The organism is Microbacterium sp. (genome assembly GCF_048259935.1).
Classification (GTDB): Bacteria; Actinomycetota; Actinomycetes; order Actinomycetales; family Microbacteriaceae; genus Microbacterium.
Window position 1 is genome coordinate 1 of the sequence record NZ_JBLXHF010000009.1, and the last position, 41,789, is coordinate 41,789.

Genomic DNA, 41,789 nt, shown 5'->3' on the forward strand with positions numbered 1-41,789 from the left:
GATCAACCAGCCACCAACCGACGAGATCCAACTCGCCGCCTAACACCCACCGGCCTCACTCGCCTTGACAAATTCCGCTCGGCGGCCGCTCCGAAGTGAGCTTGCGCCTGCATATCGAAGACTTCCAACACCGCTCATAACGTAGGGGGGATTAGTGAGGATGAGGTCGTATGGCTGAGCCTTCGTCTCGGGGAAAGTTCCGAGGTTTGAGCGAGACTTGACTGCGGCGTCGCATGTAGCAGCGGCCGCGTGCCCTGTTCGGGGGCTGCGCCCCCGAACAGGGCATAGGCGGCGACCTTCGTTGTTCGGGTGTCGGTCATTCGATGACGGGTGCCGGCAGCATCAGTGATGGGGATGAGTTGCGGGCGTTCTAAGCCACTGTCAGCGGCGGCGTCTTACGCACTCGATGGGTGCAGGTCCCGCCCGGCCCGCACAAGCCGGTGCATGTGATGGCCTGAGCGCTCTTGATTATTTCTACGGACCGGCCGGGAGAAGGTGCCGGTCATGCTCGTGCCGCCACTCGTCGCTGCACGACTCGCTTCTTAATCTGGGAGTGAGACGCCGGCCGCCTCCATGAAGGTCCGGGGGTTTACATAGTCACCATTCACCTTCACTTCAAAGTGGAGGTGGCAGCCGTACGAGTTGCCCTCGTTACCGGCTCTTCCGATCTGTTCGCCAGCTTTCACGGCCTGGCCTTTGGTGACGAGAATGTCGGAGGTCTTCATGTGGAAGTAGCCGGTGGTTATGCCGTCTGCGTGTTCGATCCAGATGTATCCGCCGCCGCTGCTGTTGTAGCCGGTGCTGGTGACGACGCCGGCTGAGGCGGCCCAGATGGGGCCGGCGCAGGTGCCGTCTGCGAGGTCGGTTCCCATGTGGGCATGGTCGCCTCGGCTGTCACCGAATACACCGGTGACGGTGCCTCGTGCGGGAACGATCCACTCCCCCGAACCAGCGGCGCAGGTGCCGGTCAGCGCGTCGACGACGGCCGTGGCGTCCGTCTCGTACTTGGCGTAGTGATCTTTGTCGCTGTTGATCTGGACTCGCCAGATCGCGTGAGAGGGCTCCATGTCCTGCCAGCCGGCGACGGCTGTGAGCCGTCCGAAGAACAGAGTGGCTGCCTTGGTGGGATCCAGGCGGTCTTCGACGCTCCCCCACCAGTCCTGCTGCTGGAACAGTCCGATGCTGCTGGTTCGTGTGCCGTCCGGGTTCGTGTTCCCGCTCGTTTCCCAGTCGCCGTAGGTGATGTTCTTGAGGCTGCTCTCCCCCATCGCCGTCATGATGCCGATGATCTGCGCCTCGCGGCCGAGCGAGAGCTGCTGCGCTGCGCCGATGATCGCGGCCGCGTTGGCGAGCTGGTCGCCTTGGTACCCGTTGACGCCGGCCGTGGGGTACTTCGAGGGGTCTGCGAGGCACGTGCTCGCTTCGCTGCGCTGCACGGATGCGAGCAGGAAGGTCACGCCGAGCGCGAGCGCGAGAAGCCCGCCGAACACGGTGAGGCCGAGCGACTTCATTTACTGCACCTGGCGGGCGTCGCCGCGCATCCCCTCGTCGGTGTCGGTCAGGGTGACCTCGATGTCGGAGCGGAGGTGCTGCACGTGCGTCTCAGGCACGGATCCGTACTTGAAGACGAAGTGGCCGGGGTTCAGCGTTTGCAGTACCTCGGCGGTGCTGGGGTCGAAGCCGAAGGTGCGCACGGCCCAGTCGGCGTCGTCTTTCCGATCCTGTCGGAAGACGTAGATCGACTGCGCTTCACTGATGACGGTCTGGCCGGGTGAGTCCTTGGGGATGTCGGTTCCCTTGTGGAACACGAAGACGTTGTTCAGCCCGAGCCCGCGGGAGAGTTTCTGGTTCGACTTGAGGAGGTGCGCGGCCGGCCCCTCGACCATGTCCCACCCTTCCTCGTTGATGCACGTCGTCTGCCAGCCTGGATCGGTGCGCAGCCGGCCCAGCATCCACTGGTTGCCGATCGCCCGGATCACGTGTGACGACGGGCCTTCGGAGGGCAGTTGCGAGATATCGAACGATGTGAGTTTGCCGGTGAGGTCGACGCCCTCGCTCGTCTCGCCGTCGAGCAGCCCGCCGTATTCGTCGAGCAGCCCTTCGAGGGTGAATCGGACGCCGAGGCCGGCCTGGTGCAGCCGATCCCGCGAGGCCGGCGACATGTCGTCCTCGGGTGCGTCGACGCGGCCCAGGCGCGGGAGGATGTCGGCCAGCGTGGCGCTGCGTCCGTCCTCGAACGATGCGAGTGTCTGCGTGAGCGCGGCCCGGGCTGCTTTCTCGTCCCAGACGTCGAGCTGCGCACCGTCGCGGGCGATGCGGACGATCGCGTGCAGAAGCCGGTAGGTGCCGGCGTCTCCGATCTGGCTCACGATGAGCGGGTCGAGTAGGTTCAGGCGTGACCCTGTGCCGTCTTGGGTGAATCGGATCGGTTCTCCTTGGCCCCACTCTCTGACCAGCTCGGCGTATTCGCCTTCGTTGCCGCGGGGCTTCTTGTCGAAGATGACCGCGCGGCGGCCGGCGAGCACGAGTGGGCGCAGCACGAACACGGTTTTGACGAAGCTCGACTTGCCGCCGCCCACTCCCCCGACGACGATCGTGTTGGGGGAGGAAATCAGGCGCGGGGTCGAGTTGTAGGCGGTCACGGGGTCGTGTGTGACCAGGTTGTGCGCGAGGACGTCGCGGCCGTTCGCAACGCCCGATGTGCCCGTGACGGGGCCGATCAGGGCGGTGTTCAGAACGGTGGCTTGGCGGGTCGTCGATGGCGCTCCGGGTAGCTTCGGTGCGTAGTACCCCTTGCGTGCCTTCCGCGCGTTGACGCGCCGTGACGGGCCCGGCAGCTCGTACGGGGAGATCTCGCCGGCCACGTTGTCGACGGGCAGTGTTTCTTCGACGTCGGCCGGCTGTGCCCGCCGACGTGAGCGGCGGCCGGATGCTGTGGTGTCGGTCACGAGATCGCGTCCTTCTCTCCCCTGCCGGCGAGGACGCGCATGGTGCGCGCCGCCCAGGTGGGCTCGTCGGGCTTGATTCCGCGGCCAATAGGCCAGGTGAGTCCGCTTGCTGCGGACTGGTAACTGTCGAGCCATTCGAGCCGGTGAATACCGGCGTCGGTATCGCACAGTTCTTCCAGCTCGCGGCTATCCATGGTCAGCTGCTCTTTGCTGTCCGAGGTGATCGTGACGTACCCGATCCAGTTGGTGCCGTGGTGGCCGCCGCCTTCTGCGAGGTCGTTGCGGCGTCGGCGAGCGGCGTCGACGCGCACGCTTCCCTCGTCGAGCGGGATGCGCCCGCCTGCCGTCTCGGCGTGCTCTGTGGCCAGATCAGCCACCAGGTCTTTCCGGGCCGCGTGGCGGGCTTCGGATGCCGGGATCAGCTCAATGTGGAAGGTCACTGTTCGGATGACGTCGAGTTTGCTCCCCACGAGCAGGGGCAGCAGCCACAGCGGGGTGCGCTGCGCGACGGAGAGGTGTTCGGCGCGGATCGCCGCGGTGCGGTGCCACCACTCGACCTGTTCTCTTGTCTCGGGGTCTGTGCCTTCGACGACGTGGGCGGAGAATTCGCCGCCGCGGGCCCGCTCCCCGAGGTTGGTTGGTGCGAGGTCGCGCACGAGGTCGAGGGGCCTGCTGGGGTTCTGCATGTGTCTGATCACGGCGACGGTTCCGCGGGCGGTGAGTGCTTGGGCGGTGCCGAAGTAGGCATCGTGCAAGCCACGCTGCGCCGATTCGATCTCGGCGGCCATGAGTCGACGCCACCCGTCCCGTCCTTCTTCGAACTTGCGGGCTTTCTCGGCGAAACGTGCGTTGAGGGGCCAGCTCATGACGACGTAGTGTCGCTGCACCATCGCTCCTGCGCTCGATGCGAGCAGCACTTCTTCGTAGGACTTTTTAGCCCAGTCGGGTGCGTCGTCGTCGATGTTGTTCATGACCCACCATTCCTGCAGTGCCGTGTCGGCGGGCAGAATGCGGGTGATGGGCTGGATGAAGCGCAGCAGTGATCCGGGGGCGGCGCGGCCGGCGAGCAGTGATCCGAACCCTTCGGCTTTGCGGAGGGTGGAGTCTGGCGATTCCATGCCGCGTAGCTGGCCGCTCACAGCGAACGCGACCGACAGGTACGGGTCTTCACCTACGGGGCCGTGCCAGGCGATCCCTGGGATTCCCCGTGCTGATTGCAGCCAGCCCATGCCGTCCGCGCCGTCTGGATTCGCCCGCATGGCAGCCAGCTCGCGCGCCCACTCGATGCGCGCGGCCCGCTCGGTCTTCTCCTTCGTCTTCGCCGTCTGCGACAGCGCGGTGGTGAGCATCGCAACGCGCTGCGGATCGTACGGCTGGTAGTCACCGCTGCGCGTCTTGATGGCCTCGCGGTGCCGCTTCCGACGTGCGCCCCGCTCGAGGATTGATCCGTTGTGCGTCGCGCTGGTGAGCAGCACGAGGACGCCAGCGGCGAGGACTCCGAGAACGATCGCGGGCCAACCGAAGGACGGCACGAACAGGAACGTGACAGCGATGATGAGGATGACGCCCCATCCGCGGCCTTTGGCCTTCTCGCCCCAGAATCCGCGGTGGCTGCCTTCTCCCCCGAGGACGTACGAGCCGCGCTGACGCTCGGCTAGCTCTTGTTCGTTCATTCCGGGCGATCCTTTCCGAGCGTCGGTGGGGCTCCCACCGGGGTGTGCGCGGTGTCGTTGACCTTGCGTCCGACGGTGGCTGCGCCCTGTGCTGCGGCAGTCGTTGCCGCCACGGCGACACCACCTGCCTTGCTGGTGGTCGCAGCTGCGCCGCGGCCGGCGTTGGCCGTGCCTGTTTGTGCGGCGCCGCGGCCGGCAGCTGCGCCGCCTTGCGAGACGCCCTTCGCGCCGATGCTGGCTGTCGCCCCTCGTGCGTCGGCGGGTGTCGCGTTTGCGCGGACGGGTTGCGTCGAGCGGGGTGCGGCGGGCGAGGGGCCACCGCCGTGTGAGGGTCTTGGGGCCACATCCCCTACGCGCATCGAGGGCGTCGACGCCCCGGATGCGGCCTGTCCGGCAAGGTGCTTAGTCGCCCACGAGACAAGGACGAAGGGAGCAATCTCAGCCAGGAAGATTGCGATCATCGCCACAAGCAGCATGACGAGGTTCTTGAAACCGTCGTCACCCCATTGTCCGATCGAGTCGATGGTGAGCCGGAAGGCGAATCCAAGCATGAAGAACAGGGTGGGGTGGATGAGCAGCAGCCCGATCCAGATTTTGACTGCGGCCATGCCCCCACTGCGGCGTTGCTGGTCGACGACGTAGACGACCGCGAGCGGGATGAGCACGCCTGAGAAGTAGAGGATGACGAGCTGGAAGACGAACAGGGCGACGACGATCAGTAGCCCGATCGCCATAGCCCAGATGATCAGGAAACCGATATATGCGCCGCCCGCGATCAGAGACGGGTCTTCGAGCGCCACCTTGCTGAATGTGTCGACCATGTCGACGACGGTTCCGCCGTATGTCCACTCGATGATGCTTCGGGAGAGAGAGCGGATCAACTCGACGAGCATAAGTCCGATCGCGGGGCCGAAGCTGATGCCGATGAGGAAACCGGGGAAGTACATCGCGATTGACTCGAACAGCTCTTCGCCGCTCATCTTGCCGCGAGCTGTACGGACGAACTGTCCCACCAGCAGCAGGATCGCAACCAGGATTGACAGCGCGAATGACACTGCGTATGCGCTGAGGAAGCTCGGCAGCGTGAGGTCGGGCAGCGTTGACTCTGTGATCGCAGGGATCACCGTGCCGGCGAGGCTCATGACCGCCTCGCGGCCCGCCGCGTACATGTTGCCCCACGGGTCAGACCAGAAGTTGACGACACCTCCGATCACGTCGGGGAGATTGATTACGTCGTCCCAATCCATGACTCAGCACCCTCCAGGGAGCGCCGTCCCCGTAGTTGGTAGCGAGTCCGTACCGGGCGTGTCTAGATCCTCGACGACCACCCACCCGGCTTCTGTCCATTCAACGGCGACGGACGGCGTGAAGCGCAGCGTCGGATCAACTGCGTCATTGATGACGAGCGGCAGCATCACCGTGACTGCCACGCGGCTGCTGTCCTCGTTAACGCTCTCGATCCGGTAGTACCCGTTGATCGACGTTGTGTGAAACTGTGCCACCTCAGCGTTCGCGAAGCTCGCGGCGCTATCGGCCAGGTTCGGCATAGTCGAGGCCTTACCGTCTATCTGCGCCAGTTCGTCAGCCGGAACGGCCGGCTTCTGCGCAATCCATCGTGCGAACGTCGTGACGAACGACACCGCACCCTCGGGAGTATGCGGTGCCTCCTTCTGTGCGTCAAGAACGGTCTGTGGCGAGCGGGCGTCGCCTGCAAGACAACCGTCGACGCCTTCCACTGCGGGGGGTGCCGTGGTGGAAGACGTCGACGGGGCTGTGGGGCGCGGGGTGGCCTCCGGGCTGCCGCCGCGCGTGGTGAAAAACACGAGCCCGACGACAGCCACAATGACGAACACTGCGATGCCCAGGACGTACCAGGGCCAGCGGTGGCGGGCGGCGGGCTGCGTGGTCATGAGGCGATCGCGATAACTGCGCCGACGATGACGCCGAGGGCTACCAGGCCACCGAGGGCGACGGCCGAGCGGATGATCTGCTTCTTCGCTTCCGCGACACCTTGCGGGTTCGTCTCACCGCTCGAGCCGAGCTTGAACAAGCACATGATGAGGAAGACGATCGCCGCGATGATCGCGAGTCCCCAGAGGCCGGCGAACAGCTTTTGCCAAATGCTGGTGAACTCGGCACCAAAAATGGTGAAGTCCGGAATGATCCCGTCGATCGGGTTGTCCATGATCAGTCTGCCTTTCGGAGTGCTGCGTTCAGTTGGGAGACGATCGCCGCGGTGAGGTGCGTGATCGCGGTGGTCGTGGCCGGCTGGAGCTGTCCGAAGCTCAGCGTGGTGCGCTGCGCGATGTGCGGGTCGAACGGCACGTGCACGACGCTGCCGACTCCGGCCGTCTCGACGAGCTGGTCGGCGTAGCTGCGCACCTCGGGATCCTCGATACGGCCGTCGTGCATGCGGACGATGATTGCCGTCCGTGCGAGGTCGGCCGCGTGCCCGCCTAGCTTGTGGAGATATCGAAGCAGCTGCATGGCTCCGTTGAGCTCGGGCAGAGCATCGAGCACGGGGATCACGAGCACGTCCGTGACATCGAGCGCACCTTGGAAGGCGTCACTGGACGGCTGGTTGCCGGAGTCCATGACCCGCACCGGGTAATAGGTGTCCGTGAGCGCAGCCATTCGGCGCACGTCGTCGCCAGAGAGCGCTTCACGATCCCCTGCCGTACCGATGACGGCGGCGTAGGACGTCTGCTGTGCGATGTAGCCGGCGAGCTGGCCGGCCCCTCGAATGTCGTCGATGTCGCGCAGCAGCTCGGCGACTCCGGCCGCGGCCGGCCCCTCGGCGCGCACGGCCAATGCTCCGGGGTCATCCGCAACTTCGAGCACGATGGTGCCTCCCCCGCGGATGTTCGCGAGGACACCTGCCGTGAGCAGGGAAAGTGGCGTCTTACCGACGCCGCCCTTGGGGTTGGCGACCAGGATTCCGACGCTGCGCGGCCACGTTGAAAGCCGGATGAGCGATCGCGCACGCCCGAGTTCGGCGGCCGCGATTTCGGCTGCGTTCGGCTGGGGCTTCAAGCCCAGCCCTCGGAGAAACTTGTTCCAGCCGAGCGACGGCACATCAGCTGGCCGCTCCCGATTCCGCAGCCTCAGATCGCCCGGCCCGGCTGTGGGAGCGGGGGCGTCGACGCCCTCTTCCACGACGGGGGAACTGTCGGTCTCGACGGCCACTCCCCCACTGCTGAGCCGTGCAAGCAACTGCTCTGATGATAGGACTTGCGCGTTATTCGCTTTGTCCCCCATTTGGGGGACAAACTCAGCGCTGCGGGGAGAGTGGGATGCCGTGGAATCGGCTCCGTCCTCTCCGATCGCTTCGCTGTACCCCTGGACTCGTTCAGCTCCGCGGAATCCCGCGGTTTGATTGGCGTTGTCAGCCATGCACACCCCCCTGCGTTTGGAACATGATAACCCGATCCTGTGACAGTCGAGTTCGACGACCTAGCTGATCGCCACATGTCCAGGCTAACGAATAATCCGCAAGCTTGGTAAGCGTCTTTTCGAGTCGCACTGCGAAACGGGTTGCCTGGCAGAATGGAACGCATGCCCAGACGCCCTGTAATTCCCGGCCTTACCGGGGAGTCTGCGTCCGCGCATCGAGCGATCCAGAATGAGTCTCGTCTGACCTGTCTCCGGTTCCTGCTGAGCGAGGGGCCAGCAACGCGCGCGGGCGTCTCGTCCGCGACGGGCTTGTCGGTGAGCACGACGATTGACGCACTACGCGAGCTAGAAAAGCTCGGGTACGTCGTCGGCGACCTGAGCGCATCCGAGCGATCGGGGCGCCACCCTGTTTACGTTGCGCAGCGGGAAAAGGTGACGACAGATCTGCTGTCGTTTGTCAGCTGGGTACTGCGCTGACCGCTACCAGCCGGGAAGCGCCGGCCCGTCGAATTCGTCGGGCTTCTTGATGCCCCCGAGCGGGATGCTGTAGCCGCAGCTAGGGCATGCGATGTCGTCTGTGCCGTCGCGCATAACCACTCCGCAGTCTGGGCACGTGGGCTGTGCGGCCTCGCTGCCCCACTCCCCCGAGTCCACGTCAGTCGACCGCTCGTCCGGACGGCACGGAGCCTGCTGTGGCCGGCGTGAATGGTGCGCCGCCATTGAGTTCACGCTCCAACTGCTCGACGACGGCGAGGACGGAGTCACGCTGCATGTCGCTGAACGTGCGCCAGCCGTGATGCGCTCGTCCGGCGAGGAACGCGGCCCGGATGCGGCCGGCTTCCTCGGGGCTGTCGACGTAGTAGTTCAGTCGGGGGTATTTCTCCGCTGTGGTCTTGGTTCCGACGCGTCGCAGCCCGGGTGGCGTGATCGCGGCGGGTGCCGCGGCCGGCGTCGACGGCGCGGCGGCGGCTTCCTGGATCGGTGCAGCGATCGGTGTTGACGGCGTGAGCGGGCTGGTGCCGGCCAGGGTGGACTTGCGCGGGGCTGGACGATTCATGACGTCGCTCCTTCGGGGACGATCTGCTGCGTGTGTGTGTCGTACATTTCGGCGGTGCGGGGCGACTTGTACTCGTCGAGCCCCATCGCCGCCTCGAGCGCATTCTGGATGACCGTGCGCTTGGGGATGATCGGGTGCAGCAGCTCGACGCCGTGTGCCTCGATTCCGAGCACGAGGTCGCGACGCCACATGTCCCCCGCGATGGTTTGTCGGTCGTACCTGTTGAGCACGACACCAGCGAGCGTGAGCGTCGGGTTGTAGTAGGTGCGGATCTCCTGAACTGATCCGAGCACCTGGCTGAGTCCGTTCACGCTGAACAGCGTCGCCTCGGTGACGATGACGACGGTGGTGGCCGCCACGAGCGCGTTGGTCGTGAGCAGATCCATGCTGGGCCCGCAGTCGATCAGGATGACGTCGTACTCCCCCACCACGTCACTGAGAGCGCTCCGTAGCCGGTGCTCTCTTCCCGCGGTGCTGGCGACCAGCTCGCGCTGCACGCCGGCCAGGGGTGCGCCGTTCGATGGCACGACGTCGAGATTCTCCCAGACACCGGGAACGATGACCTCGCGCAGCGTCTCGGCTGCACGGATGCTGAGCACGTCCGCGATCCCCACCTGGTCTGCCTCAAAGGCCTCACGGGTGATAACGGATGTGAGGTTGCCTTGCGGATCGAGATCGACGGCCAGGGTGCGCAGCCCGCGGCGGACGAAGCTGCGCGCGTGGTGGTACAGGGTGGTCGTCTTTCCGACGCCGCCCTTCTGGTTGATGTAAGCCACGATGCGCGCGGTCATGATGTGCCCTTCGGTTATTGCAACCATTGTCTCCCATAGCGGTAACGGTTGCATTAGATGCATAAGTGAGTCGTGATCCGGTTTGTGCGGTGCTCGGCGGACGTGAGGCCGCCGAGCACCGCACTGCGCCTTTTTAGAAAGTGGTGGTGTCGAACTGCTCGACGTCGGCGGTTCCATTCTGCTTGCGCTCGACAGTGACGCTTTGGGAGCGGAGGCTGATGCCGACTTCGTCGGCGCGCACTTCGTGCTGCACGCGGGTGCCGTTCTCCCCCTCCCATTCGGTGACGCGGTAGCTGCCCGCGAACATGACGCGCACGTTCCCACTGCGCTCGGCGGTGTTGACGAGCTCGACGGCCTGGCTGCCACTGACGAGGACCTCGTAGCCGATGGTCGATCCATCCGTGTATGTGCCGTCTTCCTGACGCACTCGATCGGTCACAAGCACGCGCGCGTAGGCGTAGCTGCCCTTCTCCCCCCTCGCAGCTCGGGGGTCTTGGCCAGGTTTCCGGTGCGGGTGATGTAGCTCACTTCTTCATTCCTTTCAGTTGCGATAGGCGCGTTTCGCCTTCGGTGCCACTGGACTGAGAAGCTGCTCCGGTCGTCTAGTAGTTCTATTGTCTCCATTGCATCTATTAGTTGCAATAGCGGTAACAGTTCTATAGGTTTTATTCGGTCGTGCGGTGGCGCGCGATGCGTTCGATATGGTCGGGGCGCATGTCGTTCCAAGGGTCGTGATCGTCGACGACGACGGGTGCGGCGCTGTAACCGAGTTCTTCGGTGACGTACTCGCGGGCGGCCTCGTCCTCGCGGATGTTGATCTCGACGTAGGGGATGCCTCGGCTGGTGAGTAGACGCTTGGTCATCTGGCACTTCCCGCAACTCGGGCCGGTTGTGTAAACCCTGATCGGTTCCATGTCCCTCGCCTTCCTCGGTTCACGTCGTTGGCTTGTTCCTGATAGGCGGAGCAGTGCCGCAGCAGCAGGGCTGAATCACCACCGTAGGCGGCGGGGGAGAGATTGTTGGCGCGAAATAAGGGAGTGCAGCGACCGCGTGCCAAGAATCTCGGTGGAGGCCGGTCCCTTTGAGGACTTGTGGTGAAGTCCGTGGCGGCAACGATGAAGCATCAGGAACAATGCTCGTTGTTCGGGGTGCCGGCCGCGTAGCGGTCGGGTGCGGGAGTGTGAGGGAGTCGCCCCTCACGGTGTGGGAGCCGGCCTCTGTGCCGGCTCCCACGCTCGCGGTTAGTCGGTTGTGCGCCAGTGCGCATCTCCTTCGTCGTCTGCGTAGCTGTGCGCGTCGATCCAGGACTGCGCAGAGTCGAGGCGGTTGTTGGCCTCGAACAGTGCGGCGACGCTGTCGGCCTCGTCGCAGGTGAGCTGGTGAGCGATCTCGTCGATCGTGTCGACGGCTTCCCAGGTGTCGAGGAAGCGGGTGAGGGCGGGGCTGGTCATCATGTGGCGACTTTTCCTTACAATGGCGGCATTAGTGGTATTGGTTGCAAAAGGTGGCCGGTTGGTTATCGGCCACCTTTTGGTTCAGGACCAGTAGCGGGGGTTGAGCGCTTCGTTGCCGTCGTAGTCGAGGGCGAGCAGCGCACGGCCGACCTGGTCGATGTAGAGGTCGTTGATGGTGGTGTGATCGGTGCCTCGGGCAAGTTCGCGAACGGTGACATCGATGAGGTCGGCACCGTTGAGACTGACCATCACGGCCATGAGGGAGGCGCGGTCAAGGCGGACGCCGTCGCGGATTGCGCGGATGCGCGCGGTGAACACGAGTCCGCCGCGCTCGTAAGTGCCGGGGATCGCGGCGATTTCGGATGCTCCGAGCGACCAGAACACACCGCGGTCGATCGCCGCCGCTAGCTGGTTCCCAGTGTTCCGGTATGTTTCGCGATCCTCGGCCGTGGCGTCCGGTGGTGCAAGCAGCTGTTCGTGGGGGAATCGCTGAAGCATTGCCTTGGTGGGGAGGTCCATCATTCCTGCTTTCAGTCGGTGGTGGTGAGGTCGTGGTGCTCGGTTTGGGCGATGATGACGCCGCTGTGGGTGGCGATGGTGGCCCCGTTGTGAGGTGCCGTTCCTGTGGTGGTATTGGTTGCATTCATGGGTATCTCCTCGTTTCTTTGCCGTGAAGGCACGTAGTGCCTGTCAGGGAGAAGGACGGAGCATCAACCCGGAGGGCGCCGGGGGAGAGAATTTCGGTGCGAAGTGAGGGAGCGTAGCGACCGCGCGCCGAAAATCTCGGGGGAGTCGGCCCCGCACAGCGGGGCTTGTGCGCAGGACGACGACCGCAGACTGCCGAAGGCTTCACGGCAAAGAAACGCGCCTTTGGCGCGAATTGATATGGCCGCGTAGCGGTCGCCTTTGGCCGGCCTCTAAGTGTCTCGGTAACGTTGTGCGGCCACGCGCCTAATCTTCTTGACCCGCTCAGGGTGAACGTAGTCGACTAAGATCCTGAATGCCCTGTGACTCGTACCGGGCCGCTTCGGGAGAGCCTGATGCTACGTCGACAACGACAGGAGCAGCGGAATCTCTCAGCCCCAGCCGGGCCAGTGGTTAAACTCTAGCCAGCCAGGCCGCGACATTTCGCGCCGTGCCCGCTCCGCGTTCGCTGCCCCGCGTTGGAGCAGGTCAAGGAGTAAGTCAACGCGATCCTTGTTTTCGGCGATCACCCGCTCAGGCCCCAGCTGCTTGACGGTCAATCTTGCAGAAGACCAGATCGTCTGTGTGAATGTGTGGGAAAAAAGAGCAAGCGGTATCGGCGTCGTAGCAGTGAAGTGGAACAGCAGCGCCGTGTTATCTCGGTGATCTTGAAATGTCAGATCTTCGTCCCCAGTGACGAACCACTGTTCAGCCAGATCCAACTCTTCAAGTCCCTGAAAGCCCCGGCGTACCCGGATTGCCAACAGGCACTTACTGATATCCGCGCTTAGCCCGCCGAAGAGCGAGGGGCGATCGGTGTTGCCAGTGACATACGCCAGTAGATCACCGAACTGCCGAGAATTGTTGGCCTCGATCCGCCAGCTTCGGTTGAGGATGTCGAACAGATTCCAGGTGCCGGCAAGTGCCGTTAGGCGAACGATGCTGTTCCGCCGATAAGTGGAGGCGTTCGCAGATACCGGGAGTCTGATCAGTTGGCCGAGGGTGTCGTACCGGAAGCGCGGGGGCAGGAGCTCGTGCGCCCAGTCAGACTCAGGCGACCCCGGCGCTAGACGCTGCCGTTCAACCAGCTCCAGCGCCCAAGCGAGCGCAAATCCTGATGCGACTTCGGCGGGAGATCTCCATCCCAGCGGGTGAGATGAGAAGACAGGATCTTCAAGGGCAACCTCGGTCATCTGCATGTGTGGATCCACTCGGTCAGTTCGGAAGTGCTCGGCAACAGCCTAGAGCGCGACCAACCTCTAGCCCACGGGAGTTACATTGACTGTGATTCTGCCTTGCCAACAGTTTCTTGATCATCACCCGACGACTCATCATCCGACGGTGGCTTCTCATGCAACGGCGGTGCCGCTACGTCTAATTTCTGTGGAGGGAGCGCGCGGCCCCGGATCAGGGATCCGCCCTGGATGAGCCAGAACTGGCCCATCGTGGCGGTGCGGACGTCTTGCGGGGGGATGACGTAGGTGTGCTGGGCGCGTGCTCCGCGGAGTTCTTCACCGGTCGCAGCACCGGAGGATTCGAGGCGCATGATGGTGCCGGCGTAGCTGACGGCGTCCTCGGGTGCTTTGCTGCGGCCGAGGATGAGTGCTGCACCGCTGGAGAGGGCGCGTTCGCGGCGGGTGTCGTCGTTCGAGATGCCGGCGACGGATTGCACGGCGAGCCATAGGCCGAGACCTGCGGATCGGGCTGTCTCGAACAGTGATCCTGCTGTGTCGCCGGGATCGTTGTCTGCGGTGACGAGCTGTGCGAACTCGTCGACGAAGACGACTCCGGGGCTCTTGTCCCGGCCGCGCAGCCGGGTTGTCATCCACTGGCGGAGGTCGACCAACATCAGGTCACCGAGTCGAGCTTCGGCCTCGTCGGTGGGGGAGAGGGGCGCGATCGTCAGATCGGCGTTTCCGTCCCCGTACGACCAGCCTGCGGCGGCGAGGTACGGCTCCAGGGGCTCGAGCGCGGTCAGCAACGTGTCGCGCACGCGCTCGTGTCGTCGGGTGCCGATCTTGTCGACGGCGGCCATGAGGCTGTTCAGCTGGGTCTGGTCGCGGACGTGGTCGCGGGGGTTGTCCAGCCGCGTGAACAGGTCACGCATGCCCGTAAGTGGTGTGTGCGATTGGATCGCGCGCAGCGCTTGTTCCGCCTCGCGACGGTAGAACGCACCGTCGCCGGTGCTCAGTGGGATCATGCGAAGGATCTTCGTTGTGATCTGTGACGCGGTGCCGGTGTAGAGGTTCCAGGGTTCGGAGACGCGCACACGGTAGCCGCGGGTGCGGGCGACGGCCGCGAGCTTGTCGGCGTCCTCGGGGTCGCCCTTGGCGTCGATGAACGTCACCGGCCAGCCGCGATCGAGCACTTCAAGGATCGCGTTGTGCATAAGAACGGTCTTGCCAGCCCCGCTTTCCGCGAGCTGCATGACGCGCAGCCCGCCTGCCGTGGTCGGCAGAGTCACGAACTGGCCGGTCTGATCGGTCCAGTCGGGCACCTCGCGCTTATCGGTGAACTTCTCCGCGAGCGTCGAGACGGTCGCACGGGTGACGATGCCGATTGCTCCGGGCGGGGTCTTGATCCCGCCCTTGCCCGCGGTGACGAGTCCTGTCTTGAGGTCGAGCTGCTGTCCGAGCCTGCGTGCGCTCGTCAGATCGGCTGCGCGCTTGCGGGCGCTCTCGATGTGCTCCTGCGTGAGCACATCGGGGATGAGCCGTCGCCGCACCAGCTCCGCGATCCGACGACGTCGAATCGTCCACGCGAGCGGCAGCAGCAGCACGCCGAGCAGGAAGTTCAGCAGCAGCCACGGCCAGATCCCGGCCGCGACCTCAGTGCCCCAGTCAGGCCGCTGCAGGAGAGCTGCCGCGTCGCCGGCCGCGATCCACCGGGTGATCATCGTGACCTCGGCCGCGAGGACCGCCGCGACGATCGCGACTGTGGCGATGTTCACCCAAACGTGCCACCGGTACGTCATCCAGAACGCATGTCGCTTCGCGATCCGGTTTCCGGCGATCGCCAATGCTGCCACCGGCACGGCCAGGGGCAGCACGATCAGGAAAACGACGATGCCGGCGACCACCTTGAGGATGCCCCACAGCATCATTTCCCAGCCGCCGTCCGAGGTCTGCGGTGCCTGCTCCTGGTTGATCATCAGTCTCGCCCTCCCCAAGCCGGCAGTGTCGATCCCGCCACGGGATCGGCGGCGGCCGGTGCTTCCTCCGGTATTGCCGGCGTGTCGCCGACGCTCCACAGCTCATCGAGCGCACCGACGATGTGACCGCGCTCATCGAGCACGGTCAAGATGACAATCTGATCGCGCAGCGACGGATGCACCCACTTATCCGCTTCACGTGTCACGGCGCGCATCGCGCCGGCCGTCCCGACATACACGACCCGGTCGACGCCTTTGGTCAGTCGCCGGGTGTGATCGGTGAAGATACCGCGGTAGCGGTCGAGGGTCTTCGCGGTCAGCTCGACCTCGACCAGCTCGACGCGACCGGATCTCTCCGCGACTCCATCAGCGGCGTGCTCCTGACGCGTCGAGGGCTGACGATCTCGCCGCCAGCTGTAGCCGGCGGCGAGGAATCGGGAGCTGATCGACGACACCGCGACCTCGTGCCGCGTCGTCGCTCGGTACAGGTTCGGTGCCGCCCGATTGCTCATCATCCGGCTTAGCCAAATGATCGACCCGTCACGAAAAACCGGACGAGCTTTCTCCACCAGATCGGCGCCGACCGCGCGGGCGATCCACTGCTGCGCCCTCCTCGTCGACACCGGTTCGGAGCGACCATCCAAGGCAGCGAGCACCCACCTGATCGCCTCCGTGTCCGCGAGCTTCACCACTCGCAACCATTCAAAAACACGTTCATCCCGCGCCGTGATCTGCATCCTTCACCCCTCCAGCCGCTCATGAAATGACCGCTTCTCTGTCCGTCTACTCACCGCATCCGGACCTCTAAGAATCACCCACCTCATCAACTTTCTCTCTACCTGCTCCCTGTCTCCATCTCTTAAGTTCTTGTCCTGCCTACCCCACCATTTACTTGCCAACCTCCCTTACTCAAAAGGTACGTTGAGTGGGGGAGGTTGGCAAGCGCGCCAGCGTGGTGGGGTAGGCAGGACAAGGGTAAACGGAGCGGAATGTTTCGTTTACCTATTCGCTCTCGATGAATAGTTAAACGAAGGGGCGTCGAACTTTCGGACGTCTCGGGAACTGTGCGTGCATTGCGGCGATCGCTGCCTGAATCTCGTCCTCCTGCGCATCGAGTCGAGCACGCCGCTCCTCCTCTGCCGCGCGTCGAGCAGCATTCTCAGCGGCATGCTCTGCACGCTCGAGTGCTGCACGCTTCTGCGGCGCCAGATCGGTCTTACCGATCGCACGCTGAATCAGCCAGAAGAACCAATCCAGACCATCACGCATCGCGCCCGGATCCGGTTCCGTGATCCTCGCTTCCGCCCGGTACGTCGACACTCGCTCAAGGACTTGCTGCACCGTCCAGCCCCGTTCGATCAACCGGTGCCGCTCGATCGCCTCGCACACATGTCCGATGTGCCGACCTCCCGTCCAGACCACTTCGACACCGTGACCGGGCACGGCCACAATCGTCCTCTGTGGCTGCTTACTTTTTGTCCACAACAACCGGGGGAGAGCGTTCACGAGGTGACCGGCGAACCTTGCCACCTCAGATCGGTGGCGACGCTGGGTACGGCCAGATTTCACACCTTCATCAAAAGCCGGGCGGGGCGAAGCCCCGACCTTCCGAGCGCGCAAAGCGCGCTTTGGTGAGTTCTTCTTAACTGGAGATGTTTCGTTAACTTTCCCGGAGAGAGGTAGGGGGGTGCCATACACAGAATGGGGGATCGTTAGTGCCCTCGTCGAGGCCACCGCTCTCTGCTGAACCGCTCCGAGCTGCCGCGCCTGGTGTAGCTCATCCATGCTCAACCGATTACGGCCCCGCGCACACTCGACCAGGAGCCCCAGCCGCGACAAGAACCGCACGATCCGCTTCACCGTGGCTTCGGCATACCCGATCGCTACAGCCACCGTCTGATGACTCACCGCCACATTGCGCCCAGTACGATGATCCGCGGCCGCCGCCCACACACGGCACGCACGCAACACAGTCGAGCGCCCCGCTACACGCAAACGCCGACGCAGCAGCTCGACCTCCGGCATGCTTAACGCAGCCTCCACAGCATGCACCCAGTGATCTGGCCGGCACGTCGGAATGCTCGCGTAAACGCCCTCCACCGGCTCCAGGACGAGCCCCCGACCAGACGGTCGCCGTGCGCGTTGAGCAGTCGCCAGGCGCGCACCGGAACGCGACACGCGGGAACGATTCGAGACGGCTGTATAGCTGGCCGTCCGTGTTTGGGGTACGATAAAGCCACCTCCCACCAGAGGTACGAAGAAACGACGAAGCCCCGGCTTCTCACCGGTTCTTCGGGAACCGCCTTCATCTGGTCACAGTCGGCAAACTCAGACAGATGAGGCTCAGAGCTTCGAGGCCCGCCCCTGGCGGGCCTCTCTCGTTAAGCGGCGTCGATAGGCAGCTCCCCGTCGTGCAATTCCTGTTCGGGCCATGTCACAGGCAGACCGCGCACGGTCAGCTCCAAGTGCTCAATGAGGTGTTCGAACATGACGGCTGACGACACCGAAGCTTGATCCGCGATCCGATCCAGCTTCTTCTTGGCCTCACGCTCAACGACGTAACCAAGCGGAACTGGGTCAACCAGTGAGCCGCGGGGACGTCTGCGAGGGGCCATGTCACAGAGCGTATTCCTATACCAATGGTTAACGCCACAATGACACGCCAGAGCGGGATCGGACGCTTCTGGGTGACCTATCGCGTGCGCACACCGCACTTCCCCACCAGATCTCGTTGCAAGGGGAGGAGAGGTTGCTCCAGTGAAATCCCAGTTTGGGGCAGGAAATCCACGCAGTTTTATTCTCGTCAGGTATGACAGACATCCTCGATAGTCATCGAGAAGGGGACTCAACAAATGCAACGAGGCACAACACTCCCGCCCATTGCTACTTAAGTGCCACCAAGCGGATCTTTCGCTTCCGGAGAATCGATGCCTTAGCTGATCGGATTGAACGAGATAGCGGCCAGGGAATGATCCTCTCATCAGAAGTACGCGATATTCGATCGGGCACCGTCATGATGATGTCCGATCGGATGCTGATGTGCCGGGGCGCGGAACAGGAGCTGCGGACAGCCATCATCTGCAGTTACGCGCTCAACATGAATGCCGTAGACCGATCCGAGCATAGGCGGCTGAAGCACCTCATCGACCGTGCCGGATGCGACAACCGTCCCGCGGTCGAGCAGTATCAAGCGGTCGCAGTATCGGGCTGCGAGATTCAGATCATGAAGCACGATGATCGTCGTGATCGCCAATTCTCGCACCAGTTCAAGGACTTCGTGCTGGAAGTGGATGTCGAGGTGGTTCGTTGGCTCGTCTAGCAGGAGGTGCGCTGCTTGCTGTGCCAGTGCGCGGGCGATCAGAACGCGCTGCCGCTCACCGCCGGAGAGATCGCTCAGATCGCGATCAGCGAGGTGCTCGGCGCCGACCCGGCGCAGAGCGTCCGCGGCGATCTCGACGTCCCCTATGGACTGCCCCTGCCAGGGACGCAGGTGCGGTGTGCGACCGAGCAGTACGGTATCAGTGACCGACAGCGCCAGTTCGCTTGGCGGCTCCTGGACCACCACCGCGATCTCGCGCGCGACATGCCGGGCGGGTAGATTGCGAAGCGGGGTGCCGCCAACGGTAATTTCGCCACGCTGCGGTCTGAGCGCACCATAGAGCGTGCGCAGGAGCGTCGTCTTCCCGCTGCCGTTGGGGCCGATTAGCCCAACCACCTCGCCTTGCACAGCGGACGCCGAAACGTCATGAAGCACGTCCGTCACGCCGAAAGAGTGACTGACTCCCCTGGCAGCGATCATGATCCTGTTGCGAACCGGTCAACGATCCGCTCGAGGCCGTCGACGGAGAGCGGCGTCGGCGGTTCCGTAAAGTTGAACAGCTGTAGGAGCACCTCACCGTCCCGTAGGGCGTGTAGCGCTCCTGCCCCCGGGTGGTTCTTGATCTCTTCGAGTGCGCCAGTCTGGTTGCCTTGATGGAGGACGATCAGCACCTCAGGATTTCGATTGATGAGCTCTTCGATATTGACCTCAAACACGCGTTCGGAGGAGTCACCGAAGACGTTTGTCAGACCGGCAGCCTCCAGTTGAGGCTGTGACATCGAAGCACGGCCATAAGCGTAGAGCGGGCCACCACCGACGGACGGGTAGAGGACAGCCGCCGTCCGCTTTGGAGCATCGGCCGTGGCTATCTTGACCTCAGCGACACGCTGCGCCAGGCTGGACACGAGCTGCTCGGCCTGGTCATAACGGTCGAAGATTCTCCCGTACATGCGAATCTGGTCGTACAGCGATTCAAAGGAGGGGTTTTCAACCCCGTTCGGACAGAACACGGGTTGGATGAGCGTGTTTGCCCCGCCGTCGTGAAGACCCTCTCGGGTGAGTCCCTCAGGTAGGCCCAGAACGAGGTCGGGCGCTTGTGCGAGCACAACCTCCGCGCTGATTACCAGATGTCCGGAGGTGTCAATATCCTCTGAGAGCATCTCTATATCGTCGAGTCGGGCGGTGAGATCGCTGTCATAGTACCCGCCGGGGAAGCTACCGGCGCGGGTGACCACCCGATCGAGCACCCCGAGTCCTTCAAGTATCGTGACGGACGCCGATTCGAGGAGAATGACACGTTGCGGCGCCTGGTCAAAGATGACCTCCTCCCCGCAGTTTTCGACTGTCAGGGGGTACTTCGTGCCGCCAGCATGAGATTCGGGCGACGCGGTAGACGCGACTGGTGTCGAGCCGCATCCGCTCAGTATCAGCGCAAGCGTCAAGGCAGTGGCGCTGAAGGAGAAGCGGAGGGGCATGCAGGCCATGTGAAGGTCCTTTCGAGTCAGGAACGGTTCGCACGCATCCGGCGTACGAGGATGAGGAGGAACGGTGCACCGACCATCGCGGTGAGGATGCCGATCGGTAGCTCGCGAGGTTGCATAAGCGTGCGGGCGAGGCCGTCGGCCCAAATCAGGAACAGACCGCCGAGGCAGGCGGCGACCGGAAGCATCCGCCGATGCAACGTGCCGACGAGCCGGCGTGCTAAGTGAGGGACGACGAGCCCTATGAAACCGATTGCACCAGAGGCTGCAACCAGCACCCCCGTGCACAGCGAAACAGCGACAAGCAAAGCGATGCGAGTGCGACCGGGAGACACACCGAGAGTCAGTGCCGTCTCGTCGCCATTCATCAGTGCGTCGAGGCGACGTCCGTTCGCCATCAGCACCCAGCCGGTTAGGGGCACGACCACGAGGGAGATAGCGAGAACGACATCCCATCTCGCGAGGTTCAACGAACCCAGCAGCCAGAACATCACCGAACGTGACCCCTCGGCCGAATCTGAAGCGAAGACGAGGAAGCTTGTCACCGCCGAGAGAGCGTACCCGACCGCGATACCCGACAGTAGTAGCCGCAGCGAGCTGACTCGTCCGCCGGCCCGCGCAATAAAGAAGACGAGCAGCGACGCCGCGAGGGCTCCGAGGAAGGCGCTGACCGGCAGCGCGTACTGTCCGAAAACGGCACCAAAGCCGAAGAGGATCGCTCCAGCCGCACCCGTCGACGCACCGCCGGAGATGCCGAGGATGTAAGGATCGGCGAGCATATTGCGCACCATTGCCTGGAGGGCCGCACCGCTCAGCGCAAGGCCGGCACCGACTGCGACGCCGAGCAGGACGCGAGGGACACGGACATTCCAGACGATCGCTTCCTCCGATGCAGCCCAGGTCACCTCGGAGGGCAGGAGGAGCCGGTTCGCGACGATCCGAAAAATCACGTCGGGCGATATCGGCACGGGGCCGATGCCGATGGTTAGAATCGCGGACAACACAAGCGCGCCCCCCAGCCCAACCGTCCAAATGGTACTTCGCCGGGTGGAAATGTGCACGGCGGCAGCGAAGGCGGAGACCCCGCTCGGTTGGTGCCGCGCAGTCAATGTCATGGGCAGCTCAAGCAGCACGCTACGTATGGCATCGGATCTTCCTCATCTAGTGCATGGTGGCACGGTTGCTGTCGCGAAAGTAGTGGTGTAACCGGTACCAGTGGTGTTACTGTAACCGGTACCAGCACCCAACTGTAACCGGTACCAATTGACTCGTCCAGGTTCCTATCCGATGAGATTGCGCTCGTCAGCGGCATGACCCTTCTGGCCGACTCTGATGTGAGCAGGCCGGAAAACAAAGGCAGTCAGACTGCGGAGAGACGGCGAGTGAGAATGAATCAGGGAGGCCGTGTGAGCAGCGGCGAGAACGGCGATCAGGGTGTCGTGCTTCCACGGGATACGCCTAAACACCCCCGTAAAGATGGCCGCGGATCTCCACGCGCAACAATCCGGGATGTTGCAGCGAGGGCAGGAGTCTCGAGCGCGACCGTCTCACGGGTACTGAACGGTGCAGGGTTGGGAAAAGTCAGTGAGAACGCCCTGGCCCGGGTCACGAAGGCGATCGAGGACTTGAGATTCGAGCCGAGCCCCGCCGCACGCGCGTTGGCGACGCGCCGGTCGCGTACGATCGGCATTCTCACGCTCACCGAGATTTTCAGCCCTGCAATGCTGTCGTTCGAGCTTCAACGCGCCGCACAGGACGCGGGATACAACGTCTCAGTTGCAACCATTACTTCACCAGACGCCGAGGTAGTCACGACGACGGCCTTCCATGTGTTCCGAGAGGTCGAAGGCCTCATCGCGCTGGCGCCGACCCACGACAGCAAGCAAATTCTCGATGCAGTGGGCGTGGACGTCCCCACCGTAGTCGTTGAAGGCACCGGTGGCGAGGGCACCTCCTCGATCTCGATGGATCAGAAGGGCGGGGCGATCCTGGCTACCGAGCACCTGATTGCTCAGGGCGCGCGGACCATTCGGCACGTCGCCGGTCCTGAAGCATGGCCAGTGAGTCAGGCACGTCTGACAGGCTGGCGGGAGGCATTGGCGCGTCACGATCTTCCGGAGGCGCCGGTTGTCCGTGGTGACTGGACTTCGGCTTCCGGCTACCGTGCAGGCATCGATCTTCTGAAGAGTGGCAGGTTCGACGCTGTCTTCGTCGCCAACGACCACATGGCGCTCGGCGTCATGTCCGCGCTCCATGACGCCGGTGTCAGCGTGCCAGGAGAAGTACTTGTCGTCGGATTCGACGATCTTCAGGATTCGCCGTACCTCACCCCGAAGCTGACGACGGTCCGGCAAGACTACCGACACCTTGGTCAACAAGCGGTAAACGATCTCGTCGGGCTGCTCGACGGACGGTCGCGCGACGAAATCCACCGGGTGCTGCCAGTCCATCTGGTGGTTCGAGAAAGCTCTACACGCGAGCGGAAAGAGAAGTGAGAGAGATGGAGACGATTTCGAGCACGTTCGGCTGGGAAACGGATCCCGAGCTTGCAGATCAGCTGCACAAGATGGAGCACGACGGGCATGTCGAGCGGATCTATCTAGGCGAGACGCTAATCGGACGACGACGTTTTCGTGCCACGAGCGACCGCGGGAACGAGTACGGAATTATCTTAGACGGCGATCCAGCGAGGATCGATGGAAGAGTGCTCATTCTGGAGCCGGACCGCGCCGTCGTCCTGCATCAGGGAGAGCCTGAGACGCTCACGCTCCGCGCCACCGATATCGAAGCAGGGATACAGCTCGGCTGGCACGCAGGCCACTTGCACTGGCGGGTGAGATTCGACGGCGACCTTGTAGTGGTTCTCCTCGATGGACCAGCGGAGGACTACCTCGCACGAATCTCGCCGTACGTGACGGCGGGGCAGATCGCCATCGTGTCGTCATGACCCTGAGACATCGTTCATTGCTTGTCGGGCTTCTTCACTCCGACAGTGCGATGCCATCCGGCTCTTTCGCGTTCTCCTGGGGTTTGGAAGAGCTTTACGACGATGAGGTGCTAAGCGATAAGGAACGCTTCAGTGATGTGCTCGAATGGTATTTAGTCACCCGTTGGGCTTCATTCGACCGCTTCTTCGTTCATCACAGTTTCCTCGCTTCACCAGAACGGCGACGAGAACTGGACCTGTGGTGCACCGCGGCGAGCACGGGCGCGGCCGGACGTGAAAGCAGCGTACGGGCGGGCAGAGCGTTGCTCCTGGCATGGTCTCGTATGGGATTGACAAGGGCCGCCGACTTCACGCAGCTGATCCACGCGGGCGAGGTCCATGGCAACCTCCCCATTGTGCAGGGATTGATCTATGCAGAATGCGGTATGGATCAATCCATGGCCGCGGGCGTGAGCGGGTGGACCTTTCTAAGCAACCTGGCCTCAGCCGCCGTGCGAATGGGGCATGTCAGCGCACTTGCTTCCCAAAAGGCACTGATCGATACGCTCGACGGCTTGGCTGAGCTCCTTGACTCTCCGATTCCAGAGACTCCTACCTCCTGGGGCGTTATTCAGGACATCGCCATGGAACGACACGCCCTCCGAACATCTCGGCTCTTCGCCTCTTAGGAGAACACATGAACCTAACACCCACAGAAATCGACCGCCTGACCATCTTCTCGGCCGCGGAGTTCGCTCGCCGCAATCGACGCCTCGGCATCCGCCTGAGCCATCCCGAGGCTGTGGCATTGCTCACAGACGAGGCCATGACGATGGCTCGTCAGGGACTCGCTTACGACGAGATCCGGGATCTCTCCTATCAACTACTCACGGACGACGACGTCGAAAGCGGCGTCCGGTCGATGGTCAAGAAGGTTCTGGTCGAACTAGCGATGGCAGAGGGAACAAAGTTGCTCGCACTGCTCGACCCGATTCTGCCTATAGGAGCCGACCCCGAGATCCAGCCGGGTGAGGTCATCTCCGCATCCCCTGAGATCGAAGTCATAGTGGATTCTCCCGCGGTCGAGCTAGAGGTAGTCAACCTCGGTGACAGGGATATCCAAGTTCGCAGCCACACACACTTCTTCGAGGTCAATCGGGCTCTTCATTTTGCTCGCGAGGCCGCGTTCGGCCGACGCCTCGCGGTGCCAGCTGGTTCTGGGGTTCGGTTTGAGCCGGGTATCCCACAGCGCGTTTCGCTGATCGAATTACGCGGAACTCGCGATGTACGGGGCTTCGCCGACCTGACCGATGGTTCGGTGGATGACAGCGAGGTTCGGCGCGAGGCAATGGCTCGCGCCGAGCGAAACGGATATATAAGGACGGAACGATCCAATGATTTCGATTGACTCGGCCCAGTACGTCTCAATGTATGGGCCCACCAGAAACGATCTGATCCGCCTAGGTGATACCTCTCTGTTCGCCGAGATCGAGCATGACTATACCTCTCGCGGTGACGAGATTATCTTGGGCGGCGGGAAAACCCTCCGAGACGGCGAGGGGATAGCTGGCGAGTACACGTACGAGGACGGATGCTTGGATGTCGTCATCACCGGCGCCACCGTGATTGACGCGGTGGCTGGGATCGTCAAGGGCGATATCGGCATCCGCGACGGTCTGATCGTCGGAATCGGTCGGGCCGGCAATCCACGGACAATGACCGGCGTCGACCCGCATCTCGTGATCGGAAACTCGACATCGATCATCGCGGGCGATGCGGTCATCGTCACCGCGGGAGCAGTCGAGGCCCATGCCCACATCCAGTCGCAGGAGCAGGCTGCGCAGGCGATGGCTGGCGGTACGACGACCCTGATCGGGTCCGGATCACCCGCCTACGTCATGGACACCGGCGGCGGGACGCGCCCAAGCATGGGGATGTTTCTGCGCTCGACCAGCGGCACGCCGGTGAACTTTGGCATCCTCGGGCGAGGGAGCTCCAACCCCAGGGCTGTCGTCGCGTCGGTTGCGGGAGGCGCGATGTCGGTTAAGGTCCATGAAGACTTCGGTGCATCGCCTGCCGTAATCGATGGTTCGCTCCGCGCAGCCGACCAGCACGACTTCTCGGTGCATCTGCACACGGACTCCATCAACGAGTTCGGCTTTGCGGAGGACACGATGAAGACCATCGCCGGCCGCACAATCCACATGTACCACGTCGAAGGAGCGGGTGGCGGTCACGCCCCTGATCTGCTGCGCGTGTGCTCCTACCCGAATGTCATCCCCTCGTCCACGAACCCGACCAACCCCTACACCCCCGCATCGCTTGACGAGGGGCTTCCGATGGCGATGCTCGGTCACAATCTGCGGTTTGACTCGGCGGTCGACGTTGCCTTCGGTGAGGCGCGCATCCGTGCGCAGTCCATGGCGGCGGAGGACTATCTGCATGACATTGGCGCGATCTCAATCTTCGCGACCGATACGCAAGGCATGGGGCGACTAGCGGAGAACGTCGCGAACTGCTGGCAGCTGGCTAGCGTCATGAAGGACCGTCATGGGCGTCTGCCGGAGGAACGAGGACGCGGTGACAACGAGCGCATCAAGCGGTATATCGCGAAACTAACCATCAACCCGGCTATCGGGGCGGGTATCCAGGACCACGTCGGATCGATCGAGGCAGGGAAATTCGCAGACCTAGTCCTGTGGCCCCGTGAATCGTTCGGAATCAAGCCGATCGGGGTCATGAAGCGAGGTTTTATGGCGTGGGCTGCACTGGGTGACGCCAACGGTAGCCTGCCGACGTCGGAGCCGGTCGTGCAACGACCGAACCTCGGAGCCTTCGGAGAAGCCGCCGCCCTCCTGGGCGCGGTGTTCGTTTCCCAGGTTGCAATTGACGACGGTCTGGTCGAACGCCTTCGAATGAAGAAGCCAATCATCACGATCCAGAGCACCCGTGAACTCACCAAAAGAGACATGGTACGAAACGACGCCCTGCCTGAGATCGAGGTAGACCCCCGCACCTTCCTGGTGCGGGTCAACGGTGAAGAAATCGTCCCGGAAGCCGCGAATCATGTTCCGCTCTCGAGACGCTATCTGCTGAGGTAGAAGGAGACGACACATGAATGGACTTCCTGCGGCGAGAGTCGGAATCGGAGGCCCAGTGGGATCGGGTAAGACTGCGTTGGTAGAAAGCCTGATACCCGAGCTACAACGCCGTGGCCTATCGGTCGCAGTCGTCACCAATGACCTGGTGACTGACGAGGACGCGCGCCGGGTGAGAGCATCTGGCATCATCGATCCCGCTCGGGTGGCGGCCGTCGAGGCCGGTGCCTGCCCCCACACCGTCATCCGCGAGGATCCCACGCACAACATGGCGGCCATGGATCAGCTCTCGGAGAGTTTTCCTGACCTGGACATCGTGCTACTCGAGAGTGGCGGTGACAATCTCGCCTCGACTTTCTCGGCAGATCTCGTCGACTATTGGATGTTCGTCATCGACGTCGCCGGAGGTGGTGACATCCCGCGCAAGCGTGGGCCTGGCGTTCTGCGCTGCGACCTGCTGATTGTCAATAAGAAAGATCTTGCGCCATACGTTGGCGTCGACATCGCGCAAATGGAGCGGGAAGCGCTCGAAGTGCGTAAAGACCGGCCAGTAATAATGACGTCGTGCCGCGAGGCGGTCGGAATAGACCAGATCGCAGACCATCTGTGCGAGAACGTCCTTTTCCGCTGATATGCAGCCATACGTGCGACTGGAGTTCACTTCTCTGAACGGGCAGACCCATCTGATCAGACGCAAGTTCAGATGGCCGTTCTTCGTAGGACGTCAGTTACGTTCGCCCGAAGCGCCAGCGGCGTCGATCACCACGGTTCAGAGTGCGTCAAGCACGCTGAACGCCGGCGACAGCACGCAAGCGGCGTTCGTGGTGGGTGACGACGCACATGCGATCCTTCGCACTCAGGGCGCACCGTCTGTGCACCGTTCTCGGGACGGGACGAAGATCGTAGAGTCGACGGAAATTATCGTCGGTGCGCGGGGGGTAGCCGAGGTCGTTGCCGAACCACGCGTGCTGTTTCCTGGATCGCGGTACGAACAGAAGACTTCTATCCAAGTACAAGCGGGCGCGCACGTTCTCTTCGCGGAGGGGGTAGTCGCTCTCCGCGGAGAATCGGGGGAGACGTTCACTGAGTACGCGAGCGAGACCCGCGTATCACGGGATGGCACGCTGCTCATGCGCGACGCCACCGCGACGGGGCCGTGGGATGCAATGCCCAGTCGCGTCAGCACCCTCAGCGCCGTGGGCCAAATCGTCGTGATCACTGAGGATAGCCATGTGCTACCTGCCATCGGACGGGACCGTAGCGACGAAAACCGGTATATCGCGTCTTCGCTGCTACCAAACAATGCCGGTGTGATGGTGCGTGTGGCCGCGACGAACGGCCTGCACCTGCGCCAGTCGCTCGGCGAGCTAGCAGCCGTCATGAGAGCAGCGCTAATTGGGCGCTAAGCAGTCAGCTCGCGCCCGGTCACATCTTGATTACGGTGCTCTCTGATACTTGCGCAAGACCGTGCGCAACGACTTGACTTTGTTGCGCAACGACCCTTATCGTCAGGGAAAGACCCCGTACGAAGGAAGAAAAAATGGCACAGATCGCCCAGATTCCCGAGCCCCACATCGGCCTGCCCACGACGCGACCCGAGGTTCCGGTCACGAGGTTCCTGGAGCGTCGCGCATCCGCGGTGGAGGCGATGACCCGCTCTAACCTGGACGCACTCGTTATTTACGGTGATCGAGAGCACGGCGGCGACCTGCACTACCTCACCGGCGTCGACCCTCGGTTCGAGGAGGGCATCTTCGTTCTTACCCGCGACGGTGAGGGCACCATCCTGCTCGGCAATGAGAACCTCGGCTATGCGCCGCACCCCGACCTGGGAATCCGTGTCGAGCTCTACCAAGAGCTGAGCCCCCAGGGACAGTTCCGCCACCGTCCCGTGCAGCTCTCAGATCTCCTCGGCTCCGCCGGGTTGGCATCCGGAGCAAAGACCGGCGTCGTGGGCGCGAAGAACTTCAGCGCAGGATTCATCGCCGACCCCGCGAAGGCATTCGGCATCCCGTCTTACATCGTCGACACCCTCCGCGCTCTCGTCGGCGAAGAGAACCTCGTCAATGCGCAGGATCTTTTCGTTGATCCCGAGCACGGGCTTCGTAGCATCAACACTGCACACGAGATTGCCGAGGCCGAGTACGCCGCGAGCTTCAACAGCGCGAGTGTGAACGCTGTGCTGAAGGCGCTCACGCTCGGCATCCGCGCTGACGAGTTGGCGATGAACCTCTTTGATGGAGGTATCGCTCATTCGGTGCACTTCATGGTGAACTTCGGCTCGAAAACCGCGCGTGGACTCTCCTCGCCGTCGGACCAGCGGGTCGAGCTCGGCGACGCGTACCAGATCGCACAAGGTCTACGCGGCTCGTTGACCTGCCGCTCTGGCATGGTTGCTCACTCCGCCGCCGACCTCTCTGCTGAAACGGGCGCGTTCTACGACGCAGTTGTGCGGAACTACTTCGACACGATGCTCTCCTGGTACGGTGCGGTCCGAGTCGGCACGACCGGAGGAGACGTGTTCGCCGCCGCAGACCGGACCCGTGATCCTGAGCTTTTCGACTTCGCGCTGAACCCGGGTCACACGCTCGGTTTCGAGGAGTGGATGCATTCACCGTTCGTTGAAGGCAACACCGCAACATTGCGCAGCGGCTTGCTTCTCCAGGGCGACATTATCCCGGCAGGGAAGGGTCCGCACGTTGGAGTTAACGTCGAAGATGGGATCGCACTTGCCGACCACGACCTTCAGCAGCAGATCGCCCAGCTGTACCCGGAGACCTGGGAGCGCATCGGACAGCGTCGTGACTATCTTCGCGAGGTGATCGGAGCAGAACTCGATTCATCTGTCCTGCCGCTCAGCAACACCCCGCTCTGGCACGCACCATATGCGCTTGACCGGTCGCGTGCACTGACCGCATAACCCGCGGGCACATGCCGGCGCCTGTGACCCCACCACCACCACCACCACCACCACCAATGAATGCAATGGAGCAAAAACATGAACACGATCACGCAACTCTTTTCATCCGTCCGTGATAGCAGCGGGAAATCGCCCCACCGGCGCCGGGGGTTGGCGGCGGTTCCGCTCGCAGCAGCCTTAGTGTTCAGTCTCGTAGCATGCAGCTCTACAACACCGGCAGGGGAGGAAGATTCGAGCGCGTCGACAGGCGACGGCGGTGACGGAGTCCGTGTCGCTTTTGTGTCGCAGATCGAGGGTATCCCCGTCTTTGAGGCGTTCAACCGCGGCGCGACCGCCGAAGCGGAGCGACTGGGCATCACGTACACGCAGGGCGGCCCGGCCACGGTAGATGCCACGGAGCAGCTAAGAATCTTCGACAGCTTCGTGCAGCAGGGCTACGACGCCGTCTCCGTCTCAGCCCTCGACCCCGCTTCCCTCGATCCCGCTATCTCAACTGCGCGCAAGAAGGGGACGGTCGTGATCACTTCGGACAGCGACGCCCCTGACAGCGAGCGCCAGGTGATGGTCCAGCCTGCGAGCTTCGACGCGGTCGGTAAGGCCCTTGTCGACCAAATGGTCGAGGCGATCGGCACGGAGGAGGGTCAGTTTGCGATAATCTCGGGTGCTCCAGATTCGCCGAACATGAACGGTTGGATCGACGCTATCGACACTTACATCGGGGAGAACTATCCTGATCTCGAACTGGTAGGCGGTGTCCGATATACCTCTGACACGGCCACCGCACTGAAGGAGACCCAGGACGTCCTGACCGCGTTCCCGGATGTCGATGGAGTGTTCTCCATTCCTTCCAGCGCACTCCCCGGCGTCGCACAGGCCGTAGAGACCTCCGGCAAGTCGGGCGTCGTGCAGGTCGTAGCCTCCACGAGCCCGGCGACAGCACGCAAGTTCCTCGAGAGCGGCACGGTTTACTCAACCGTGCTCTGGGACATGCTCGATCTTGGTGCTCTGACCGTCTGGGCGATGAACGAGCTCATCGAAGGTCGGGAGTTCCAGGCTGAGCAGAATGTTCCCGGCCTGGACAACCCAGTCACCTACGACGCAGAAACCAAGGAGCTCTTCCTCGGTCCGGCAGCCGTGTTCACGAAGGAGAACATGGATGATTACGACTTCTGATTCTCCTTTCGCGAAGCTAGAAAATCAGAATCGGTAACTGGAGGAAGAGAATGGCTCCTAATCGTCTAGAGATTCATGGAATCTCTAAGCGCTTCGGCGTAACCGTCGCTCTGGACGGCGTCTCCTTCACGCTGAAGGCGGGCGAGCGCCTGGCCGTGCTCGGCGAGAACGGCGCGGGAAAGTCCACCCTAATTAAGGCGATCGCCGGTGTACATTCGCCGGATGTCGGTAGCCTTCGGCTGAACGGCGAGGAATATGATCCCAAGTCGCCGGCCGAGGCGCTGGCGTCAGGGGTGAGCATTGTCTACCAGGAGCCGTCCTTCTTCCCGAGGATGTCGGTGCTGGAGAATCTCTTTGTAGGCCGTGAGCTCTCCAACGCACTCGGCGTACTTAGCTGGCGTCAGGTGCGCAGTCGGGCTGAAGAGCTGTTCCAGAGACTGGGATTCTCGACGGATCTTCTCGATCGTGAGATGGGGGGGCTGCGGCTCGCCGAACAGCAACTCGTGCTCATCGCGCGAGCGGTGGACATCAAAGCCCAGGTCTTGATCCTGGATGAGCCCACGTCGATCCTTACGAATGCCGAGGCATTGCGACTGTTCGATGTCGTGCGCAATCTGGCGGAGCAGGGCGTGAGTGTGCTCTACATTACACACCGGTTCGACGAGCTCCCTCTGGTGGCCGATCGGCTGATTGTGCTGCGGGATGGCCAATTTGTTGGGGAGCTACCCGTGTCTGCACATCACGACGAGATTATGACGCTGATGATGGGCAGGGAGATCGATAGCTCTGTCGAACGATCCCCTGCCCAACCGGGGGAAGAGGTCCTGAACGTCCAGGACTACTCCGTGGGTGAAGTCGTGAAGGACGTGGACCTCTACGTGCGCAAGGGCGAGACCGTCGGCATTTACGGGCTCGTCGGGGCGGGGCGGTCCGAGTTGGCCATGGGCTTGCTCGGACAGCTCCCGTCTACTGGAGGGACGGTCACGCTCAACGGAGCCTCGTTCGTCCCGACATCTCCCGCTCATGCAATCGCCAACGGGATCGCCTACCTACCGGAAGACCGCAAGACGCAGGGCATTTTCCCGTACATGAGCGTCGGCACGAACCTGACCGCTTCGGTCTTGCCGCGACTGACGCGCGCCTTTGACGTTGTTCGGCGTTCCGAAGAGCGTCAGCTCATCAGGGGATGGATCGATCGTCTGCGGATCAAGGCATCTCGGCCATCCGCCTACATCACTTCTCTGTCCGGTGGGCACCAGCAGAAGGTGCTCCTCGCCCGTCAGCTGTCCGTCGAGCCGACCATGCTGATCCTGGATGAGCCGACGCGAGGAATCGACGTCGCGACAAAGGTCGATGTGCAACGCATGATCATCGAGTTGGCCCGCGGCGGAATGGGAGTCCTGGTGATCTCTAGCGAGCTGCCAGAGCTTCTCGCTGTCTCTGACCGTATTCACGTGATGCGCGAAGGACGCATGGTCGCACACCTGACAGATGACCAGATGACAGAGGAACGGGTGCTGCGCGCCGCGGTAGGAGTGAACCATGATGTCTGAGCAGACAGAGCTAACCGTGAAACACGGGTTTTCCTCGGTAAACGTCACCCTCACGCGCTTCCTCCGGCAGGGATTGGTGCCAATTCTGCTATTGGCAGAACTGGTTTTCTTCGCGATAGCCGCACCTGGCTTCCTCGCGCCAAACAATCTCGCGAACATCCTCGTCAACGCAGCTGACATCGGTCTCGTCGCCGCGGGTGTCACCCTGGTGGTCTTGGTCGGGGGGATTGACGTCTCCGTCGGCAACATGGTTGGGGTCGTCGCTTGGGTGGCAGTGAGCCTCACCACAAGCGGAATGCCGATCGTGGTCGTCGTCCCAGCCGCGGTGCTGCTGGGTGCCATTCTTGGCGCTATCAACGGCTCGCTCGTCGCACTCGGCAAGGTTCCGGCAATCATCGCAACCCTCGGTATGGCGGCGATCTACCGCATGGTCCTCTTCCTGCTTTGGGACAAGACGGACCTGTTCACTGGCCCGCTCATCAGCTGGCTCGGGCCGCTCGCAAGAGTAGGGCCGATACCCAACGCCGCGCTGCTCACCCTCGGGGTCTTTATACTGCTTGCCTGGGTGCTTCGCTACACAGTGTTCGGGCGACGGATCTATGCCATCGGAAATGACCCGGAGAGCGCCCGACTGCTCGGTGTACCGGTCGCCAGGACGATTCTGTTCGCTTACATTATCGTCGGCGTGCTCGTCGGCCTGGCAGCCATCGTGTACGCCGGACGCCTCGGCGTCGTGCAGTCGAATGCGGGCAATGATCTAACGCTGCCCGCTATCGCAGCCGTGTTGCTCGGTGGGACCAGCATCTTGGGCGGCTCTGGTGGCGTCCTTAAGACGCTGACCGGGCTGGCCTTCATCGTAGTGCTGCAGAACGGCATCGTCCTGTTGGGCGTGCCGTCGCTGCTCAGCGGTGTAATGGTCGGATCCGCACTGATCATCGCCGTTGCCACGGATGTCCTCACACGACGGGTGCTGGACGCAAAGCGAAGGATCTCCCTATGAAAACGACAACATCAATCACAATCACCCCCACGTTGCGTCAAATCTCGTGGTCTGACCGCCGTGTTGTGCTCGCGGTGTTGTTGGTGATCGTCAGCATTGTGATGAGCCTGCTTTCCCCATACTTTCTCCGCGTAGACAACCTCCTCTCTATGACGCAATTCGGCGCCGTGGTCGGGTTGCTCGCGTTGGGGCAGGCCATGGTTATCCTCGGAGGCGAAGGTGGTATCGACCTATCAGTCGGCTCGACGATGAGCTTGTCAGGCGTCGTCATGGGACTCGTCGCCCAGGGCACTGGCGTGAGTCCGTGGATCGCGGCGCTCTTCGCGCTGCTTTCTGGGCTCGCGCTCGGCGCGCTAAACGGTTTCCTCGTAACGGTGATTCGGATACCGGCGCTGATCTCTACCCTCGGCACACTTTTCCTATATAGCTCGCTTGCGATGGTCCTCACCGGGGGCGGACAGACGGGCGGAATGGACCGGGACGGCTTCCGGTTCCTGGGCAACAGCACCGTGCTGGGAGTTCCCACCCAAGTTATTCTGGTTCTCATCCCTTGCTACCTGATCGTGGGGGCGGTCTTCGCGTACACGCGCTATGGTCGGCGCATCTACCAGGTCGGCAACAATGATCTCGCCGCTGCTCTCGTCGGCATTAACGTCGTGCGACTGCGCTTTTCGCTTTACTGCTGGAGCGGGGTGCTCGCCGCCGTCGCCGCCGTGGTTAGCAACTCGTGGCTACTCACGGCCCGTCCCGCTGCGGGTCTAAACCTCGAGTTGCAGGCGGTCACAATCGCTGTGCTGGGCGGGATCCACATCTTCGGCGGCCGCGGAAGCCTGGGCGGTGTCGCACTCGCTGTACTTCTCGTGGTTGTACTGAACTCGGGACTGCAACTGGCGGGTCTCTCGCAGACCATCCAGGCTGGCGTTCTCGGAGCGTTGCTCGTCATCTCCGCACTTCTGTCCGGCTTCACAGGGTTCCGCCCGAAGCGGGCGAGCTCGAGAGGTCCCAGCAACAATGCGAAGTGACGCCGCCCGTTCCGAATCCCGGGCAATGGATGTGCTCGCTGTGGGCGATGCGAGCGTGGACTACTTCATTCAGGTTCCCCATATCGCTCGCGCGGACGACAAGGCGATTGGAAGGTTGCTTGGCGTGCACGGGGGAGGCATGAGCGCCAATCTGAGTGCCGCGGTGGCCTACGTGGGTGCACGCTCCGGACTCATTACGACATATGGTTCAGACAGTGCGAGCGTCGCGCAGATCGAGGAGCTGCGAGCCTTAGGCGTGGACACATCCCGGAGCATCCGCGGATCGGATGGGGCGAGCTGGTTCTGTTTTGTCCAGCTAGACAAGACCGGAGAAAAGGCCCTTGTAGGGGCGGAGACGGATATGAAGGTCCCAGAGGCGCGGGATATCACAGAAGCCGCCCTGGGCTCGGCCAGAGTGGTTGTGCCCTTGGCAGACGACCTCACTTGGGCACTCGACATCGCAGTCCGCGCTCGAGAAGCTGGGGCTCTGGTGGCAATCGACATCGAGCCCGCTTCGGCACGCTCGGATCGGGAAACGATGGAAGCACTGGTTGGGATGAGCTCAATAGTTTTCGCCAATCGTGCCACCGTCGACCAGGTCGCCAATGGCGACTTCACACGGTGCGCCGAAGAATTCCGGGGACTCGGTTCAGACGTAGTGGTACTCACGGACGGTAGTCGCGGTGCGCACTGCTATGCCTCGTCGGGTTCGTGGTCTGCCCGTACACAGGTCGAGCAGGTTGCCGACACCACCGGCGCCGGAGATGCACTGGCGGGCGCTTTTCTCGGCTCTTGGGCCGGGGGGAGCGATCTGCCGTCGAGTCTTCTAGCGGGTGTGGCGGCTTCTTCGCTCTGCGTAGAGCATGTGGGCGCTCGATCGTACACGCGCGCCACCCCGGCTAACAGTTCCCTTTATGCGCGACGCCTTCAGGGCGTTCAACTCTCACAGGAGGTCACCCCATGAAACTGCTCGAAAGAATCCACGGAAGCCTCGCGGCGGCCTGCATCGCCGACGCACTCGGCGCGCCTACCGAGGAGTGGTCCATCTCCGAGATCCCCGAGTTATTCGGTGGTCGTGTCGAGAACTTCCATGCTCCGCTGCCGGATGCGCCGTACGCCAAAGGCAGGGCAGCTGGGCAGATCACGGACGACTCCAGCCAGATGCTCCTTCTCGCCGAAGCTTTGGCGGATCACGGTGGTGAGGTGAGCCCTGAGGTCATGAGTGAGTTGCTCATCCGCTGGTCAGGCAATCCTGCCTACTATCCCCATTTTGCTGGTCCCACGACGCGCGCGGCGATCGATCGCCTCAAGGCAGGGGACGACCCTTGGGTCGTGGGGCGGGAAGGTGCCACCATGAACGTCGGGGCGAGCAACGGCGGGGCGATGCGGGTCGCGCCGGTTGGGCTCGTCCACCCGGGTGACATCGAGGGCGCGGTCCGCGCCGCACATCTCACTTGCGTGCCGAGCCACAATACCAACATCGGCGTCTCCGGTGCGGCCGCGATCGCTGCCGCGGTGGCGTGGGCGTGCGTTGACGGGGCGACGGTCGTCGATGTGGTGCGCGCCGCCAGACACGGCGCGGAACTAGGAGAGGAACTCGGCGCACGCGAAGGTCGGCGCGTACCGGGACCTTCGGTATCTCGTCGCATCGACATCGCCGTATCTCTCGCTGCGCGCTCCCGTACCCTCGACGATGCGATCCGTGACATCTCGGACATCGTGGGCACCGGCCTCCCGGCAGCCGAAGCCTGCCCCGCAGCGATTGGTTTCTTCGTGGCTGCCCAGGGGGATCCGCGTCTGACCGCCATCGCAGCGGCAAACGCCGGTGGCGACTCCGATACGATCGGCTGTATGGCCGCCGCGATTGCAGGTGCATTCGCGGGTCGCGCTAACGTACCTGACGATCTCGTCGCGCAGGTGGAGGAGGCCAACGATCTCCGACTTCTGGAGATCGCGGAGCGGCTGCACTCTGTCGCTCACGTGGGTTGAGTAATACCCGTCCGGACGATACCCAGCGTATTACGGCTATGAGCACCCAAGACGGGTAGAGCTCTGGAGGGGAAATGACATCGTTGCCTGATTCACGCCAAGGACGGGTGAGCTATCACACCGTAGCGGCCGCTGCCGGTGTCTCCGTCTCGACGATATCGCGGTACCTGAGCGGTCATCTCCGTCTGCGCCCGGAGACGGAGGCGCGGGTGCGCTCAGCGATCGAGGACACTGGATTCGTCCCTGCCCCCGTGAAACCCATGCCAGATGGACGGCCCACTGTGGGCATTGTCGTCCCTCGTCTCGGCAACTCATACTACGGACGACTGGCAGAAGGGCTGGTCCGTGCGGCCGAGGATCAGAACTATTCCGCGATCGTCACAAGCACGCTGGATAACCCTCGAAAACAGCTTGACTACGTATACCTCCTTGAGTCCGTCGGTGTGAAGGGATTCCTCTACGCAGGGAACTATCGGACGAACGCCGCGCTGGCCGAGGTCATCGACCAGGGCACCCCCGTGGTGGTCGTAGATGAAGAGGTCAGTGACCTCCCCCCGGTCGACGCCGTGCTTGTGGACGACTACGCCGGTGCCTTTCAAGCGACCACATATCTGTGCGCTCAAGGCCACCGAAACATCGCGTTTGTCGGTGGTCCAGCCAGCCTGCAATCGACCCAGGAGCGGAATAGGGCATTCGCCGACGCCCTCCGACGGTACGACGTGGACCCGGGTGAGCAAGTCACGTTGATGGGTTCTTTTACGGAGGAGTTCGGCGTGGCAGCGATCTCACGAGTCTTCTCCTCGCAGACGCGCACCAGCGCAGTGTTCGCCGCGAGCGACGCCATCGCCCTTGGCGTGTTGAGCGCAGCGAGCAGTCTCGGGATGTCCGTCCCCAACGATTTCTCCGTCGTGGGCTTCGATGACGTCCCGGAATCGCGGCATATCGGATTGACCACCGTGCGCACACCTCTCGACCTCATGGCGAAGAACGCTGTCACAATGCTCGCGGAGCGGATCGACGGTCACAGGACGGCGCCGCGGACACTGCACGTCCCTGTAACGCTGCAGATACGGAAAACTACCCGTTCCCTTGAGTGACGGACCGATATCGCGTGACAGTTTCATGCACGAGTTCAGCCATACCTTCACCAACGGCGAGCGGGCCTCCTCGCCTGAACCGCCGGGATTCAGATCAGTATGAACTCCAGCGTCCGCATAGCGATCCTTGACGCGTGAAGCGTCGTTGACTCGACAACTGCGTGTTCGGGGACGATGCACCCAGGCGGCGCGGCGCATTCGCCGAGTAGAAATGTAAGATGAGTACGGCATCCACTCGAGCCTTGAGTTCAATATCAATCTGCACCTTCATCTATCTGTAAGCGCTATCAACTAGGTGAAGAAGCGAATAGCAATAGAGCCGATAATGTATCTTATGTCAGCTTCGATTCTTGGCATCGCCTCCCCCTCTGAAATATGATGCTTCTCATCAGGGGTTTTTGATCACAATTGCAAGATCGCACCGGTCGTATTCGCCCGGATGCGAGGGATCGTTCAGTGCCTCCTTCGGACTCTGGACGCAGCATTCCGCGCGTGACCGATACCGGCGTTCCGCAGCCCGAGCCTCACAGCGCCATCATCGAAGGAATGGATGAGCTGCTGATCGCGCTCCGCGATCGAGACACAGAAGGCATCAACGACGCAGCTAGCGAACTCGCTAAGGCGGCCGTCGACGTCAATATCGCGTGCAGGTAGTGCAACCGAGAGCGATGGGGACTGCTGCACGAGTAGGTGACATCTGATCTGGCTTGCCCGCGTGGTGGGCCTGGAAGGATGTTGCTGTGCCCAAGCCCTACCCGAGTGAATTCCGTGACGACGTCGTGCGCGTCGCTCAGAACCGCGAGCCCGGAGTCACGATCGAGCAGATCGCGAAAGACTTCGGTGTTCATCCGATGACGCTGCAGAAGTGGCTCCACCGCGCCAAGGTCGAGGAGGGCACGGCGCCGGGTCAGTCCCGGTCCGAGGCGGCGGAGATCCGTGAGCTGCGGAAGCGGAACCGGCTGCTGGAGCAGGAGAACGAGGTGCTGCGACGGGCGGCGGCGTATCTGTCGCAGGCGAACCTGCCGGGAAAGGTTCTACCCGCTCGTGACGGAGCTCGCCACCGCAGGGATTCCTGTGACGGTGACGTGTCGGGTGCTCAAGCTCTCTCGCCAGCCCTACTACCGGTGGCTGGCGAACCCCATCACCGAGAGCGAGGTGGTGGAGGCGTATCGCGCGAACGCACTGTTCGATGCTCACAAGGACGACCCGGAGTTCGGGCACCGGCTCCTCGCCGATGAAGCCGCAGACGCAGGTGAGGCGATGTCGGACCGGACCGCGTGGCGGATCGCGTCGAGCAACGGCTGGTTCAGCGCGTTCGGGAAGCACAAGCGGGGTAAGGGCCGCCGGCCCGGCCCGCCGGTCCACGACGACCTCTGCGCGGTGGTCGACGAGGACGGCAGGACTCGGCATGTGTTCGCCGCCGAGGCACCGAACGAGCTCTGGCTCACGGACATCACGGAGCACAAAACGAGTGAGGGCAAGCTCTATCTCTGCGCGATCAAGGACGTCTTCTCCGGTCGGATCGTCGGGTACTCGATCGACTCGAGGATGAAGTCCCGGCTGGCGGTTCAGGCCCTCGAGAACGCTGTCGCGATGCGCGGCGACGTCGCCGGCTGCGTGGTCCACAGCGACAGAGGATCTCAGTTTCGAAGCCGGAAATTCCTACGTGCGCTGACCCGCCACCGCATGGTCGGAAGCATGGGAAGAGTGGGCTCGAGCGGAGACAACGCGGCCATGGAATCGTTCTTTGCGCTGCTTCAGAAGAACGTCCTCGACCGCCGCTCCTGGACCACACGCGAGCAGCTGCGGATCGCGATCGTCACCTGGATCGAACGGACCTACCACCGCCGACGACGCCAACGCCGACTTGGACGTTTGACCCCCATCGAGTTCGAGACCATCATGAACACGACCGTCGCACTGGCGGCGTGACTACAACCTGTCACCTATCCGTGCAGCAGTCCCTTCCCGTGGCCTAGCAGTGCGGTTCGTTGGCGAAGTCAGTGCCTCGACGCCGCAGCGGACTAAACAACGTTGTGTAATTTTTAGACAACGTTCGGTAATGTTTAGACAACGATGGGTTGGAGGCCTACATGTCGAGCATGACAATCGACTTTGACGTGTCAATACCAATGCGGGACGGTGTAGTCCTGAGGGCCGACGTTTACAGGCCGGATGAGGACGGCACCCACCCGGTCCTACTATGCCGTCTTCCCTACGGGAAGCACCGAAGCTATGAACTTTCCATGTTGATGCCAACGTACTTCGCGCAGCAGGGGTTCATCGTCGTCCTTCAGGACACAAGGGGTCGCTTCCGTTCCGAAGGCAACTGGGAGCCGATGGCAACGGAGAATGAGGACGGCTACGACACGGTGATGTGGGCGTCGACCCTTCCCGGCTCGAGCGGCCACGTGTTCATGTACGGACTCAGTTACTTCGGAGCCACTCAGTTCGCAGCGGCCGGCGAGCAGCCGGGGGCTCTAACAGCGATCGCCCCTATGTTCACCACAGAGACGTTGTTTCCGCCCGAACTCATCCCCACTCACCACTGGTCGCCGTGGGACTTGGCCCAGGGGATCGAGGAAATACGCAGGCGATATCAAGACGACCCGGAGCAGTTGCAACAAAAAATGGGTGCGCTAACCCACGACCTGAGTAACTTGCACACCGAGTTGTACCCCGCCGACCAAGACCGCGCCTCCGCACTCGAGAGACACGCACTCCCCCATCGACAATCGCTGCGCCTAAACTCAAGACCGACGACGCCGGCGCTGAACATCGGCGGATGGTTCGACATCTTCGTGGACGGAACGATCGAGTCGTTCATGGATCAGCGGTCACGCGGGGTGCCGTCTCGGCTCGTGATCGGTCCCTGGACTCACGTCAACCAATCACCGCATGTAGGGGACATGTCGTTCGGTGTAGGGGCAGACATGAATCGGCTCCGCATGGAGACAAACATCTGGGAGCTGCAGCGTGATTGGTTCCGCTCCCACTTGGAGGACGCCGGATCGGCTTCAGAAATACCCCCTGTCGAGATCTTCGTCATGGGCGATAACGTATGGCGCACGGAGAACGAGTGGCCCCTCGCCCGCGCCGTGACATCCACGATGTACCTGGGAACCAACGGCGTTCTGCTTGAAGAGCAATGTTTGGATCCGAGTCGTGACTCATTCACGCATCGCCCTCGCACTCCCGTCCCGACGGTGGGCGGCGCGACGCTCATGGAGGCTTACGCCGCTGGCCCGTTGCGACAGGACGCTATCGAGACAAGGGAAGACGTTCTGACTTACACCACGACTCCGCTTGCGCATGATCTCGAAGTCACAGGACATCCTGTCATCACACTCGATGTAGAGTCCACCGCAACCTCGGCTGACTGGGTGGTGCGGCTGTGTGATGTTGACCCCGACGGTCACTCAGTGCTGATCACCGATGGGATCGTTCGCTCTGAGGGTGATCGCCAAATGCATGCGGTTTCGTTGCTGCCAACGTCCTGGGTGTTCAAGAGGAGGCATAGCATACGAGTCCAGGTGTCTTCAAGCTCGTATCCCCGCTGGTTGCCGAACTTCGCTGGGGCAGATCCGCAGTCGGACCCTCGCTTTGATCATCATGTGTGGTTAGGAACCTCTCGTATCGAGCTTCCTGTCGTGCCTCGTGACGACAGCGGCGATCTATGACGTACCCCGTCCTCGTCGCCCGTGTGACTCCGGTCACCGAAATCACGGAGGTAGTCCCTTGGATCGTCCAGTCCTCGCTCCGGCGGGGATGCCGTCGTTGCCTACTCCGCCAGCTCTAGTTCGTCGTCCTCACCGCGGTGGCCAGCTTCGCGGTGCCCTCCGGAAACTGGCACTACGTGTTCCTGTTCGGCTCCCTAGGGCTGATCACCGTTATCCCGGCGCTCTGGCTGCTCCCAGAATCACCTCGATGGTTGGCCTCGCATGGCCAAATTGAAAAGGCCAACTCGGCTGTCCAAGCGTGGGAAGACGAACACACACGCGCCAAGCGACAGCCGCTCCCGAAACCGCTGGCACCCGAGCCCGTGGCTGACGTTGGGAAGGGATCTCTGCTCGACCTGTTCCGCCCACGTGTCATCAAGCGCACTGTCATTGCAATGGTTCTATTCGGATCGCTCCTGATCATCAATACGGGACTAAACAACTGGTTTCCCGTCATCCTCGACCAGCGCGGATACCCCCTCAACGAGGCCTACCCGATCTTCGTGATCGTCTCGTTCGGAGCCCTCATCGGTCCGGTTCTCGTCTCGATCGTCATCGATCGAATCGAGCGCAAGTGGCTCATTGTCTTCTGTTCCGCGCTCTTGGGAATCACTTACCTGCTGGTCGGCTTCGTGGACGCAGTACCGATGATCGTCGGCGGAGGTCTGGCCGCGGTCATCACCGCGACCGTACTGTTCACCGTTCTGAACACTTACATTCCTGAACTCTTCGAGATCGACGTTCGAGGCATCGGTACTGGGCTTGCGCAGGCCTTCTCCAGGGTCACCGCGGTAGTGAACGCTATCGTCATCGGATTCTTCCTCAGCCGGGTGAACACGGAGTCCGTTTTCATCTACCTCGTGATCGTGACGCTCGTCGTCGCAGTGGCAGCTGCCTTCGGGCCCAGCATTGGGATTAGGCATGCGCACCGTGCGCGTGTACAAGGCCGGAGAGGAGCGCGGCGAACCGTGGGCCAACCTGACAACATCGATCGCACAGGCACGATCGATTGAACGGCCTGCGATCTATCTGCACGTGGCATGGCCGAAGCGCCTTTTACCTCGCAGGGGAGTGACGCTTCGGTCCGGCTAATCGCGACCCGCACGTGTCTTGCCCGAGAACTCGTCGCAAAGTCGCTGCGGCGTACGGCGGCGACGACGGGGTCAGGCGGTGTCCGCAAAGGTCCGAACGCGAGCGGATGCGGACGGTGCACACCGCCGCGACGCTCATCGAACGTCGGCTCGCGTGAGCCTTGCGACGGCGCTCCCCTACGTGTCAGGGTTGAGTGAGTCCACCGGTTTATAGCAAGTCCGCCTCGTGGGGCGAGTTGAAGGATCACCA

General features: G+C 62.7%; 40 protein-coding genes. 21 read left to right on the forward strand and 19 right to left on the reverse strand.

Annotation, left to right across the window (positions count from 1 at the left end; genetic code table 11):
• Positions 1 to 542 precede the first annotated feature (542 nt).
• Genes ACN0RC_RS13820 through ACN0RC_RS13850 form a run of 7 tightly spaced genes read right to left on the reverse strand, consistent with a single transcriptional unit; the run spans position 543 to position 7,807 of the window.
• The gene (locus tag ACN0RC_RS13820; protein WP_417512487.1) at positions 543 to 1,511 is read right to left on the reverse strand and encodes a M23 family metallopeptidase; all 969 of its coding nucleotides are present in this window, start codon (positions 1,509 to 1,511) and stop codon (positions 543 to 545) included.
• Positions 1,512 to 2,948, reverse strand: a complete 1,437-nt coding sequence (locus ACN0RC_RS13825) for an ATP/GTP-binding protein (RefSeq protein WP_417512488.1) — start codon at positions 2,946 to 2,948, stop codon at positions 1,512 to 1,514.
• A complete protein-coding gene (locus ACN0RC_RS13830) occupies positions 2,945 to 4,621 on the reverse strand; it encodes an SCO6880 family protein (RefSeq protein ID WP_417512489.1) in 1,677 nt (558 codons plus the stop codon). The genes ACN0RC_RS13825 and ACN0RC_RS13830 overlap by 4 nt, the downstream gene beginning before the upstream one ends.
• Entirely contained in the window at positions 4,618 to 5,868 is a 1,251-nt protein-coding gene (locus ACN0RC_RS13835; protein ID WP_417512490.1) for a hypothetical protein, read from the reverse strand. The genes ACN0RC_RS13830 and ACN0RC_RS13835 overlap by 4 nt, the downstream gene beginning before the upstream one ends.
• A 3-nt stretch (positions 5,869 to 5,871) precedes the next feature.
• Positions 5,872 to 6,531, reverse strand: coding sequence for a hypothetical protein (locus tag ACN0RC_RS13840; RefSeq protein ID WP_417512491.1), 660 nt, complete (start codon positions 6,529 to 6,531; stop codon positions 5,872 to 5,874).
• Complete coding sequence (locus ACN0RC_RS13845) at positions 6,528 to 6,806, reverse strand: hypothetical protein (RefSeq protein ID WP_417512492.1); 279 nt, start codon at positions 6,804 to 6,806, stop codon at positions 6,528 to 6,530. The genes ACN0RC_RS13840 and ACN0RC_RS13845 overlap by 4 nt, the downstream gene beginning before the upstream one ends.
• Positions 6,807 to 6,808: 2 nt before the next feature.
• The gene (locus tag ACN0RC_RS13850) at positions 6,809 to 7,807 is read right to left on the reverse strand and encodes a hypothetical protein (RefSeq protein WP_417512493.1); all 999 of its coding nucleotides are present in this window, start codon (positions 7,805 to 7,807) and stop codon (positions 6,809 to 6,811) included.
• A gap of 369 nt (positions 7,808 to 8,176) precedes the next feature.
• Here ACN0RC_RS13850 and ACN0RC_RS13855 point away from each other — a divergent pair, with 369 nt between their 5' ends.
• Positions 8,177 to 8,491, forward strand: a complete 315-nt coding sequence (locus ACN0RC_RS13855; protein WP_417512494.1) for a winged helix-turn-helix domain-containing protein — start codon at positions 8,177 to 8,179, stop codon at positions 8,489 to 8,491.
• A 178-nt stretch (positions 8,492 to 8,669) separates the two neighbouring features.
• Here ACN0RC_RS13855 and ACN0RC_RS13860 read toward each other — a convergent pair whose 3' ends face one another.
• The 9 genes from ACN0RC_RS13860 to ACN0RC_RS13900 all read right to left on the reverse strand — a co-directional run bounded on the left by ACN0RC_RS13860 (position 8,670) and on the right by ACN0RC_RS13900 (position 15,843).
• A complete protein-coding gene (locus tag ACN0RC_RS13860; RefSeq protein ID WP_417512495.1) occupies positions 8,670 to 9,071 on the reverse strand; it encodes a ParB family protein in 402 nt (133 codons plus the stop codon).
• The gene (locus ACN0RC_RS13865; RefSeq protein WP_417512496.1) at positions 9,068 to 9,862 is read right to left on the reverse strand and encodes a ParA family protein; all 795 of its coding nucleotides are present in this window, start codon (positions 9,860 to 9,862) and stop codon (positions 9,068 to 9,070) included. The genes ACN0RC_RS13860 and ACN0RC_RS13865 overlap by 4 nt, the downstream gene beginning before the upstream one ends.
• Positions 9,863 to 9,995: 133 nt before the next feature.
• A complete protein-coding gene (locus ACN0RC_RS13870) occupies positions 9,996 to 10,307 on the reverse strand; it encodes a single-stranded DNA-binding protein (RefSeq protein WP_417512497.1) in 312 nt (103 codons plus the stop codon).
• Between the two features lie 220 nt (positions 10,308 to 10,527).
• The gene (locus ACN0RC_RS13875) at positions 10,528 to 10,776 is read right to left on the reverse strand and encodes a glutaredoxin family protein (RefSeq protein WP_417512498.1); all 249 of its coding nucleotides are present in this window, start codon (positions 10,774 to 10,776) and stop codon (positions 10,528 to 10,530) included.
• Positions 10,777 to 11,103: 327 nt separating this feature from the next.
• On the reverse strand, positions 11,104 to 11,316 hold the full coding sequence (locus ACN0RC_RS13880) for a hypothetical protein (protein ID WP_417512499.1): 213 nt from the start codon (positions 11,314 to 11,316) through the stop codon (positions 11,104 to 11,106).
• 81 nt (positions 11,317 to 11,397) lie between these two features.
• On the reverse strand, positions 11,398 to 11,835 hold the full coding sequence (locus ACN0RC_RS13885; RefSeq protein WP_417512500.1) for a hypothetical protein: 438 nt from the start codon (positions 11,833 to 11,835) through the stop codon (positions 11,398 to 11,400).
• A gap of 557 nt (positions 11,836 to 12,392) precedes the next feature.
• Positions 12,393 to 13,199, reverse strand: coding sequence for a hypothetical protein (locus tag ACN0RC_RS13890; RefSeq protein WP_417512501.1), 807 nt, complete (start codon positions 13,197 to 13,199; stop codon positions 12,393 to 12,395).
• Positions 13,200 to 13,273: 74 nt separating this feature from the next.
• A complete protein-coding gene (locus ACN0RC_RS13895; protein ID WP_417512502.1) occupies positions 13,274 to 15,151 on the reverse strand; it encodes a hypothetical protein in 1,878 nt (625 codons plus the stop codon).
• The gene (locus ACN0RC_RS13900; protein ID WP_417512503.1) at positions 15,151 to 15,843 is read right to left on the reverse strand and encodes a hypothetical protein; all 693 of its coding nucleotides are present in this window, start codon (positions 15,841 to 15,843) and stop codon (positions 15,151 to 15,153) included. The genes ACN0RC_RS13895 and ACN0RC_RS13900 overlap by 1 nt, the downstream gene beginning before the upstream one ends.
• A gap of 376 nt (positions 15,844 to 16,219) precedes the next feature.
• On the opposite strand from ACN0RC_RS13900, the gene ACN0RC_RS13905 reads away from it, so the two are divergent.
• Positions 16,220 to 16,786, forward strand: a complete 567-nt coding sequence (locus ACN0RC_RS13905) for a hypothetical protein (protein ID WP_417512504.1) — start codon at positions 16,220 to 16,222, stop codon at positions 16,784 to 16,786.
• Positions 16,787 to 18,131: 1,345 nt separating this feature from the next.
• Here the strand turns inward: ACN0RC_RS13905 and ACN0RC_RS13910 are convergent.
• Genes ACN0RC_RS13910 through ACN0RC_RS13920 form a run of 3 tightly spaced genes read right to left on the reverse strand, consistent with a single transcriptional unit; the run spans position 18,132 to position 20,919 of the window.
• Positions 18,132 to 18,914, reverse strand: a complete 783-nt coding sequence (locus ACN0RC_RS13910) for an ABC transporter ATP-binding protein (RefSeq protein ID WP_417512505.1) — start codon at positions 18,912 to 18,914, stop codon at positions 18,132 to 18,134.
• A gap of 32 nt (positions 18,915 to 18,946) precedes the next feature.
• On the reverse strand, positions 18,947 to 19,945 hold the full coding sequence (locus ACN0RC_RS13915) for an ABC transporter substrate-binding protein (RefSeq protein WP_417512506.1): 999 nt from the start codon (positions 19,943 to 19,945) through the stop codon (positions 18,947 to 18,949).
• A gap of 26 nt (positions 19,946 to 19,971) precedes the next feature.
• A complete protein-coding gene (locus ACN0RC_RS13920; protein ID WP_417512507.1) occupies positions 19,972 to 20,919 on the reverse strand; it encodes a FecCD family ABC transporter permease in 948 nt (315 codons plus the stop codon).
• A gap of 420 nt (positions 20,920 to 21,339) precedes the next feature.
• On the opposite strand from ACN0RC_RS13920, the gene ACN0RC_RS13925 reads away from it, so the two are divergent.
• The 19 genes from ACN0RC_RS13925 (at position 21,340) to ACN0RC_RS14015 (ending at position 41,461) form a co-directional block, all read left to right on the forward strand.
• Positions 21,340 to 22,446, forward strand: coding sequence for a LacI family DNA-binding transcriptional regulator (locus tag ACN0RC_RS13925; protein WP_417512508.1), 1,107 nt, complete (start codon positions 21,340 to 21,342; stop codon positions 22,444 to 22,446).
• Between the two features lie 5 nt (positions 22,447 to 22,451).
• Complete coding sequence (locus ACN0RC_RS13930; protein ID WP_417512509.1) at positions 22,452 to 22,898, forward strand: hypothetical protein; 447 nt, start codon at positions 22,452 to 22,454, stop codon at positions 22,896 to 22,898.
• Positions 22,895 to 23,566 (forward strand): urease accessory protein UreF, encoded by a 672-nt coding sequence (locus tag ACN0RC_RS13935; RefSeq protein WP_417512510.1) that lies wholly within the window; start codon positions 22,895 to 22,897, stop codon positions 23,564 to 23,566. The genes ACN0RC_RS13930 and ACN0RC_RS13935 overlap by 4 nt, the downstream gene beginning before the upstream one ends.
• 8 nt (positions 23,567 to 23,574) lie before the next feature.
• Complete coding sequence (ureB, locus tag ACN0RC_RS13940; protein WP_417512511.1) at positions 23,575 to 24,285, forward strand: urease subunit beta; 711 nt, start codon at positions 23,575 to 23,577, stop codon at positions 24,283 to 24,285.
• 19 nt (positions 24,286 to 24,304) lie between these two features.
• The gene (locus tag ACN0RC_RS13945; protein WP_417512525.1) at positions 24,305 to 25,978 is read left to right on the forward strand and encodes an urease subunit alpha; all 1,674 of its coding nucleotides are present in this window, start codon (positions 24,305 to 24,307) and stop codon (positions 25,976 to 25,978) included.
• A 13-nt stretch (positions 25,979 to 25,991) separates the two neighbouring features.
• Entirely contained in the window at positions 25,992 to 26,606 is a 615-nt protein-coding gene (ureG, locus tag ACN0RC_RS13950) for an urease accessory protein UreG (RefSeq protein WP_417512512.1), read from the forward strand.
• Between the two features lie 13 nt (positions 26,607 to 26,619).
• Positions 26,620 to 27,381, forward strand: coding sequence for an urease accessory protein UreD (locus ACN0RC_RS13955; protein ID WP_417512513.1), 762 nt, complete (start codon positions 26,620 to 26,622; stop codon positions 27,379 to 27,381).
• 134 nt (positions 27,382 to 27,515) lie between these two features.
• On the forward strand, positions 27,516 to 28,895 hold the full coding sequence (locus tag ACN0RC_RS13960; protein ID WP_417512514.1) for a hypothetical protein: 1,380 nt from the start codon (positions 27,516 to 27,518) through the stop codon (positions 28,893 to 28,895).
• 78 nt (positions 28,896 to 28,973) lie between these two features.
• Positions 28,974 to 30,068 carry an autoinducer 2 ABC transporter substrate-binding protein gene (locus ACN0RC_RS13965; RefSeq protein ID WP_417512515.1) on the forward strand — a complete coding sequence of 365 codons (1,095 nt, stop codon included), beginning with the start codon at positions 28,974 to 28,976 and terminating at the stop codon, positions 30,066 to 30,068.
• A gap of 50 nt (positions 30,069 to 30,118) precedes the next feature.
• Positions 30,119 to 31,621 (forward strand): sugar ABC transporter ATP-binding protein, encoded by a 1,503-nt coding sequence (locus tag ACN0RC_RS13970; RefSeq protein WP_417512516.1) that lies wholly within the window; start codon positions 30,119 to 30,121, stop codon positions 31,619 to 31,621.
• Positions 31,611 to 32,621, forward strand: coding sequence for an ABC transporter permease (locus ACN0RC_RS13975; RefSeq protein ID WP_417512517.1), 1,011 nt, complete (start codon positions 31,611 to 31,613; stop codon positions 32,619 to 32,621). Before ACN0RC_RS13970 ends, ACN0RC_RS13975 begins: the two co-directional genes overlap by 11 nt.
• Before the next feature lie 149 nt (positions 32,622 to 32,770).
• The gene (locus tag ACN0RC_RS13980; RefSeq protein ID WP_417512518.1) at positions 32,771 to 33,643 is read left to right on the forward strand and encodes an ABC transporter permease; all 873 of its coding nucleotides are present in this window, start codon (positions 32,771 to 32,773) and stop codon (positions 33,641 to 33,643) included.
• Positions 33,644 to 33,668: 25 nt separating this feature from the next.
• Positions 33,669 to 34,607, forward strand: a complete 939-nt coding sequence (locus ACN0RC_RS13985; protein ID WP_417512519.1) for a carbohydrate kinase family protein — start codon at positions 33,669 to 33,671, stop codon at positions 34,605 to 34,607.
• On the forward strand, positions 34,604 to 35,632 hold the full coding sequence (locus tag ACN0RC_RS13990; RefSeq protein WP_417512520.1) for an ADP-ribosylglycohydrolase family protein: 1,029 nt from the start codon (positions 34,604 to 34,606) through the stop codon (positions 35,630 to 35,632). Before ACN0RC_RS13985 ends, ACN0RC_RS13990 begins: the two co-directional genes overlap by 4 nt.
• A 107-nt stretch (positions 35,633 to 35,739) precedes the next feature.
• The gene (locus tag ACN0RC_RS13995) at positions 35,740 to 36,729 is read left to right on the forward strand and encodes a LacI family DNA-binding transcriptional regulator (protein WP_417512521.1); all 990 of its coding nucleotides are present in this window, start codon (positions 35,740 to 35,742) and stop codon (positions 36,727 to 36,729) included.
• Positions 36,730 to 37,221: 492 nt separating this feature from the next.
• The gene (locus ACN0RC_RS14000) at positions 37,222 to 37,383 is read left to right on the forward strand and encodes a hypothetical protein (RefSeq protein WP_417512522.1); all 162 of its coding nucleotides are present in this window, start codon (positions 37,222 to 37,224) and stop codon (positions 37,381 to 37,383) included.
• An 86-nt stretch (positions 37,384 to 37,469) separates the two neighbouring features.
• Positions 37,470 to 38,661 (forward strand): IS3 family transposase gene (locus ACN0RC_RS14005; protein WP_417512523.1). Its coding sequence is split into 2 segments (ribosomal slippage): positions 37,470 to 37,754 and positions 37,756 to 38,661, totalling 1,191 coding nucleotides; the frame shifts between segments, so codons are not numbered across the junction.
• 200 nt (positions 38,662 to 38,861) lie between these two features.
• The gene (locus tag ACN0RC_RS14010; protein ID WP_417512526.1) at positions 38,862 to 40,409 is read left to right on the forward strand and encodes a CocE/NonD family hydrolase; all 1,548 of its coding nucleotides are present in this window, start codon (positions 38,862 to 38,864) and stop codon (positions 40,407 to 40,409) included.
• Between the two features lie 137 nt (positions 40,410 to 40,546).
• The gene (locus ACN0RC_RS14015) at positions 40,547 to 41,461 is read left to right on the forward strand and encodes an MFS transporter (protein WP_417512524.1); all 915 of its coding nucleotides are present in this window, start codon (positions 40,547 to 40,549) and stop codon (positions 41,459 to 41,461) included.
• The last annotated feature ends 328 nt before the right edge of the window (positions 41,462 to 41,789 follow it).

What these genes read in the sequence shown, in the direction of transcription:
- ACN0RC_RS13875 (WP_417512498.1), bottom strand. Translation starts at nt 10,776, where the DNA reads ATGGAACCGATCAGGGTTTACACAACCGGCCCGAGTTGCGGGAAGTGC.
- ACN0RC_RS13915 (WP_417512506.1), bottom strand. Translation starts at nt 19,945, where the DNA reads ATGCCCCTCCGCTTCTCCTTCAGCGCCACTGCCTTGACGCTTGCGCTG.
- ACN0RC_RS13970 (WP_417512516.1), top strand. Translation starts at nt 30,119, where the DNA reads ATGGCTCCTAATCGTCTAGAGATTCATGGAATCTCTAAGCGCTTCGGC.
- ureB (WP_417512511.1), top strand. Translation starts at nt 23,575, where the DNA reads ATGAACCTAACACCCACAGAAATCGACCGCCTGACCATCTTCTCGGCC.
- ACN0RC_RS13935 (WP_417512510.1), top strand. Translation starts at nt 22,895, where the DNA reads ATGACCCTGAGACATCGTTCATTGCTTGTCGGGCTTCTTCACTCCGAC.
- ACN0RC_RS14010 (WP_417512526.1), top strand. Translation starts at nt 38,862, where the DNA reads ATGCGGGACGGTGTAGTCCTGAGGGCCGACGTTTACAGGCCGGATGAG.
- ACN0RC_RS13885 (WP_417512500.1), bottom strand. Translation starts at nt 11,835, where the DNA reads ATGGACCTCCCCACCAAGGCAATGCTTCAGCGATTCCCCCACGAACAG.
- ACN0RC_RS13865 (WP_417512496.1), bottom strand. Translation starts at nt 9,862, where the DNA reads ATGACCGCGCGCATCGTGGCTTACATCAACCAGAAGGGCGGCGTCGGA.
- ACN0RC_RS13930 (WP_417512509.1), top strand. Translation starts at nt 22,452, where the DNA reads ATGGAGACGATTTCGAGCACGTTCGGCTGGGAAACGGATCCCGAGCTT.
- ACN0RC_RS13980 (WP_417512518.1), top strand. Translation starts at nt 32,771, where the DNA reads ATGACGCAATTCGGCGCCGTGGTCGGGTTGCTCGCGTTGGGGCAGGCC.
- ACN0RC_RS13855 (WP_417512494.1), top strand. Translation starts at nt 8,177, where the DNA reads ATGCCCAGACGCCCTGTAATTCCCGGCCTTACCGGGGAGTCTGCGTCC.
- ACN0RC_RS13975 (WP_417512517.1), top strand. Translation starts at nt 31,611, where the DNA reads ATGATGTCTGAGCAGACAGAGCTAACCGTGAAACACGGGTTTTCCTCG.
- ACN0RC_RS13960 (WP_417512514.1), top strand. Translation starts at nt 27,516, where the DNA reads ATGGCACAGATCGCCCAGATTCCCGAGCCCCACATCGGCCTGCCCACG.
- ACN0RC_RS13985 (WP_417512519.1), top strand. Translation starts at nt 33,669, where the DNA reads ATGGATGTGCTCGCTGTGGGCGATGCGAGCGTGGACTACTTCATTCAG.
- ACN0RC_RS13860 (WP_417512495.1), bottom strand. Translation starts at nt 9,071, where the DNA reads ATGAATCGTCCAGCCCCGCGCAAGTCCACCCTGGCCGGCACCAGCCCG.
- ACN0RC_RS13830 (WP_417512489.1), bottom strand. Translation starts at nt 4,621, where the DNA reads ATGAACGAACAAGAGCTAGCCGAGCGTCAGCGCGGCTCGTACGTCCTC.
- ACN0RC_RS13890 (WP_417512501.1), bottom strand. Translation starts at nt 13,199, where the DNA reads ATGCAGATGACCGAGGTTGCCCTTGAAGATCCTGTCTTCTCATCTCAC.
- ACN0RC_RS13820 (WP_417512487.1), bottom strand. Translation starts at nt 1,511, where the DNA reads ATGAAGTCGCTCGGCCTCACCGTGTTCGGCGGGCTTCTCGCGCTCGCG.
- ACN0RC_RS13880 (WP_417512499.1), bottom strand. Translation starts at nt 11,316, where the DNA reads ATGATGACCAGCCCCGCCCTCACCCGCTTCCTCGACACCTGGGAAGCC.
- ACN0RC_RS13925 (WP_417512508.1), top strand. Translation starts at nt 21,340, where the DNA reads ATGAATCAGGGAGGCCGTGTGAGCAGCGGCGAGAACGGCGATCAGGGT.
- ACN0RC_RS13965 (WP_417512515.1), top strand. Translation starts at nt 28,974, where the DNA reads ATGAACACGATCACGCAACTCTTTTCATCCGTCCGTGATAGCAGCGGG.
- ACN0RC_RS13945 (WP_417512525.1), top strand. Translation starts at nt 24,305, where the DNA reads ATGTATGGGCCCACCAGAAACGATCTGATCCGCCTAGGTGATACCTCT.
- ACN0RC_RS13845 (WP_417512492.1), bottom strand. Translation starts at nt 6,806, where the DNA reads ATGGACAACCCGATCGACGGGATCATTCCGGACTTCACCATTTTTGGT.
- ACN0RC_RS13990 (WP_417512520.1), top strand. Translation starts at nt 34,604, where the DNA reads ATGAAACTGCTCGAAAGAATCCACGGAAGCCTCGCGGCGGCCTGCATC.
- ACN0RC_RS13835 (WP_417512490.1), bottom strand. Translation starts at nt 5,868, where the DNA reads ATGGATTGGGACGACGTAATCAATCTCCCCGACGTGATCGGAGGTGTC.
- ACN0RC_RS13895 (WP_417512502.1), bottom strand. Translation starts at nt 15,151, where the DNA reads ATGATCAACCAGGAGCAGGCACCGCAGACCTCGGACGGCGGCTGGGAA.
- ACN0RC_RS13840 (WP_417512491.1), bottom strand. Translation starts at nt 6,531, where the DNA reads ATGACCACGCAGCCCGCCGCCCGCCACCGCTGGCCCTGGTACGTCCTG.
- ureG (WP_417512512.1), top strand. Translation starts at nt 25,992, where the DNA reads ATGAATGGACTTCCTGCGGCGAGAGTCGGAATCGGAGGCCCAGTGGGA.